We start from the raw sequence: 57,671 nt of genomic DNA on the forward strand, positions 1-57,671 counted from the left end.
CAACCTTAAATTCAAAGTTGAGCTAATTGCTCCGATTGCGATGGACGAAGGTCTACGTTTCGCAATCCGTGAAGGTGGTCGTACAGTAGGTGCTGGTGTTGTTGCGAAGATCCTAGACTAATCTAGAATCCGCAAACACTGCACAAAAAAGCGCACTTAGGTGCGCTTTTTTTATGCCTGTGCTCTAGAACTTCGGGAATAAAGCCCCGTCAAAAACACGCCGTAAAGCCATCCATGGCGGCTTCACAGCAGCGTCCCTGCTGCTGAGAGTTTTTGACGGGGCTTCATTCCCTCCTTAATCGATACAAGAAAAAGTTTGGGGATAAAGGTGGAAGCTCGCGGTGAACCCATCCCTGCTTTTATGTGAGAGCTCCGACACCGCATCCCTGCGGTGTAGGGTTTCAGAGGGCATACACTCACGCACTTCGAGGCATAATAAAAGCTTAGGAGAAAGGAAGAAACACGCCGTGAACCCGTCCCTTCTTTTTTATTAGCGGCTTCGCAGCTGCATCCATGCAGCTGAGAGTCTGAACTAAAGCTGTTTAACAGAGTAACCTTTTTGCTCAAGCAGCTTAAGAACATTGTCTTCGCCAACGAGATGGCCTGCGCCGACTAGTACAAACTCTTTATCGTCATCGCCAAACATAGCTTCTATTTGAGGGATCCAGTTCATATTGCGTTTGGTAAACACATCGTCGTAGGATTCTGGCGCTTCTTGTTTGAAGGCTTGAATAACCAGTGTGTTTAGGGCTTCTGTATCACCTGCGCGCCACGCTTTTATCGTCTGTTCAAGTTCGCTTTTAAGATCGGGTAACGTCGCCAGAGTTTCGGATATAAAGCGTTCCTCCTCACCGTCGCCTAAATTAGCAAGCATGTTAATTTGAAAGTCTAGCGACTCTAAATATTCTCTATCCTTGTTGTCTCGTTTTGCTAATTGAGTGAAGTAGGCGTCTACACCTTCGCCAGCCATTTGCGCTCGTTGCGCTTCCATTGTGACTAACATCGTCGTGACAAAACCCGGTTTAAAACTGGCTAACTGATTTGCACTAGCGCCGAAGGCAGATAAATATTGGTCTAAGGCCTTAAAGGTTTCGTCTGTTAGAGTATCTTTAAGCGTTTCCCCATTCTGGTAGGATAGCTCCATCATCATCTGTTGCTGCGCGGCAACATCGGTTGAATCAGGTAGCTCGGCCTCAAACACCACGGTGTCGCTTTGCTGATAGATGTCAGTGAATTGTGTGGGTAACGGAAACTCTGATACCGGGAGAATGTGAATAGTGCCACCGATATAGAGGGTATCACCGTTTTTTGTTACTTCCCAAATAGAGGTTCCATGGTTGCCATTAGTGGCATTTTCAGCGCTTTCAGCACTAAGCGCGGTGGTCGATAGCAACGCAAGCCCAATCCCTGCAGCCAATTTGCGAAAAGTACGTGATTTCATGTCAATTTCCTTATTAGTCGTTATTAGTCGTTATTAGTCGTTATTAGTCGCAATGTATGTCTGTAGATAAGAAATAAATGGCAACGTTGTTTGTTATTGGTTTTTCGGAGATAGTTATAACCTAAGCGCTTACTAAATAATACTGCACTTGCTCTTTTTACCAGAGCACGTTTACGAGAATATGAGTATTAGAAAGTGTTTATAAGCTTATATCTACTCACTGGTGTGTAACCACTGATGTGTATTTACTGCGGTTTAATCACTGCTGTTTAAACTGACTGGCTCAGACTGTATTCTTCTATAACGTATTCTGTAACAAGCACTCTCTGGTCGATTACCCTTCGTAAAGAGCATTTAGCAAAAAGCAGTTTTAGCGTGCTTATGTACAGAATTTAACTGCTGTGCAGGGCTTTACCTTTGAGTCAAAGCAGCATCTATCGCGCTAGGTATTTCAATATACGTATTTCAAAAAAGGGAAATAAAGGCCATGCCTGATAATACCAATAATTCATCCCTAGGCCTTAGTCGGACCATCGACACTCCTGCAAACTTAAGTGATGAAATGAAGCAGGCAATGTCGCAGTTTCCTACACCTTCTTTAAATGCCGTTAAAGCTAATTCACCGTCTACCAAAGCGCAATGGGTTGAGCAGATACACTTGGTCAACACCCAGCAAAAGAAGAAAGTAAAAGCGATGCGCAAGCAGTTTAACGTTGCCGTTGAGCTAATAAGCGTTGCGGGAGTGCACATTCGTAAGGTGACGCCTACTGATATTAGCTCGGGTTTTGAAGGTAAGGTGTATATCGACTTCCACGGTGGTGCTTATGTCTTTTTTGCAGGCCTTCCAAGCATTGAGGAGGGCATTTTAATCGCCAGCAGGTTGGGTATTGTGGTGTATTGCGTTGATTACCGCATGCCACCCTCTTCGCCGTCTCATCAAGCGTTAGATGATGCGTTTACCGCTTATTGCCATTTGAAGGATAGCTATGGTGCTAACAATATTTTTGTTGGAGGCACATCAGCAGGGGGTGGGCTGGCACTGTCACTATTGCAAAAGCTTAAGAAGCAAAGTATTAAGCTACCAATAGCGGCTTATACAGGTACGCCTTGGGCAGACTTATCTAATAACAGTGATTCGTTAGTTATCAATGAGGGCATCGATAGAATACTTGTGAGTTACCAAGGGCTGCTTAAGGCTGCGGCTATGCTGTACGCAGGTAAACATTCGCTCACAGAACCCCGCGTTTCTCCTGTGTATGGTGATTTTACTGGGTTGCCACCCACAATATTGGTGACAGGAACACGGGATTTATTTTTAAGTGACACGGTGCGAGTGAATCGCAAATTAAGGGAGTGCGGTATTCATACTCAGCTGGAGGTGTTTGAAGGGCTCTCTCATGCTGACTATTTAGTGGCGCACAATACGCCGGAATCGGTGACAGTATACAAAGAGATAAAGCAGTTTTTCTTAAACGCTATTTAGGGCGAGTCACTATTAAATGAAAGGGCGCCTTAGTCATGCTGAGGCGCCCTTTTAATCGATATCGTTGCTTGGTCTCACTATCTATTCGAAAACTCACTATCTATTCTAGATAAGTAAGGCCTAATCTTTAAGAGCCAAAAATAACTGTTAATACTGCTACCGCAACGCCTATTCCTGCAATTTTAAGCCCGTTTTTGTACATGGGTAACTTTGGCATAAACATTAAAAACGCCGACACCACAAAAAATAGCAAGCTTACGCCAAACGCGATGTTTAAGTAGAACAAAGGACTGTTGTTCGTCGCCTTGTGCAGCTTTACCATTTTAGCTAACACAATAGGGTAGTCTTTTCGTGTTAGTGTGGCTGTGCCCGATGCCTTATCGTATTCACCTATATTAAGCGTGATAGTCTCGTTGTCTTCAGCGATAACTTTTAAGCTTCTTACTTTAATAGCAGAACTCACATCTTCTGCCGATAAGTTTGCACTGAGCTGCCGAGTTTGCACCTGCTCATACTTTAAAAAGTCAGTGGGCCTGAAAATGAGCAAGACGCCGCTCAATGCATAAATTGCCATGATCCCAGATAAAAAGAAGCCCAACCATCGGTGGTACTTACGAAACGCCATGTGAAGTTTTGGAGATGCCATTTGATTTACTTTATGTGTGAAATTTGATTAATGAGACGCTTTATAAACGAGAATGATTCTTTTTTAAAGTACTAGACTGTCAATTACACGTATAAAAAGACGAATTGTGGAGCCTGTAGCAAATTCTGTGCAGTTGCAGTTAAGAGGCGAAGCCTTATCTTGAATTATTCCGATTGTTAGTGCATTGGTATGACTTGTTTGAATCGGCTTTTAGAAAGTTAGACTTTGGTCTAATATCGCCTCGCATTGTGTGTAAAAAATGCTTTAATTACGGGTTATTAGGTTTTACACATAAATAACAATACAGAGCGTACATACGTGCCTAGCCAAAACGACAGTGGGAAAACTTTATGCAGTCTATAGCTATTGTAATACTTGGGATCATCGGAATGCTTTTCGGGTGGTTTGTGTATTCAAAATTTATCGCTAACCGCATTTTCAAGTTAGACGATAATTTTGTCACGCCCGCTCATACCGAGCAGGACGGAAAAGATTTCGTGCCTACCAATAAAGTCGTGCTCTGGGGGCATCACTTTACGTCAGTTGCTGGTGCGGCTCCCATTGTAGGGCCTGCAATTGCGGTGTACTGGGGATGGGTACCCGCTGTGCTTTGGGTGGTATTTGGTACAATTCTGTTCGCTGGTGTTCACGATATGGGCGCACTGTGGGCCAGTGCTCGGCATAAAGGAAAGTCAATGGGAGCATTGTCTGAAAGCGTTATCGGTAAGCGCTCTCGCTCGTTGTTCATGATTGTAATTTTCCTCGTTCTTCTCATGGTGAATGCAGTATTTGGTGTGGTGATTGCGAATTCCTTTGTGTCCCAGCCTACGGCTGTCTTCCCTGCGTGGATGGCAATAGCGGTTGCCTTGATTATTGGTCAGCTTTTAAAACGCAATTTTGCGCTAATACCACTGTGTCTTGTGGGCATTGTCGTGCTTTATGCCTCTGTGTATGCGGGAAGCTATATTCCAATCAGCTTACCGGAGACCATGTTTGGTCTAGCGGATAAAGCCAACTGGATTGTCATCCTATTTATATACGCAGCTATTGCCTCACTGTTACCGGTATGGATGCTGCTTCAGCCACGGGACTTTATCAATGGTATGCAGTTATTAGTGGGACTGTTTTTACTCTATGGCGCTGTATTTTTCGCCATGCCTGATATCACCGCGCCGGCATTTAACATGCAAACCGCCGTTGATACACCCAGTCTTATTCCTCTTCTTTTTGTCACTATTGCCTGTGGTGCGGTGTCCGGTTTCCACGGCATTGTTGCGTCGGGTACGAGTTCAAAGCAGCTTGATAAAGAAACCGATGCGCGTTTTGTCGGTTACTTAGGTGCGGTAGGTGAAGGTTCACTGGCTCTTATTACTATTGTTGCAGTAAGCGGCGTTGCATTTGCTGCGTCTCCTGAAGAATGGCACGAAGTGTACAGTCATTTAGGTGCGGGTAGTGTAGGTGCGTTTATCACCGGGGGAGCTAATTTAATTCAGCAAGGATGGGGCTTACCGGTCGATTTCTCATCCACTATTTTAGCCGTTATGGTTGTGCTTTTTGCAGGGACTACGATGGATTCAGGTGTGCGACTTCAGCGTTATATTATTCAAGAATGGGGTGACATTTACTCAGTTGACGCACTGAAAAACGGTGTTGTAGCCACACTGCTTGCGGTGGGGTGTTGTTTATTGCTCGCCTTTGGTGCGGGCGGTGCCTCTGGGAGCGGTGGAATGATCATTTGGCCGCTATTCGGCTCAACAAATCAAATACTGGCCAGTCTTACACTGTTAGTAATATCAGTCATGCTTATCAAGCTTGGCAGACCAGCGAAGTACACACTAATTCCTATGGTGTTTGTGTTGATAATGGCCTTTTTTGCCGGGCTTATTAAATTAAAAGAGTATTACCTGGCAGAGAACTATCTATTGGTATTTCTCGACGCGGTAGTGCTGATTGTTTCTGTACTGGTCATGTTAGAAGCGTTTTCAGTGGTGTCAAAGCTTAAGAAAGACAGTAAGCGTGACACACAGTAACTCCCGTTACTTGTTCATGGTTGACCTCACGCTTTTGCTTCTAGCGAAGTACATCGGGTAGAGCACGTCAACATTTGGCCTACACATTTGTGTAGGCCTTTTTTATTTTACGCCCAAGCTCGATGGGACCCAGCCCAATAGGATCCAGCTCAATAGGAACTAGCCCAACACGCTCTCGGTTAACAGGGCTTCAATTTACACGTCCTAGTTACTCGCATTGGCCGTGCTCATTTTCTGAATAGGGCATTTTCTGGTATACTTGCTGTATACACATTAACGCACCGCTTTGTGTTTTTACGCTTTATTTCGCCTTATTTGAGGAAGCATGTCAGACATCATTCTGCTCGGCCAAAATTTTTTAGCGCTATTCATGGAATCTGCGCCATGGTTACTTCTGGGCCTCTTTGTGGCCGGAGTGATGCATGAATTGGTGCCAGTGTCTTTTCTCGAGCGTCACATGGGAAGCAACTCGATAAGGTCAATCAGTAAGGCTGCAGTAATTGGTGCCCCTTTACCTTTATGCTCTTGCGGCGTTATTCCCGCGGCGTTGGGCCTTAGGCGCAGCGGCGCTTCAAAATCCTCAACTATTTCATTTCTTGTTTCCACGCCTGAAACTGGGGTGGATAGTGTATCGGTATCGTACGCGTTACTTGGCCCATTATTCGCCATCATCAGGCCAATAGCTGCAGTGGCGAGCGCCATATACGCTGGTATTATGGTTAAAGTGTTTGGCGACTCAGACAGCAAAGTGAATAAAACAGCAGAACCCGTGAGTTCGTGTTGTGAAAGCGAAACAACAAAGCCTGTTGAGAGTAGCTCATGCTGCAGTACTAAAGCTGATGTCGCCCAGCCCTCGTCATGCTGTAGTAGTTCACAGCATGAAAGCGGTAACCATAGCATGAACGCCAACAGTACCGGTGCCGAGCTCACTGACCACTCTTTAAACGCTTTCTCAAGTTTATCTAATGCCGCAGCGTCTGCTGCTCGCGTGGCTCGTTATGCTAGCGGAAAGCTGCTTGAAGATATAGTGGTGTGGTTATTGATAGGTTTAGCACTGGCTGCTGCAATTAAAACTTGGGTGCCCACCGACTTTTTAACCCAATGGGGTGACGGCCTAGTTGCTATGTTGGTAATGGCATTTATTGGTATTCCGATGTATATCTGCGCAACGGCTTCAACGCCCTTAGCCGTTGGCTTTTTGGCTGCAGGGTTATCGCCTGGTGCAATCTTAGTGTTTCTTATGGCAGGGCCTGCAACGAATATATCTACTATGGGTATGATTAAGCAGGAAATGGGGCTGAAGACGCTTGCGCTGTATTTGTTTAGCGTGGTGTCGGCAAGTATTGCATTTGGCTATTTGCTTAACTACCTTGTGTCGGCGATGTCGCTACAAGGGTTAATTCAAACCCAATCTGCGCTCCATGAGCACGGCGGTGGAGTTCAGGTCGCTTATGCGTTGAGCGCTATTATACTCGGTGCTTTGATGCTGTGCATTGGCATCAATAAGCTTATGCAGTATCGTCACACGCAAACGCCATCATCATGCTGTCATTAAATACAAATAATCTATCAGTGCGCTTGTAACGCCTGCGATGTCCCTCATAATGTAATTCTGCGATAAAAGAATAATAACTCGCAGCTTTATCTAATCCTTATGGAAACCCTACATGCTTTTACTTATTGTGTACGTGTTCATTGCACTTGGCTTTTCGTTTCTGTGTTCAATTGCAGAAGCGGTGATCTTGAGTGTGTCTTCTGCTTATATCTCCGTACTGGAAAAAGAAAACGCGCCAAGCGGAAGGCTGCTGCGTAAACAGACCGACAATATCAACACGCCGTTGTCTGCAATTCTTACGCTAAATACGATTGCCCATACCATGGGAGCTGCCGGTGCCGGAGCGCAAGCTGCATCTGTATTTGGCGAGGCTTATATAGGTATAATTTCTGCCGTATTAACCTTACTCATCCTCGTGTTTTCTGAAATCATTCCAAAGACAGTAGGAGCAACCTACTGGCGAGCACTCGCCCCCGCTACGGCATACTTTTTAAAATACCTCGCCCTTATTTTAATGCCCTTTGTGAAAATGTCTGAGTTGCTCACCCGCGGATTTAAAGAAGACAGCCCGTTACGAGGGTTAAGTCGCAGCGAGCTTCACGCTATGGCCGAGCTATCAGGACAGGAAGGGCAACTGGCAAACCACGAAGCCTCGTTTTTACAAAGTCTGCTCAGCCTTCACGAACTTAAGGTGAAAGATGCAATAACCCATAGGACAGCGTTATTCTCTGTTTCCGAATCGATGACGGTAGAGGCTTTTTTCCACAAGCATTCTAATATCGAGTTCTCGCGTATTCCTGTGTATGAAGATAACGATTCTGAAAATATTACCGGCTACGTGATGCGTTCAGATTTGTTAGTTGCTCAAGCTCGAGGCAATACCGATAAACCGCTGTCTGAATACGCTAAGAATTTAATTACCATTTTGAATATTATGCCCTTATCGGTGACATTTGAGCACTTCATCGACAAACACGTGCATATGTTGCTGGTAGTTGACGAATATGGCGGTTTAGAAGGGGTTATTACCCTTGAAGATTTGCTAGAGCGTTTACTCGGTGTGGATATTGTCGATGAAAAAGACACAACGGTAAGTATGCGACGCTTGGCCAAAATGATGACGCGACGAAAAGAAAAAATGATGATTAAAAATGTGCCAGATGCGTCCCTTGAAAAGCAGAATAGTAAGCGCTAAGGTTAAGATTGCTGTAACACCAAAATACGAACTAGGCTGCAATTAATAGCTGTAATGGATGGCTTTAGTAATAGCATTTATAAATAGCCCTCTTTAATTAAGGATGATTAGATGAACGCTCATTTTCTTCGCTCAGTAAACCCTGTAGCTGCTTCAGGCTATGCTAATAAAGTTATTTCTCGCCGTTTACTACCTTCACTGGCTGTAGCCGGTACGCTTTTCATATGCCCTGCCGTTTTACATGCTCAAGAGCTTTCCTTACCTTGCGATGAGAAAGAAGCGCAAGTATTGGCAGAAAAGCGAGATAACGAAGTTAGAAGAATTACCGCATTTCAGCCTGCAAAACCCAAAAAACGCATTGATCCCCGTTATCCCGTTTCTGCTGCCCGAAGAGGTCAAGAGGGTTGGGTGAAAATGAGTTACGTTATTGATGAAGAGGGTAATGTACAAGATGCGGTGGTGGACGATTTTGGCGGGCATAGAGATTTTAAACGAAAAGCATTACATGCGTTAAAGCAATGGAAGTATGAGCCGGCTATAAAAAACGGCCAACCTACTCAGCAGTGCCAGCAAGCAGTACAATTCGACTTTATGTTAGATGGTAAATCCGGTGCCTCTCGTCAATTCATTGCAAAATATCGAGACATTGATGAAATGTTTCAAAACGGCGAAGTTGAAAAAGCAGAGGTGCTTCTCACGGAATTACGAGAAGAAGACACGCTGAATCATTATGAAAACGCATGGGCCGCTAATATGGATGCAACCATAGCCAGTCATCTCAAAGACTGGCGCAGAGAGCTTTCAAGCCTAAAGCGGGTAAAAGCCAGTAATGGAAGTGCATTTGGTAAAAATAGCGTGTTTAGCGAAGATCACATAGCTTATATCTTACAGCGTAGCGTTTTACTTTCTGCTGAATTAGGCTATTACGCCGATGCACTACGTATATTCGAAGACTTAACTTCATTTGAAGAGCAGCAAGAACGTATACAAGCCACACAGCCAATTATTGAAACGATAAAAGAGCAAATTGCATCAAATAAGCACATTAGCATTGATATGGAAATAGACGACAGAGAGCTTCTCTTTCATACCTTAGTGAGAAATCAGTTTGCTTTTGACAGCATAAAAGGCGATTTGGACTCGGTTGAAGTGCGTTGTCAGTCGCATCGCGAAAAATTCACGGTTGCTGAAGACCATATCTGGACAATTCCCGAGAGCTGGGGCGAATGCAGGGTAATGGTAAAAGGTGACGAAGGGACTTCCTTCGAGTTAATCGAAGTAGCGACTACAGAAGTGGCTAGCCTTAACTAGCGCTACGTGCTCCATGATCAGGATAATGATCGGCGTATATAAGAGTATAAAGTTGCATCTCGGTGTCGCTCTCTGGCTAGCCTCCAACGTTTATACGCAAACTGTAGTGGCCTTAAGGGCCGTAATTAAATGTCACTGGCAAACTGATATGAGTTTGGTAACCGGTTCCCTTCAAATAGTACGTTCATAAATTATACGTGTAAAGTGGCGATAAGATGCACATGCAAGTTAATGAAAATAATAAAGAATATATGCATGCAGTAGACTAAAGTAGCATGCAGTGGTAACGTTGCTACGCATTCAATAAGCAATGCTTTTTCGATAAGGAAATTAAAGTGAAATTTAAAAGCAAACTTGCTATTTCAATCGTCGCAGCTATCGCGGCTTCAACATCAGCATTCGCTGATGATCATTCTCAGAACGGCCCCAAGTGGGATCTTATCGAAGTTGGCTATGTTGAAGCTGACATTGACGACTTCGATTCATCGCCCTCTGGCTTCTCTGGAGCATTCTCAAAATCGCTTGGCAAAGGTTTCTACCTGACTGGGCGCTACCGTGACGTCAGTGAAGACGTCGTAGCCTTCGGCCAAAGCGTTGAACTTGACGTATCACAGCTATCACTAGGAGCAGGTTACAGTCTTCATGTAACCGACACGACAGATGTTTACGGACAGATCACTTACGAAAATCTAGAGCTAGGCGCATCCGGTGCTGGTGGTTCTGATTCTGAAGACGAGAACGGCTTTGGCGCTGAAATTGGTGTGCGCTCTATGCTAACCGAAAAATTCGAGCTTGGCGCTAAAATTGGGTACCTAGATGTAGCAGATGAATCCGAAACTACCTTCGGTGCATCAGCTTACTATTACGTGACTGACAGCTTAGCTATAGGTGCAACCTACGAGATGTGGGAAGACGTTGACTTCATGGGCCTAAATCTTCGTTACGCGTTCTAGAGCGAATATCGCAGACTAAAAAGCCCGGTATATCCGGGCTTTTTGCTATGCAATGGAGAGGCTAAATGTTATGCCTCCCAATAAAACTCTGTGAGAATACCTGATGATAAATCAACATCATCGAATGAGGTTTCAATATCATCTTCAGCAGATGTTTTACATCCACCGTGCCGCGCTGTGTCGTATTCTCTAATGTCGTCCATATTGAGTTCGCAAGGCACAGCAAAAACTTGAAAAAGGGGAAGTGTACTGAGCCAGCCGAATCACTCGTCTAAAAAAAGATTACATTCATACTTAACAGTCACGCTATCGTCTTTTCTCACAACTTTACCCACAAGCACGGAAGCAGAATTCACACTGCAATCAATCGATTGCCCTTCCCGGTTTTTCAGAGCGCTTCTTGATTGAGATTCGCTGTTGTCACCAATACAAGCAATATTGACCGTACCATCCTCATAGAGACGCTATCGGAGTTCTTCGCTTTCCATCGTAAAAAGGCCACCCGTATTAGGGGCAGGTTAACAGTAACCATCTACGCCTTTGACTTCATCAATTCGACCACCTTTGTTGTCATCGGTGGCAGTAACAAGCTCAAAAGTATGTTTGGGTAGTCGTCGTTGCCACGTATAAACCTGCTTCTCATCTTTGGCTAATAATGGGAAGCGATTTAAAACGGCGCCATATAAATTGGATGTACTTAAACATTCTTCTGAACCAGACGAACCGATGTAACGCATACCTTCTAGGCAACCAGCAGTGCTGTCTTCGGTAGAATCACTGCTGCCAAAAGTGCATTTATTAGTGGTATTGTCGAGCGCATTATGCTCGGGACAGGGTTCTGCCCCCACTTATAGTCGTCTAATCGGTATGAAATGCGTTAAAAAACCACAACAATGCCAAACAAAATGGCAGCAAGAAAATATTGTTTTTTCATTTGAGTCGTTATAAGTGAATGTGTCCATAGCATAGGCGTAATCCTATATTTTACGGTAAGTTAAGTACACACGGGATGGGGCAAGTGTTCTGACATAGCTTGTCTATCGTAGCTAGTGGCGCATCCTTGCGCCTGACAATAAGCGCTTATGGATAGAACAAGATTTGATAATCACACTCAGTGTTTGCTGGTAAATCCTCATAGTCGGCGTTGGGGTCAAAGTTGAATTTAAGCGGATAATTGGGAATGATGCCCTTGATAAAAGCCTCTTGTTGAAATTCCCATAACAAAAGCTATACGACGGAAAATTGTCTAATGAGGTTGTGATTAACGTGGTGCAGTTGATCAAGCTGCTCCCGATTTGCGCTTTCGCTAGCAATAAGTGACTGTATAGCTTGGCCCTTTTGTGATTTCAACACGCTCAGTAGCAAAGCTTTCGCGAGTTGTCATACCCGGATCGCGCAACCCATCAACAAAAACGTCGCTTCGCGCTTCATGACCACGAATGATGTAGCGATCGCCAAAGGCCTTACCATTTTCGCCAGTACCGAGGGTTACACCAGCCTGGGCAGAGAGGATATCTGCCAGATCTGTTTTACCACTTTCCTGAATTTGGTCTTGAGTAAGAACACTGATAGTTTGCGGGGTATCGACTAAATCGGCAACACGTCGAGGAGCGCCAGATTTGGCGTAACGATAAATAGACTGTTGAACGCCGTGAATACGAATAAGCTCAATGGCTTTATCTTCAGCGGCTTCACATGTTGCCGTATTGCTGTCTTGGCACTGCTCGCTGCTTGTGTTGGTTTTAGGTCCAGTGCTTTGCCCGTTGGCTTCTTGAGCATGTACTGCCGATGAGCCAAATGTTGCCGATGTGGTAAATGCTAAAGCAGCGGCGATAGTTTGCGCGCCCATGGTGAGTGTTGTGTTTTTCATTATGCATCCCTGTGTGTTGCTGAGGGTTCTCGATAAATAACCGCTGCGCTTTCTCAAAGCTTTCAGCGATAGCTTGGGCAGTGAATAAACGTAAAAAAACAGAGCTAAGTCGCGCACGAGTTAAATTTTTACATAAGATTGCGGTACACTACGGGCACAAGCGCAAAGAGCGTAAAGCGTGTACACGTGCAATTCGCACTCACCGCACAATTCAATCTCTCCTTAGCGAGTTAGCTGTAACACTCACAACATGGGTATTTCATGAAAGCGTTGGACATTAAAGGGTTAACAAAAACCTACAAAGGTGGCGTAAAGGCGTTGAAAGGCGTAGACCTCAGCGTGCAAGAGGGCGATTTTTTTGCGTTGCTTGGACCTAACGGAGCCGGTAAATCCACCACTATTGGTATTATTAGTTCACTGGTTAATCAAACCGGTGGAACGGTGTCGGTGTTTGGGTATGACCTCACCACACAAAAAGAACAAGCCAAAGCCTGTATTGGCTTAGTACCTCAGGAATTCAATTTTAATCAGTTTGAAACCGTGCTTCAAATTGTACTTAATCAAGCGGGTTACTACGGCGTGCCCCGCAGTATTGCCAAAGAGCGAGCGAAAAAATACCTCGCTAAGCTTGATCTGTGGGAAAAGCGCGATGCCCGTGCTCGTGAACTCTCAGGTGGTATGAAGCGCAGATTAATGATCGCAAGAGCGCTAATGCACGAGCCAAAGCTATTGATTCTTGATGAGCCTACGGCCGGTGTGGATATTGAGATTCGCCGGGCAATGTGGTTGTTCCTCGAAGAAATCAATCGCGCAGGTATTACCATTATACTTACCACGCATTATCTTGAAGAAGCCGAAATGCTCTGTCGCAATATCGCTATTATCAACAAAGGCACCATTGTTGAGAACACAAGCATGAAATCCTTGCTCTCAAAGCTTAACGTGGAAACTTTTGTACTCGATGTGCAGCTGCAAGAGCAAACAAATATGGACGCACTCACATTACATGGTGTTGACCACCGATGGGGAGACAACCATACGCTAGAGGTTGATGTGGAGAAGGCCGAAGGTCTTAACCCGGTATTTACTCAATTGAGTGAGCAGGGCGTTCAAGTGATGAGTATGCGCAATAAATCAAATCGGTTAGAAGAACTGTTTGTTCGCTTAGTCGAGTCAGCGAAGCAGGCGGAGTGAAGTAATGAGTAATGAAACAACACACATGAGTGAAGAGAAAAAAATTAGTTGGGTAAAACAAAACTACGTTGCGCTAACCACAATCTGGATTAAAGAGTGTACCCGATTTTTGCGTATTTGGGTGCAAACCCTTGTTCCACCTGCCATTACTATGAGTCTATACTTTGTGATTTTCGGTAGCCTTATCGGTAACCGTATTGGTCAAATGGGGGGCTTTAGCTACATGGAGTTTATTGTGCCAGGCTTAATCATGATGTCAGTGATCACAAGTTCCTATTCCAATGTGTCTTCTTCATTTTTTAGCGCTAAATTTCAGCGCAACATCGAAGAGCTATTAGTATCGCCTGTACCGACGTCTGTTATCATTCTAGGCTATGTAGGGGGCGGCGTAGCACGTGCTATTTTAATTGGTATTATGGTTACCCTAGTATCGCTATTTTTTGTTGATGTAAAAATTTATAGCTTAGGCATTATCGCTCTGACGGTACTACTTACCTCTACCTTATTCGCGACGGCGGGTCTTATTAATGCGGTTTTCGCGAAGACCTTTGACGACATCAGCGTTGTTCCTACGTTTGTACTTACTCCATTAACCTATTTGGGTGGCGTATTTTATTCTCTTTCACTGCTGCCTGAGTTTTGGCAGTGGGTAAGTAAAGCTAACCCGGTTGTGTATATGGTAAATGGATTCCGCTATGGTTTCTTAGGGGTATCTGACGTAAACATCACCTTGGCGCTCAGTTTGCTGGTGGGGTTCAACGTGTTGTTATTTAGCGTTGCTTACTACCTATTGAAAACCGGCAAAGGAATTCGTAGTTAATGTCAGACGGCAACTCTCGGTCTATTACGACAAATCAAGTGGGTGTGCACGACAAGCTGGATGAATTGGTTTTAAAGTATCAGTCTTCGGTTAACAAACGTCCGGTTGGCGAGCATACCCAAGCGGCCTTCGATGAGGTGTCTTTGTGGCTCGGCGGGTTTACTGGCCCTGTTATTTTGGACTCTTGCTGCGGTGTAGGGGAAAGCACGGCGACTATCGCTAAGGCCCACCCTGAGGCGCGTGTGATTGGCGTAGATAAGTCGGCTCAGCGAGTCGAAAAACACAGCCATTATCAAATTGAACAAGATAATTACTGTGTTATTCGCGCCGATGTAAACGATTTTTGGCGGTTAGTTCGTCAGTCCAATTGGCAGGTAGTAAAGCATTACCTCTTGTATCCCAACCCTTACCCAAAGAAGACTCAGGTACAAAAACGATGGCACGGTAGTGCGGCAATGGTGGATTTAATGGCCATTACCACCAACATTGAAGTGCGCAGCAACTGGTTAATTTATCTTATGGAATTTGCTCAGGCGGCAAAGCATTACGGCACCATTAGTGACCTCAGTGAGGTAAAAGGAGCAAATGCTATGACGCCCTTTGAGCGCAAGTACAGCGGCAGCGGCCAAACGTGCTGGAAGCTCAATTGTCGAAGCGAAGAAAGCTAGTGAGTTAAATATTTTTGCCAGCGCGAATTTCAAACTAGCTAATGCTGCTGAAGACTTGCTTGAACATTGTGCTGCACGTCGGCAACAGGCGGGCTAAACACATAGCCTTGTGCATATTTAATGGGAAGGCGTTTAACATCGTTTAAAAGCTGTTCGTTTTCAATGTGCTCTGCAATAACTGCAATGTGCTGGTGTTCACACAAGGCCAGCACATAGTCGACGTATTCTTTTACCGCGTCTTGTTGCTGATAATGTTTAATCAGTCCGCCCGCAATTTTTATTCCTCGCACTGGTAGGTTCATTAAAGCCCGAATATTCCCCGGACAAGAGCCTACGTTATCAATAAATACACCCAATCCTGTGTGCATTCCTTTATCGATAAACGACCGAAGCTGCGCCTGATTAGCTAGCGCCGTAGCTGCACTTACTTCAATGCTCGCTCTTTCAGGGTTGGGATAATCGGCAAGTTGCGCAATGAGAGAGTTGATAAGCCCGTCGTTATTCAAGTCGTTGGCAGAAATATTGATGTTCCACGGAATATTCACATTGTGGAAGTAGCTGGCGCTTTGCAAAAACATACTGGCGGCTAAGGTTTTTACATGCTGTTCCCGTTCTATCAAATAGAGAAACTCGCTAGGTAAAAACGTTTTGTCGTTTTGGGTTATTAAACGGGCAAGACACTCGTATCGCCATACGCCCTGACTATCTAAGTCTACGATAGGCTGAAAATACGGAACAATGTCGTCGATTGAAAAATCTTCAGATATTTCACGTATTGGCATAAACAAGTTTCCCCGTTTTTTCGTATTTATTCATAATTAAAATATAGCAGTAAATCTGACATATGCTCCCACTTTATGGATGGTGGTACGTTGATGGGTATAGCATAAGCATAAATGCCGCTGGTAACCACTTGGCGAAAATTGTAATCTGATGTAAAGTGCGTGCCCCTGAAAGTAATGTGGACGTGACCTGAAAGTCACGTGAAAGTTTTCAGGGTCGGCAACCATTAGACTATGTCAAAGCGATTGGTCAAAGCGAAAGACCAAAGTGAATGACCAAAGCGAATGCGCTGCTCAAACAACTGTGTATTTGATACGAAGTATTCGATACGAAATGTTCGACACAAAGTCATCGGCGCTTGGCGTGAAGTACTCGGGAAGGAGAGCAGGCAGCAGTGCTCAAATAAAAAGAGTTAGGTCGGTATCTTATAACACCACCTATGACTTTCGTTTTATGAAAAATTCGTCAGAAGCGAAACAATAACGTATAGGTTTGATGTGAGGGGTGTGTTAAGTGGGTGAAGCGCAAGTTAGTTTAGAGCACTTGTTTAGGGTCTTTACCAAGCCTGAACACAAAGACTCAAAGCTGGCTCAGATTGAGCAGCATTTATCAGACAATATCTTGGACTTTTTGTCTCAACACGTTGTGACGAAAAAGACCTCGTTGGAAGAAGTTGAAAAAGACTTTTCAGATTCTAAAGTACCAGAGTCTCCGGAGTTTGTTTCGACTCACGCAGAAAGCTTACTTGATAAGCTTGTGGCGCACTCTGTTAATACCTATTCCCCCACGTTTATTGGGCATATGACCTCTGCATTGCCTTATTTTCACCTGCCACTTTCAAAGCTCATGGTGGGGCTAAACCAGAATTTGGTTAAAATAGAGACCTCGAAAGCATTCACTCCTCTTGAACGCCAAGTTATAGGCATGATGCATAACTTGGTATACGACCAGCCAGAAGCCTTTTATGACGCTCACCTTCACAGTGCAGCACACTCACTCGGTGCATTCTGCTCTGGCGGAACCATCGCCAACATTACGGCACTCTGGGTGGCAAGAAACAAGCTTTTAGGCCCGCAAAAAGGTTTTGCAGGCGTTGCCAGAGCAGGGTTGGCAGCGGCATACCGTTTTCACAACATCAACAACATGGGCATTATGTGTAGCAAGCGCGGGCACTATTCGTTGTCGAAGGCTGTTGATGTATTGGGAATTGGTCGAGAGCAGCTTATTACTTTACCTGCGCCTCAACAAACACTCGACCCTGAGAAAGCTTTGCGCGCTGGTCAGCGTTATCAAGAAGAGGGCAATAAGTTGCTCGCTATCGTTGGCGTCGGCGGTACCACCGAGACAGGACATGTCGACCCACTCGATGAATTAGCCGATGTTGCTAAAGAGTTAGGCTGTTGGTTTCATGTAGATGCCGCGTGGGGCGGAGCTACGTTATTTTCGCCTCGCTATCGCGACCGCTTAAAAGGCATTGAGCGTGCAGACTCAGTGACAATAGATGCCCATAAACAAATGTATGTGCCCATGGGCGCTGGCATGGCGTTATTCAAAAACCCTGAAGATGCCAATGCAGTTCGACATCACGCGCAGTACATATTGCGTGCTGGTTCAAAAGATTTAGGCGCCACTACTCTTGAGGGTTCTCGCAACGGTATGGCCATGATGGTCTATTCGGCGCTGCATATTTTTGGTCGTAAGGGTTACGAGCTATTGATAGACAGCAGTATTGATAAAGCCCATGATTTTGCGGGTATGATCAATAAGGCGCAAGATTTTGAATTAACGACGAGTCCAACGCTATCACTGCTTACCTATCGGGTTTGCCCAGTAGAAGTTCAGCAAGCGCTTAAAACGGCCTCCCTAGCTATGCGAAAAGCCATTAATCAGAAGATTGATGCGTTAGTAGTTGCTGTTCAAAAGCAACAGCGTGAAGCGGGTAAGTCGTTTGTGTCTCGAACGCGTCTTGAAGCGCCAGATTATCCTACGCAGTGCATTACCGTATTTAGAGTTGTATTGGCAAATCCTTTGACTAGTCACAACGATTTAGCCGCTATTTTAGCGGAGCAGCATATTATTGCGAAGGGAACGAAAGCGTGGGCATCGCTCATTGAATTTGTTCAAAACAACGACGTGCAAAGTATTGCCTAATAAGTGCTGATAACAGCAATTTTATCAGCCCCTTTACCCATGATTTAACGGCTAATACGCCTGCCACGCATTTTGATGTACCCTCACTGACTCTTTCAGGGCAACTGCTAGCGGTTGCCCTTATAAAGCAACCTGCAAATTATCAATCAATCGAGTAGTTCCCATAAACAGCGCCACCACGATAACAAGGTGCTTATCGCCAGCGACAGGGCGTTGCAACGTATCAGCATTAACAATGCTGACATAATCGTTTTTGAAACCCTTAGCTTCAAGATTACTCACGATTGAATCGGCAATATCGCTAAATTGAGCGTTGCCTTGCTCGATTAGCGCTTTTGCTCGCGTCATTTCTTGGTAGATAAAGCTGGCGGTTGCCTTTTGCTCATGGCTTAAATAACCATTGCGAGAGCTCATGGCAAGTCCGGATGCTTCGCGCTGCGTCGCTACGCCGTGCACGTTAACCGACATGGAAAGGTCGCGTACCATTGTACGAATAACTTGAAGCTGCTGAAAATCCTTTTCACCGAAAAAGGCATCATCAGGCTGCACCATATTAAATAGCTTACTGACCACGGTGGCTACACCGCGAAAATGGCCGGGGCGGCTTGCGCCACACAGGACATCTGATATACCCGGCACTTCCACATAAGTTTGTGCTTTTAGGCCGCACGGGTACATATCGCTCACGCTGGGTAAAAACACGGCATCAACGCCGTCGTTAACCAACTTAGCTTTGTCTTCTTCTATGGTTCTTGGGTAGGCATCAAGGTCTTCATTTTCGCCAAACTGCATGGGGTTAACAAAAATACTCACAATAACCACATCGTTATGTGATTTAGCGCGTTTCACCAATTGAAGGTGTCCATCGTGAAGGTTTCCCATAGTAGGAACAAAACCAACCGAGCGGCCTGTGCGTTTGCAATCGCTGACTACTTCGCGAAGCGATGCAATATCACTAATCACCTTCATAAAAACCTCATTGTTTAAGCTGTATTATTTAAGCCTGAATTTCAAGTTGAGCCTGACTCTCAAAACTGTATCAATCTAGCGTGCTATTCGAAACTATGTTCAGTAGAGGGAAATTTGCCACGCTCAACGTCGTCGATATACTGCGCCACGGCTTTACGCATGTCCCCAGTCTCAACGAGGTAATTCTTAGAGAACTTAGGCATGTAGTTTGCGCTAATGCCAAACATATCGTGCATAACTAAAATTTGCCCGTCGGTGTCTTTGCCAGCGCCAATACCGATAACGGGTATAGTGAGGGTCTCACTAATTAACTTACCGAGCGACGAAGGAACGCATTCAAGCACCAGTAACTGTATACCAGCGGCTTCTAGGGCTTTAGCCTCTTGAACAAGCTTTTGGGCTTGCTCATCGTCGCGACCTTGTACTTTAAAGCCACCGAATACATGCACAGACTGCGGCGTTAAGCCTAAATGACCACACACAGGCACACCTCGTAGGTTAAGCCCCGCAATGGTGTCACACAGCCAGCTTCCGCCTTCCATCTTAACCATGCTTGCGCCAGCTGCCATAAGAGTTGCCGCATTGCCGTAGGTTTGCTCAGCCGTGGCGTAAGACATAAACGGCATGTCAGCAATTACAAAAGCACGTTGAGTGCCTTTTCGAACGCTTTTGGTGTGATAGGCAATATCGTCTATTGTCACTGGGAGAGTGTCATCTTCGCCTTGTAAAACCATGCCCAGTGAATCGCCAATTAACAACGCATCAATGCCTTGCTCATCAAACATTTTGGCAAAGCTGGCATCGTAAGCGGTTAAAGAGGTAATCTTTTCACCGGCTTGCTTTTTTTTGAGCAGGCCAGAAACAGTAACTTTCTTCATAACAAGGTCCAGATGTTTTTATCAAGAGGGGAACTATACGGATTTCGCTGTTAATTGGAAGCGCGCAGGCGTCTGAGGCCGTCTAGCGAACAGTTAGCTACCCAGTTTGCAATGGGCTTGCCGTCTTTCATTACCATGGTAGGGGCAATTTCAAATAGCGGCACCATTACAAATTCTCTTTCGGCCATTCCATAGTGTGGAATAATTAAGTCAGCGGTATCGATATGTTCACTGCCGTAAAGCAAAATATCTAAATCGAGAGTACGAGGGCCCCATCTATCGCCTTTTCGCTCTCTTCCACATTCAAGCTCTATGCTCTGCAATTGCTTTAATAGGCTGTGAGGTTTAAGGGTGGTTTCTATCAGGCACACGGCATTAATGTAATCGGGCTGATCTTGGGGGCCCATTGGCTTACTGGCATACAGCGATGAGGTTTTCAGTAAACGAGTACCTTCAAGATTATCGATGGCGTCAAAAGCATCTGCAGCTTGCTGCTCGCTGTCGCCCAAATTACTTCCTATACCAATGTACACATGCTCTTTAAGCATCAGAATCTCTCTTAACCGGACGACGTTTGCGTTTGCGCGGCGCACCCTTACCTGCGCTATCAGCTCGTTTTAGGGCGTTAAGCATGCCTTTTTGCTTACCACTTTCAGCATGCTGGAAATGTGTCCACCACTGTGCAAGCTCTAACAAATCACCACCTTCAGTTTGACCTCTTGCGAGTAAGAAATCATAGCCAGCTCTAAACTTAGGGTGAGTAAGTAACTGAAAAGCGCGACGACCAAAGCGTTTAGGGAGACGCTGCTGCAAGATCCAAATGTCTCGCATCACGGTGGAAAAACGCTTGGGGATCATGATGCGCTGGGTTTGCTTAGCAATGACTTCACTTGAGGCAATATTAAAGGCGTCGTGGGCATTTAACCCAGATTCCAACTGCAGGCGTTGTGATTGCTCTTCAACGGGGTACCATAATAATGCGGCATACAAGAACGCGGGGGTCACCCTTTGCTCGTTGTTAATTCTTTCATCGGTATTGGCAAGTACGTGACGCACAAACTGCATTTCTTTGCTGTTTTCGTCTTTTAAAAAAGGCGCTAATTGAGGGAATAGTTGGTCGATAAGATCGTATTCGCGCATCATTAAAAACGTTTCTTCGCCCTTACCGGATAAAAACAATTTCAGTGTTTCTTCAAAGAGGCGCGCAGGTGGAATATTTTGAAGCAAGCTCGCCAAGCTTTTAATAGGCACAGCTGTCGATGTTTCAATACGCATAGACAGCTTAACGGCAAAGCGAACGGCACGAAGCATACGAACAGGGTCTTCGCGATAGCGAGTCTCCGGGTCGCCCATTAACGCCACTTCGCGTTTTTCAATCGCAGCCAGACCGTTAGCAAAGTCTTTTACCGTAAAATCAGCCACGCTGTAATACATGGCGTTAAAGGTGAAATCTCGGCGCTCTGCATCTTCTTCAATAGAGCCAAATACGTTATCTCTAACAAGCTGCCCTTGCGCGTCTTGTGAGCCCGTGGCTTTATTTTTTGGAACAGTTTCGCTTTCATCCGTTTCTTGGTGGTGGCCACGGAAGGTCGCTACTTCAATAATTTCTCTGCCGAATACAATATGGGCAAGGCGAAACCGGCGGCCTATTAAGCGGCAATTCCGAAACAGCCCTTTTATCTGCTCAGGTGTAGCGTTGGTAACCACATCAAAATCTTTTGGTTCGTACCCCATCAAAATGTCGCGAACACAGCCCCCGACTAAATAAGACTCGAAGCCTGCTCCGTTAAGGCGATACATGACTTTTAACGCATTAGCACTGATATCTTCACGAGAAATACCATGCTCACCTCGAGTCATTACTCGGGGTTGTAATGCTTTGTCAGACGAGCCTTCTTTTGAGAATGCACGCTTAACAGATTTGAAAACACGATGAATGATGGTGGTATCTCCGCAATATATTAAGGAACGCTATAATAAGTGGATTCATGCTGAGGAACAATAATTTCGGGTGTTTTCACTACTTTTTTCCTGTCCCATAGAGAAACAGCGAAAGACAGTAGTGAGTCTATTGAGTTGAAATCTTGACGTTTAACCTCGTCGAAGCCCAAAAAGTGCAGGGCGCGAACTATATTTTCTAATGCTGTAGTGTTGTCGATAGGAGTGGCATGGTTCTGTTTACTCAGCTTTCTCCCTGGGGCTATCGCGGCCACCGGAACATGGCCATATTCCAATGGTTGATAGCCAAGTGACTGATGCACGCAGCGATGAAGCGGCGTTACGTCAATCAAATCGCACCCTCTTATGACATGTGTCACACCCTGAAAAACATCGTCTAGCACAACCACTAAGTTATAGGAGAACAGCTGGTCTCTGCGCTTTATTGTTATGTCTTCTACTCTCTGCTTTTCTACTCTGCGATCTTCTATTCTATGGCCGGCGCTGGCCAATTTTTGATGAGGTGCTGATACTTCGCCCATGATCAAATCAGTGAAAGACGCCAATTCAGTATCCAGTTTCAGCCGAATAGCAAGCTGGTCGTTGGAAGGTGTTAAACCTTTATCTCTACAGTGGCCATTATAAGTGCCGCCCATTGCCTTAATCATTTTGCGAGTGCAGCTGCAGTAGTACGCCTGCTCATGGTGTAGCAGCGCATCCACTACCTCTTGGTAACGGGAGTGCTGCTGACTTTGATACATGACTTCACCGTCCCATTGCAAACCGTGGGCTTCAAGGGAATGTAAAATAGCGGTATCAGTGCCTGCAATACAGCGCGGCTCGTCGATATCTTCCATTCGCACCAGCCATTTGCCATGACAATGTTTTGCATCAAGGTAACTGGCTAGGGCGGTAACCAGCGAGCCAAAGTGAAGCTGACCGGAAGGCGAAGGGGCAAAACGGCCTGTGTATTTTGGAGTAGAGTCTAAGTCGCTTTTTGAATGCTGGTTTGAATGCTGGTTTGAACGGTGCTTTACGACATTAGGCATTGTTATACGCCCTTACAAACGCGCTTTTCACGATGGATAGAAAAAAAGACAAAGGCAAAAGAATCAGAAAGTAGTATCGAGCGCGCTGATAAGCGAGTCTGTTTGGAGGAAAGTAAGAAATGCTAAAAAGCCTCATCAATAAACGATGAGGCCTTTTGAAAAACGATGCTGCCAAAAAACACATCAACATCAGCGTTGATATTATTAGCTTAAATATAAGTACTAGCATCAAACCTGGCGATCGCACTACCGTCTGTAATAAGACGATGATGACAAATTAGCCTTGAAGCTGCTTTTCTTTAATCTCAGCCATCGTTTTACAGTCAATGCATAAGTCGGCAGTTGGACGGGCTTCTAAACGGCGAATACCAATCTCGATACCGCACTGGTCGCAGAAGCCAAAATCGTCTTCTTCAATACGCTTGAGTGTTTTTTCAATTTTTTTGATAAGTTTGCGCTCACGGTCACGGGTACGCAACTCCAAGCTAAACTCTTCTTCTTGCGCTGCACGGTCGACGGGGTCAGGAAAGTTCGCTGCCTCGTCCTTCATGTGCGTTACAGTACGGTCAACTTCTTCGCGAAGCTGATTACGCCATGCTCTAAGTAGAAGACGAAAGTGTTCCATTTGAGCATCGCCCATGTACTCTTCGTCTGCTTTTGGCTGATAAGGCTGTAAACCTGCCAGCGCTAATAGTCCTAAGGATTTTGTCTCTTTTCCTGTTGGCATGTGCCACATCTCCTACACTACGACATCCATATTGTCCTAATTCAACCGATATCTATATCAGACTCGATAGCCTCAGGCAATCAATTGTGTCTATGTAATTATTATGCTGGTATCTCTTTATACGATTGGCCAGCTTGGCTCCCATCAAACGCGTTAGTGCGTTCACCCGCCAAAACAAGGCGCAAATATGAAGCCGAAATGAAAAAAATCAACCTATTTTTTACAAAATAATAGGTAGTGATTGATTTACCTCGATTTTTTGTTCATTAATCGCGCAGGCCATTGCTAAAATATTGACACCTGCACGGGCCGCGGTTGTTACGCTTTCTGCATAACGAGGATCAATGTGCTCTGCAATTCGCACCGAGGTTATTGCAGTATGCTGTACGCAAAAGAGCAAGGTGGTTTTAATACCCTCGTCAGCTAGTCGCGCTAATTCAAGACAATGCTTCGCTCCCCGCTGCGTCACTGCGTCGGGAAAGTAACCTTGATGCCTTTCGGCTAGGGTGACAGATTTCACTTCCATGTATTCAACGGTATTGTCTCTTGTCAGTGCGAAATCAAACCGGCTGTTAGCAGTTGGAGGTGTTACTTCTGCTTTCCAGTCTGAAATATCAGAAAATTCTTCAATTACCTTGTTATTCAGTGCTTCTGCCACCAACTTATTAGCATTGTGAGTATTGATACCAATAAAGTGGTCATCAAAGGTTTTAGCAACTTCCCACGTGTACTTGAGTTTGCGTTTTGGGTTGTTGGACTCACTTAAAAAGACGGTATAACCTGGCTCGGCGCAGCCTGTCATGCCACCGGTATTCGGACAATGGGCCGTTACAACTTGGCCGTCTTCTAGTTCAACGTCGGCAAGAAAGCGTTTGTACCGTTTAATGAGTGTGCCGCGTATAAGCGGTGATGAGAAATTCATGATTCTCCTTAATTGAGAGAACAAATGTTGTTTTACGTACTGGAAGCTATTACTGGCTAAGGCTTTCGACACTCGCCTTAGCGACAGATACGACAACAAAGCGAACAATAGTATATAAGGATTAAAACATAATGGCAGAATTTACCGTAAGTCTTTCTACTCAATCAGCTAACCCGTCGTGGGGAGATAACGCTAAGCTTTCTTTCACAGAGTCAGGTGCTGTAATTCACTTGCCCGATGACAGCGCCAATGAGCGCACTATTCAACAAGCTGCACGGAAGCTTGATGGTCTCAGCTTGCCAGGCGTTACGCTAGCGGGTGAATGGAGCAAAGAGCAGCAGTGGGCCTTTGCCTTAAGTTTCACTAGAGCAAGAAAACCCGCGAGTATTACTTGGGCAAATAGCACCGACAAAGCGACGTTAGAGCAAGAATATGCGGCCTTATTATTCACTCGACAGCTTGTCAATGACACGCCAGAAGATTTGAGCCCTGAAACATTAGCCCAGCGCGCCGCTGATTGGCTTAAGTCACTGGGTAAAGACAACGTTAATTACACCATGACGGTAGGCGAAGAGCTGAAAAACGAGGGTTGGGTAGGCATTTATAATGTGGGTAGAGGGAGCGAGCGTCCGCCGGCGATGCTTGTGCTTGACTACAACCCAACAGGCAACGCCGATGCACCCATAGATGCTGTATTAGTCGGTAAGGGTATTACTTTTGATAGCGGTGGTTACAGCATAAAATCAAGTGAAGGTATGCTTGATATGAAATGCGATATGGGCGGTGCTGCAACGGTAACAGGAGCACTTGGTTTAGCCATTACACAAGGGATTGAAAAGCGTATTCAACTGATATTGTGTTGCGCTGAAAACCTTATCAGTGGTCACGCTTACAAGTTGGGTGATGTGCTAACTTATAAAAATGGTGTGACGGTAGAAGTAGTGAATACCGATGCTGAAGGACGACTGGTACTGGCTGATGGTCTAATGGCGGCTACAGACACTGGCGCGCCATTAATTATTGATGCTGCAACACTGACCGGAGCCGCAATGGTTGCGTTAGGTTCAGATTATCACGCTGTATTTTCGATGGATGATAATGCAAAAGAGCAGATGCTCAATGCTGCTAAAGCAGAAAACGAGCGTTTTTGGGCATTACCACTAGAGCCTTTCCACGCAGATCGCTGTCCATCGGCCTTTGCTGATACCGCAAACAGTCGTCCAATGAAAGGCGGCGGTGGTGGCGGTGCGTCGAACGCGGCAGGATTTTTATCGCGCTTTGTAAAGCCTGAAGGCTGGATTCATTTAGATTTGGCCGCAGCGTATCACGGTGGTGCGACTGCTGAGATGCCTGTTGGGGCCACGGCGAAGGGCATTCGCACTATTGCAAGAATGCTTCACGACTTTAACGCATAGGTTGTTAACGCTTGTGCTGATAGTAAGCACAAGCGAGAAGTACACGTTTTAAATGCCAAAAAAGGAGCTGTAGATGCAGCTCCCTTTTTTATTAAATTCCGCCTAAACGCTCAGCGAGCTTTTTATAACGTTCCACATCGCCACTATCGAAAAGCGGATTACCATCGGTATCCTTTTCTTTCGCAACTAACAGGCTCTCACGCTCTAGACGTTCTACGCGTACATCTTGAACACCTAAAAAAGCGGCAACTTCATTCACTGTCATTAAACTCATTGTTTCAATTCCGTATATTGTTTTTGTAATAGAAATAGCAATTGTGGCTTTTATTGTAAAAGCTCATTTTCCCTGCCTGTGTTCGCAGTACAACAGCGACAGGTTTCTTATCAGCACTCAGACCTTTGTTAGCTCAGCTACACAATGAGACGAGTAGAATAACTCACGCCCACTTTAGACAGCGCTGCTTACTTGTCATATTGAGCCATTATGTTCATACATCAACGCTAGACATTATAGCTAGACAGCTAGCGAGACATTATAGTTAGACAGCTAGCGTGGCTATCCGTTTCTCAAAATAAGAATGCGCAAAATAAGAGGCTCAAGATGTCTCAAAATGAATGCTGTTGGTCGAGAATAATGAATAATATAGACGAAATTTATGAAGAAAGCGTCAAGAAAGCAGCAAAAAAGCTGTCCAAAGCAGTTTAGAAGTGGAGGGCAGGGCTAAATGCAGAAAATGAAGGTCAACACGACCTTATTTAACTATATGAATGCGTTAAGTGTTTTTTACCTAGTGGAGTTAGTTTACCATTACGCTTTTATAGCAGCGCAAGTGATTGTTCAACGCCATCAGCGTGTTTTGACACACCTACTACCGGAGATAAACAACAATGGATACTTGGTCCGCCGCGATTATGCTTTTTTTGATCATGGATCCGCTGGGCAATCTACCCGTGTTTATGTCGGTTCTCAAATCGATAGAGCCTAAACGTCGCCAGTTTATTTTAATAAGAGAACTGTTGTTTGCACTATTCATCTTGTTTCTGTTTTTGTTTAGCGGTCAGTCGGTACTTAATTTTCTCAATGTTGAACAAGAAACCGTCAGTATTGCCGGTGGTATAATTCTGTTTCTCATCGCTTTAAAAATGATTTTTCCATCATCGGGAAATCCAAGTGGTCTTGCAGTGGGTGAAGAACCCTTTCTTGTGCCCCTTGCTATTCCTATGATTGCAGGGCCATCTACGCTGGCCGCCTTGATTTTATTGGCAAATCAATCTCCCGATCGAATGACTGATTGGTCTATTGCGCTTGCGGCGTCATGGTCAATTAGCGCTGTGATCCTTATGTTTTCCAATGTATTTCATAAAATACTCGGTGAACGCGGTTTAGTTGCTATGGAGCGATTAATGGGTATGATCCTCGTTATGATTGCCATTCAGATGCTACTTGATGGCGTTACCAAATACTTTATCCACGCCGCTGGAGCACTTTAATGGCAAAGCAAAAACTAAATACATTCGCTCGAGTAAGAGCGTTAGAAGGTCACAAGGCCATTGCGTTTGCGGCAGCACTGCTTGAACGGATGCTGCCAAACTACGCTTTATTTTGCGAAGTTACAGAATCTGGCGATGCACCAGCGCTTAGAAACTGCCTTAATTTGGTATGGGAAACCCTAAAATCGCCAAAGAGTAAATTCAATATGGCGGTTCAGCTTGAAAAAGTGGAAGTGGCTACGCCGGATACAGAATCTCATGACAACTATGGCGTTTACCCTGCTATCGATGCGGCTATTGGTCTTGCGTCTTTGCTCAACCTCGTCGCTGGCGACGACCCTCAGGGGGCAGTAGTCATTAGTAAGCTTTCTCAAGGCAGTGTTGAGGCGTACTTGCTTGCCACGGGCGAGGCCGATGACGACTCGGTGAAAGACCACCCATTAATGGCGTTTGAAGTGGAAGTGCAAAATGAGTTGCTTGATTATATTGAGCAAGCCAAGTCTATAACGAAAGCGGCCGACGATATGCGAGCCCTTGCGCTTGAAGCTGGTATGTCAAATATTGGCCTTGATTTAAGTTAGGCGTCTTCTAATACGGGCAGGCTTGTCTCGCCTACTTCAACAAGCATGTACACCAACGAGCCAGTTCGCTTTTCTTTTACCACATGCCAGTGGCTAGGAAGTGGCAATGATTCAAGCTCGGTTTCGTGCTCGATGTAAATCATGCTGCCTTCACAAACTAGGTTTGTGTTCACTATTTCACTGACGACGGGCGCTACCAAATTTTGATAAAATGGCGGGTCGATAAACACGATGTCGTACTGTGTGCCGGTTAGCTGTTTGAGCACTTTTAGGGCATCACCTTGATGTACCTTAGCAGTGTTCGAATCATTAACGTTAAGCGTCTGTAGGTTTTTACTTAACTGCTCGCTAGCCTGCCTGTCTAACTCAATAAAGTCACACCGACTCGCATAGCGAGACAAGGCTTCTAAGCCTAAACCCCCAGAACCCGCAAAAACATCTAAACACTGGGCATCATCAACGTAGGCCATAAGCCAATTAAACAAGGTTTCTTTGTTTCTATCAGTAGTGGGTCTTAACCCTTCAGCATCAAGCACCGGAAGTCGTTTTCCACGCCATTGACCGCTAATAATGCGGATAAGCCCTCGCTTTTTTTTGTCTAATTTTGCTGGCTGGCGTTTTTTTGTAGAAGATATGCCCCTTGAGGGGTGAGAAACTCGCTTCATAGTGACTGACAGTGGTATCATGCTTTTATATATTAGACGGCAAGTGTAGCCGAATTTGTTCAGAATTTATAAGGATTTGTCCTAACAATGTCGAAACTCTTTGGCTGGTTCAGCAAGAACAAAAAAGCAGAGAAACAAAAAGAGCAGCAAGCAAAAGAGCAGGCTGCACAGGAAGCGGCGAACCCTGTTGCCGACAAAAAAGAGGTAGAGCGCTCGGAGGTAGAGAGCTCGGAGGTAGAGAGCACCGAAGTCGATGCGGCGAAGGTTGAAACCGCCGAGACAGAAAAAGTCGAGGCTGTTGGTGAAAACCCGCTTGACGATAAGTCGTCAGAAAAACCTGCTGAGACAATAGCTACCCAGACAACGGCAAATGTAGAGCAGCAAGAGGCGGCCTCTCAAATTACGCCTACTGCCACTGACGGGAACGAAGCGATTCACAATACGGTTGTTGACGCTGTAGAAAGTGAAGAAAAGCAGCCTTTAGATTTTTCATCTGATAAAGCAGGCGCGTCTGTTTCAAAGTCTGTTGATGAAGCAGCAACGCCGTTAGATGATGCCTCAGCGGCCAGTGTTGAAGCAGAAGTGCTTGCAGAAGAAAAAGCTTTGCAAAAAGCTGACGCTTCAATTGTTGATACTTCATCTTCTGAGGCACAAACCTCTGATTCTCTTACCTCTGAAGCCTTGGCCGATACTGCAGCAGAAATTAACGCTGACGCTTCATCTACTACCAGTACTGAAGCCACTGCTGAAGCGAATACTTCAGTTAGCGCAGAAGAAGAGGCGATTGACGGCGAGCACGGCGAAGCTGAATTAGAGCCTCAAGTAAAAGGGACGCCGCAAGCCAAAGAAAAGAAATCCTTATTTGCCCGTTTAAAAGAAAGCCTATCGCGCACCAAAGAAAACCTTGGTAGCGGCATTGTTAGCTTATTTAAAGGCAAAGCCATTGATGATGAGCTTTACGAAGACTTAGAAACACAGCTGCTCGTTGCCGATGTGGGTATGGATACGACGCAGAAAATCATCAACCACCTTACCGACAGTGCTTCTCGTAAAGATCTTAAAGACGCTGAAGCTTTGCTAGATATTTTAAAGCAGCAAATGTCAGGCATGTTGGCGAATGTGAATGTACCGCTAAGCGACGCGTTACAAAAGCACAATGCTGATGAGGGTCCGTTTGTTATTCTTATGGTTGGCGTTAACGGCGTCGGTAAAACCACCACTATCGGAAAGCTGGCCAAGCAGTTTCAGCAGCAGGGCAAAAAAGTCATGTTAGCCGCGGGGGATACGTTCCGTGCCGCTGCAGTAGAGCAGCTTCAAGTATGGGGCGAGCGCAACAACATTCCAGTTATTGCTCAGCACACCGGTGCAGACAGTGCTTCAGTGCTTTACGATGCATTGGAAGCGGCCAAATCTCGCGGGTCGGACATACTGATTGCCGATACGGCAGGACGCTTACAAAACAAAGACAACCTGATGGAAGAGCTCAAAAAAGTGGTTAGGGTAATGAAAAAGCTTAACCCTAATGCACCCCATGAGGTTATGTTAACGCTAGACGCCGGAACAGGGCAAAACGCGATTAGCCAAGCCAAGCTATTTAACGAAGCGGTGGGCTTAACCGGAATAACGTTAACTAAGTTAGATGGCACTGCAAAAGGCGGCGTTATCTTTTCAGTTGCAGATCAGTTCGGTATTCCTATACGGTACATTGGTGTGGGCGAGAGTATTGACGACCTACGCCAGTTTGATGGCGAAGAGTTTATTGACGCCCTGTTTAGCGAGTTAGATACACCAGCAAGCTAGTTGATTCAGGTTGTAGGGTTTTAAAATGATAAAGTTTGAGCAGGTAAGCAAAACCTATCCCGGTGGTCAGCGGGCATTAAGCAAGGTGAACTTTCACATTGCGCCAGGCGAGATGGCCTTTTTAACTGGGCATTCAGGTGCAGGTAAAAGTACCTTGCTCAAACTCATTAGTATTATGGAACGTCCTACTGTGGGCCGAGTTTTAATTAACGGCCACGACCTGAATAAAATAACCCGACGAGACATCGCGTTTATACGCCGCGATATCGGTATGATATTTCAAAGCCACCAGCTGTTAATGGACAAAACCGTTGCTGATAACGTTGCTTTGCCTCTCGTTATAGAAGGTTATACGCACAAAGAAATTCGCAAGCGGGTGGATGCTGCGTTGGAGATGGTTGGACTACGGGATAAAAGCCGCAGTTTGCCTATTACCCTTTCTGGCGGAGAGCAGCAGCGTGTAGGTATCGCCAGAGCCGTGGTTAACAAACCACCGCTACTGCTGGCCGATGAGCCTACCGGTAATTTAGACCCTAAACTGTCCATGGAAATTATTCGCTTGTTTGAAGATTTTAACCAGGCGGGTGTTTCAGTGCTCATCGCTACCCATGATTTAGGGCTCATAGCACGCATGCGTTATCGTACGCTAACGTTGAAAAACGGGCAAATGATTACTGACGGGCTGACCGATAGCGACTTCTCCGGCAGTCACAGCGAGGGTGACCGACGATGAGTATTCTTTTTAAAGGGCGAGCAAAAGGCGCGTCTTCGTCAAAAGTGTCAGTGCTGCAAGCTTTCGTCATGTTCTTCGTGAGTCATGTTAGACAAGCATTATCGAGTTTAGGTGAGCTTTGGCGTCAGCCACTCGCGTCGTTAATGACCATTGGTGTGCTCGGGCTGAGTATTACCTTACCAAGTACTCTGTACATCATGGTTAAAAATACCGAGAAAATTACAGCGGGGTGGGAGCAAGCATCGGAAATATCGTTATTCCTCACACCCAATATAAGTGCTAACCGTTCTCAGCAGTTAGTGACACGGCTGAATACCTGGCAAGAAATTGAAAGTGTGGTTTATATTCCCGCTGATGATGCGCTCAAGGAGTTTCAGCATTTATCAGGGTTGGGTGATGCTATTGCGTACTTAGAGAAAAACCCCTTACCTGATGTGGTACTCGTTACCCCTACCGATAAAAACGCGTCGCCAAGTGCCGCTCGTGCGTTGCTCGATAAGCTAAGGCAGCAACGAGAGGTCGATATTGGCAAGTTGGACATTGAATGGCTAGAGCGACTTTACGCCGTTATTGCTATAGCGAGTGACTTGGTGATGCTGATTGGCGTGCTGCTCTTCATTGCGGTTGTACTGATTATTGGCAACACCATTCGCCTGAATATTCTCAATAAATACGATGAAATAGTGGTGATGAAGCTGGTGGGGGCAACAGACGCCTTTATTCATCGTCCCTTTTTGTATACGGGTTTTTGGTATGGGCTTTTAGGCGGGCTGATGGCGTGGTTTGCCGTTATTATTATCTTATGGTGGATGGACAGCAGTATTACCACCTTTGCCGCAATGTACCAAAAAGAGTTTAATATTACTGGGCTTACCGGCAGTGCGTTACTCACTATGCTAGGGCTTTCTGTATTACTTGGTTTACTGGGTTCGCTCATTTCGGTTCAGCGTCACGTCCGTCAAATAGAGCCCCAATAGGGTGTTAGCAGTGCGCCAACACAGCCCAATAAAAGCTCAATAGAGGCTAGATAAACACAAACCTGACGTTATCTAGCCTTCGGCTTTTGCTGTCGGGAAGTGAGCTGAAATAGCGCTTCTAATTCCGTTGCCCCACACAATAGCTTGGTTGTACAGTACGTGAAGCTGTTTCTGGTCGATGTCGAGCAGCTTCGCCTGTTTTATTACTGTCATCCAGATTGCACTCTCGAAGCCGCGCACAAGGGCTGAATAGTTGTTCAGCTCCCTATTTTTCCCCAATAAAGCGTCATTAACATCATCAGACAGCGGAAGCTGTTTAACGATATCGGTCATCGATTGATCGAGCAGCCCTTCAAGCAGTGAAAATAACCCAACCAAAAATGCGATAGGAGGATTGTTTTTAAAGCCTCGTCGCTCAGCCAATAAGTCAAAGAACTTAGCTCTTACCAATGACATGTGAATGATTTCAAGGGGTTTGTCGTCGGCAATATTCGTCAGGCTTAGCAGTGCAATAAACTTCTTAATCTCTACCTCGCCCATATAATTTAGTGCGTGTTTAAGGGAGGTGATTTTATAGCGTTTATTGATGGCAGGGTTGTTGATAAATTTAAGAAGCAAAAAGCTTAACGTAGCATCACGCTCAATAATTTGTGTGGTGCGGGCAATGTCAAAATTCACTTTGCCACTTTCAGCCATCAAATCAACTATATTCATTTTAGAAGCGGGCAGCTGTTTAAGAATTCGCGCTTCTGGCTGAGAGAAAAAATAACCTTGGAAGAAATCAAACCCGAGGTCGATACACGATGCGAAACTGTCTTGGGTATCTACCTGCTCGGCAACAAGCTTTTTGTTCTCCTCACGATAGCGAGGGATGTGTTTTTCAACGTTTTCAAAACGGGCTTTAGATACATCTACTTTTACAATATCGATAAGTGGAAAAATATCATGTTCAGACCCAATCATCATTGGATCGTCGATGGCAAGCTTAAATCCCATTTGCTTGATATGCTGACACGCTTCAAATAAACCGTTGCTCGTATCAGCTGGGTTAGCAAGCTCAACCACCACAGACTCGGGGTTTAAGTTTGTGGGAAAACGCGACACAAGGGTATCGGTTGAAAACGTAATAAACGATGTTTTTTCACCGCTAATGTCATCGAGCCCGAGAGGGTGAAAATTATCAGCGATAAATTTAGACTTTTCTTCTTGATGGTCTGGGTAAGCGCCGCCTTTTCCATCCCTGAAAAGTAGCTCGTAGGCAAATACACTTTTTTCTTTATCTAGAATTGGCTGACGAGCTATAAACGCGAACATATGTGATCCCTGATAAGGCGCTAAATGATATTTTGCTACTAGGCGTATTGCCTCAGCTTATGTGTAACCGCTTTTTATTATTTTTTAGTCTATTAGAAAGATATTATCGTCCTAAAGCCCAAATTCTTAACTCAATATAGTTGTTCTTAGCGCTCAAATAACCCGCAGGTAGAGAATGAGAACGAGCGATAAGGTTATGATAATGAGCCTTTTCACACAATACTAATAGCGATAATTTAATGACGGCTAATGTAATGTAGAGCCATGAACTTTCATCATAATTTTCTTTTAGTCTATTGCTCTTTTAACAAACTAGGCTTTTGACCGTGCTAGTCTTTATCAAGCGCGGCATTGTGAATATGCTTCGCCCATTTTATGGCTTCGTTGTAATAGCTATGAAGTAGGGCCTGATTAACTTTGTGTTTGGCGGCAAATTGCTTAATGCCTGCCCATCGCGCGGTCTCAAAATGCTGAGACAAGTTAAGGCACTCCCTGAGTAAATTGGGTTTGCCGCAAAGCGCATCTTTTACATCGTCGTCAATCGGTACTTTTTTAACTAAGTCCTCAATACGCTGTTCCATCATGGCGTCGAGCAGTGAGAGCAAACCAGCTAAAAAACCAGTATGGGAATTCTTGTTTTTGCTCACGGCTAGGTAGGCTAGTTCGCAAAATTTTGCCCTAACTAAAGCCATCTGCATGAGTTCGGTAGGCTGACCTTTGCTTAGGTTTGCTAAGGCAAGCAACGAGAGAAACTTCTTAACTTCTACTTCGCCCATGAAATTTAATGCGTGCTTGAGCGAATTGATTGTGTGGCGTTTATTAACCATTGGGTTGTTGATAAACCGCAGCAGTAAATACGTTAACGATGGGTCTCTTTCCATGATGGTTTTAACTTTTTCAAGGTCAAGAGACGCCTCACTACTTAGTGCCAGTAGCTCTAACATTGTAAGGTTGTTTGGGCCTAATTTGCGATGCCTTACAATTTCAGGCCTTGCAAGGAAATAGCCTTGAAAGTAGTCGAACCCCATTTCCTTAAACTTATGGAACTCTTCGTAGGTTTCAATCTTTTCTGCCACTAACTTCATTTTGTTCGCTTTAAAGCGTTCCACTAGCGCAGGAATTTTGTCGTGAGCTATCTCTGTAATATCAATCTTAACCACGCTAGTAAAGGGCATAAAAGCTTCCCACTTACCATGCATGTCGTAATCATCAAGGGCAATGGGGTAGCCTAGCCCGCGAATGTGTTTGCACGCGGCTACAAGGGCATCATCTACATTGACCGTTTCTACAATCTCTATAACCACTTTGTTGGCGTCTAGTGAGGTAGGAAAACGAAACATGAGCGTATCGCGATGAAAGTTAATGAAGGCTTTTTTGTCCCCAGTAATTTCTTCAATACCAAGACTAAGGTGTGTAGACGTGAGTATTTTAGACGTTGCTTCGTCGGGAGGAATGTCTGGAAAGCAATTATCTTCACCTACGCGAAAGAGCAGTTCGTAAGCGTAAACTTCCCTATTTACATTAAATATTGGCTGTCTGGCGACGTATGCAAACATAATTATCCTTGAGCAATCTTTCTAGGCAATGAGGTTATTGTTGTTTTTAATGCCTGTTACTGCATATAAATGCGCGAGATGACAGTACAGTTCACTCAATATCACACTATATAACAACAAGATTACATGCTGGGTTAAACGTGTACAACGTTTTACTCTACTATCTGTTATTTTTGCTCTTATCTTTGTTCTTAGGTGGGCTCTTATTTTAAGCTTGTTGTTTGCTTTCATTATCGACGTCTATTGTTAACTTTTGCGTTTACTATATCGCTAAGCCGCAATTAAGTGAGACCAAAAGTGAACGATCTATACGGAATTGCGGTATACTTAGGTAATGTTAAAGACCTAATATTGAAACGCGGTAATAGTGTTGAAATTGGCGTATACATATTGAAAATGTCGGTAAAGATATTTTATCATTGGTATTTGATGATATGTTGTTAGGGATTTGAACTTTTTTTTGATTTACAGGTCTTGATACTGTAACAGTTGTCCCCATACCAACATATCGTTTGGGCTTCTTTTCTTTTATTTAGGTCTCTCGCAGTTCACATTACATAAGTAGTGAAGAACGGTGATTAATGAGGTGAACAATGAGCAACAACTTGCAATCAATGGCGTTATCAGTGCCACACAGCGGTAGCATCGAAGGCTACATGCAGGCTGTAGGTCGCATTGATATGCTTACTGCCGACCAAGAGCGTCAGTTAGCTGTACGCCTTCGCGAAGACGAAGATTTAGAGGCAGCGCGTCAATTAGTGATGTCGCACCTTCGCTTTGTTGTGCATATTGCAAAATCTTATTCAGGTTATGGATTACCGCAAGCTGATCTTATTCAAGAAGGCAATATTGGTCTAATGAAAGCGGTTAAGCGATTCGACCCTACGGTGGGTGTACGCTTAGTTTCTTTTGCCGTTCATTGGATAAAAGCCGAAATACATGAGTTTGTATTAAAAAATTGGCGCATCGTTAAAGTGGCGACAACAAAAGCTCAGCGTAAACTTTTCTTCAACCTGCGCAAAGCGAAAAAGCGCCTAGGTTGGTTTACCCACGCAGAAGTGCAAACCGTAGCGAACGAACTTGGTGTGAGTACCAAGGAAGTGCTGCAAATGGAAGCACGCATGAGCAGCCAAGATCAGGCATTTGATTTGTCGGCCGACGAAGACGAAACCGGCAACTTTGCGCCTGTCCAATTTTTGGAAGACAAAACTGCTGATGTAGAAACTGACGTTATTAATAACGATTGGGATACCGCAGCAAGCAAACGTTTATATTCAGCGATTAAAACGCTGGACGAGCGCAGCCAAGATATTATCGAAACACGCTGGTTGGCTGATAACAAAATTACGTTGCAAGATTTAGCGAATAAGTACGAAGTCTCTGCAGAACGCGTTCGTCAGATTGAAAAGAACGCGATGAAAAAACTGCAAGCAGCAATGGTTGCAGCCTAACGAATTTAGGGGTGGCTAGTTGAGCTGACCTAGATCAAAGACAACAATAAAAGCGCCTTACTTCATCAGTAGGCGCTTTTTTTATGTCTTTATGTCTTATCTTTATTCTTTATCGGATACCTCAGGCGGAAGCACCCAAAATACGCCTTCAAATTCTGCTACTGCGGTATCGTTATCAAGAATAGCCACGCTGAGCTCGAAACGGGCTTTTTTATTTTTTTGCAGCGGTGCAAATTTGCCAGACAGTGTTTCGATATTGCAGATAGCTCTTGGCTTCATTGTAATTGGCTTGTGGTAATGAATATCCCCATCGCCCAATACAATATCACCACTTAAACCACGCTCTTTAAGCTGAAGGTATATGAGTCCCCAGCCAGTGAGTGTGGCTAATGAAAAAATACTTCCCGCAAACATGGTGCCGTGAATATTAATGTTTTTGTTTAATGAGGCTCTGGTTTCCAGCGTTCGTCCCGTGTACTGATACAATTTAATACCCATGTGTTCAGTGATAGGGATAGTTTCCGACCAGGTTTCCTGAAGTGCTTTACACCATTTAGGGTGAAGCACCAGCGTATTATTTTCTGTGAATTTTTTCACCATCTGCTGGCGCTTTAGCATGCCCAGTTCGTTGGGTGCTTCTCGTTCAACAACAAAACCGCAGGAGGCAAAAAAATCAATGGAGATTTCACGGCTATTTGTTACAGCACGCACTGCGCCGAGGTCTTTGGCTACATTCTCAAGCGCAACCATCACCATTTTACCTAAGCCTTTACGCATATGGTCGTTGTGAACGGCAATATGCCTTATTTGCGCTTCTTCTGCGGTATTTAAATGCACTCGGCCGCAGGCAACAATTTCGTTTTTTCTATTGGTAATAATACGATGTTCTGCAACTTGTTCGTATTCGTCTTTCTCTGAGCCAGGGGGGAAATTCCACGGTTGACGCAAATGCTCCCAACGAAAATGAAAATAGGCTTCAAATTCTGCATCACTTTTCGGTGTTACAACCTTGTACACAATAAACTGGCCTTTTTTAAAGTCGACTTGGTATTTAAACGTAACCGCGCTATGGGTACAAGTTTAATTATGTAAGCAAATAAAGGCTGCCCTAGCCGTTATGGCTTATACATGAAATTGAAAGGTTACCGGACCATCATTAATGAGGCCCACCTTCATGTCGGCACCAAATTCCCCCGTTTGAACACGCATTCCTTTTTGTTTAAGTGCGCCAACAAAGCGTGAGTAAATATCCTCGCCATGGGCAGGTGATGCGCCACGAGAGAAACCAGGTCGATTGCCTTTTTGTGTATCTGCTACCAAAGTAAACTGAGACACAACCAGTATTTCACCCTCCACCTGTTCAATATTCAGGTTCATTTTCCCATCGCTATCGCTGAACATGCGGTAGCGGCAGAGTTTATTTGCGAGTTTTTCAATTTCAGCGTCGCCATCGTCTTTTTCTACGCCCAGAAGTACAAGCATTCCATGGCCGATTTCACCAATAATATTGTTGTCTACGGTAACGTTTGCCTCAGATACGCGTTGAATTAGTCCTATCACTGGGTCTGCTCCTTGAGAAATCGTGACATGTCTCTTGTTGCCCTGCAAAGCGCATAGCCAATACTAGGCTCTGAGGTGCTGTGACCTGCATCCGGTACTATTTGTAGTTGGCTTTGCCGCCACGCTTTATGTAAGGTCTCAGCAGCTTCCGTTTTACATATCATGTCGTAGCGACCGTGGATAATCGTGCCCGGGATATGCGCTATTTTATCAATATTGTCGATGATGTAGTTTTCAGGAATGAAGCATTTGTTGGACAAAAAGTGACACTCTAATGTTGCTAAGCACGTAACGAGGTGCATGGGATAGTGGCAATGGGCTTCACCGACTCCCGGCGGCAAGCTTAACCTAGATAAACGCTCTTCCCACTGATACCAGCGTCGCAACGCAGCATGTTTGAGTACATCGTTGTTTGACTTCAATACTGCGCTGTAATATTCGCATACTGCATTTGCGTTCAATGGCGCGGGGATGTCTTTTGTGAACTTGCGATAATGCTCGGGGAAAAGTTGGGCTGCGCATCCGTGTGGAGATAAAAACCATTCCCTGTCTTGTTGGCGAGCAAGAAAGACACCTCGTAAAATTAAGCCAGATACATGGGCGGTATACTTTAGTGCGTATAGAAGCGCAAGTGTTGACCCCCATGAGCCGCCAAACAATAAAAATTCTGGAATAGCAAGGTGACTGCGTAGGGTGTCAATATCGTCTACGTTTAGCCACGTATCGTTATTGTTGGTATCTGCTAAGGGAGTGGATCGCCCGCAACCGCGCTGTTCGTAGCCAATAATGCGGTACTTGTTGCTGTCAAAGAAGCTTTTATAATTAGGGGGGAGTCCAGCGCCAGGTCCACCATGAATAAAGAGGACGGGTATTCCATCTGGATTACCGCTCTGCTCAAAATACAGGGAGTGCCCGTTTCCTACATCAATAAATCCGTCGTCATAGCGGGTTACATCCGGATAAAGTCGTTTCATTATATTTCTACGCGTTGTGCGAGTGCCTGTTTTAGTTTAGTTTATTATTATGCATGCTGTCGCGTGCCGACACACTGTGCAGTGTTTAACAAGATGCGCAGTGCTTAACACGTTTTAACCGCCTAAATGATAAGGGGGTTAGTACCGCGCAAGTGTTACACTAGCTAATCATATTATAGTCATAAATGCGAGGATGTTTATATGGCAGGTCAAGGATCGGGTGGTAATGTCATTGCCGCTATCTGTAATTTTTTTATTCCCGGGTTGGGACATTTGGTCCAAGGCCGAATTTTAGCAGCGTTGTTTTTCTTTATTACCGTGGGTGTGTCTTATGCGCTAGCGGCAACTGTCGTGCTTGCTATCATATTTTGGCCCTTAGGCGCATTACTGCATTTAATCAGTATTATCAGCGCAGCACGCTATAGAGGTGGAGTAACCGTATGAGATTACTAGCAACCGTGTTTGTCGCGGCACTGACTCTTACAGGCTGTCAGTCTGCGTACTATGCAGCTTGGGAGAAAGTGGGTGTAGAAAAGCGAGACATTCTTGTTGATCGTGTCGACAATGCAAAAGAATCTCAAGAAGACGCGCAGGAGCAATTTAGCTCTGCACTAGAAGCGTTTAGTGCTGCGGTAGCATTTGATGGTGGTGAATTAGAAGACGTTTACGACAATCTAAATGGCCAGTATCAAGACAGTGTCGCCGCTGCAGAAGAAGTAACGGCGCGCATTGATAAGGTAGAAAGCGTAGCAGAAGCCCTGTTTGATGAGTGGCAAGAAGAGCTAGAAAAATATCAAAGTGGTTCTTTAAAGCGAGATAGTGCTGCCAAGCTTCGTGAAACTCAGCGTCGTTATTCGTCGTTGATGAGTGCTATGCGCAAAGCCGAGAGTAAAATGCCGCCCGTGCTAGATGCGCTTCAAGATAATGTGCTTTATTTAAAGCACAATCTAAACGCCAGCGCTATTGGTGCCCTTCAAGGCGAGCTCTCGACTATTGAAGACAATGTCGCTCAACTGCTTAGCCAGATGAACTCTGCCATAGCAGAATCAGATGCATTTATAGCGTCTATGAAAAACTAGGGGACAAGTCCCGAACTACAGGTTTACAAGGCCAATGACAAAGAGCGTTAGCTAAATCGGGACTGTAACTTATCAAATATAGTTTGAATTAATATTTGTAGTAGGCTGTCTATTTTTTAGCCAATTAGTTCGGTGGTTTTAGGACATACCCTAGTCACCGGATTATTATACTCATCAGCTCGGCACTACCTGCGATATCAAATGCCCATCCCCTGCATTATTTTTAAGTGGGCTCTATGCGCGTCTCGACTAATCTATTTTTACCTGGAGCTCCTGTGAAGTATGGCTTATGAGCGTCAATAGATGTGGTTTATTGCTTGGTCCGGCAATTGCTACAAGCGTAAAATATTATCCTTTTTATTTTAGTCTTTTGTCTACTGTTCTCTACTTCCATCAGCCCTTACACTAAATTAACTTAAGTGTATAAAATATACATGTTAATTCCGTTTAAACACAGGTGTTTGCTGTTGACTCTATCACGTGAAGCTATTCCTTCTGCCCATATCAAATGCTAAATTTTGAGCAAATCTCCGTCGGGTCTTAAAACATAAACTGATGAAACCAAGCATAAAAATATAACTGCAATTAACGGAAGTTAATTGGCTCTTAATGATAAAGATAAAAGGAAAGACATGAAGCGCCCACTGTCCAATGCCATAATTGGTACCTCATTGCTATTAGGTGCAATGCAAAGTGTGCAAGCAGCCACCCCTGTTGTGACTAATTCACCGCCACAAAGTGCGTTTATTGGTGAAACATTTTGTTATGACGTTTCCTTGAGTAACACAGGAACGACAGGGTATGGCCCTTATTTTCGAGTTATTCATGATGCCGACCTAACATTTAACGATGCGACATTTATAGGTAGTAATAGCGCTACGGTTAATGTTGGCATATTTGACACAGTTGCGAACAACAATGAACTTGAAGATCCTATCACTGCGCAGACCGTTGCCGGAACAGAAGGCTTCAGTTTTTCAACTGTAGATATACCTGTTGGTTCGGTGGTGGCAAACGGCCCTAATCTAACTACCAATGTTTGTTTCACCATCGACAGTAATGCAACGCCAGCGGAAGCATTTGCTATCGAGGTAACGCCTGTTTATGAGTTTGGCGATACAGCAACAGGTGATAACGGTCCAATAGTGGGAACAACGCAAACTGCCTCGGTTGAGGCTGCACTTTATCAAGTATCCACGCAAAGCTCTGCTGCGGAAAACGAGCTCGCTGCAGGCCCAAGTTTTTCAGCAACCGTTACCCATGTAGTTGATGTGGCAAATGGCCCCACGATAGATAACTTGCAGTTCACAGACGATTTAGACAACGCTGTTCAGTATAGCGCCCAAGCTACGGTAACCGGTGGAACTGGGTGCGCTATAAATAGTGAACCTTCTACGTCCAGTACTGGTGGCACTTTAGATGTTTCGTGTGATTCTGCTACGGGAACAAGTAGCGAAAATGATGTGCGCGTCAGCTACCCCATGCATTTTACTAATGTACTAGATGCGCAGCAGTGTAGTGTTTCAAGTATTGAGCATCCGCTAGATTTTAATGCTAGCTATAATGGTACTGGGCTCACTCAAATTTCAAGCAGCGATACAGTTACAGCAAAGCATGTTGCGATACAGCAAGGTGTGGGCGCCAATCAATCAAGCCCTGGCAATACGCTTACCGTTACTAACTCAATTCAAATTTCTGACTACATATCGGTAGATTCTTTAACACTTAACGACACCATTGCCGATGGCGTGAACTTTTCATCCGATATCACCGTCAGCTATGGCGGAAACACGTTTAATATACCAAGACCTGCTTCAACTACAGATGCCAGTCAAAGTGAGACGATAACTTATGGCATAACTGACGTAACAGGCACGCTTTCAGGTGGAAGCGTTTTAGCGGTATCTTACACTGTTGATATTCAGCAAACCTACGTTGGTGGATATGCGGGGGTTGATAGTAACGCCCCCGTAGTTGCTAACGATTCGCTATCATTTACTCAAAGTGCACAATATGACGTAGCGAGTGGTGCGTCGAGCTGCTTGGAAGGGTCAAGTGCTGCAGTCTCCATTGAAGGTATTCGTACCTCTAAATCTCTTGTCGATAGTAACGGCGGTACAACCTCAAAACTCCTGCAGTACGCGCCGGGAGAAAGCGTTACCTATCGTCTACGTATGGATATTCCTTCTGGCGATACCAACGACATCGTATTTAAAGATTTTCTACCTTTACCTGTATTCGTGATCCCGGAAACGACTGTCGATACACGCTCAAATATCGATAGCAACACCAGCTTCTCTTATACCGCTGAAAATACGGTAACATCGTTCACACCTACGATCACTGTATCAGCAACTGAAAACAGCGTAACGCTAGACTGGGGAAATATTTCCACCACCACACCCGAAGTGCTTGAAGTTGATTTTACTGTTGAGGTTACCGACGAGCCTTACGCTGACGGTCTCAGGTTAGCTAACTTATTCCAAGGAACATCAACTAATACACCCGACGCAGTCAGTGCCGATCTTAAATCTGCTGAGATAATAGTCCGTGCACCAGAATTGACCGTTTCACTTGCTACTTCTGCAGGAAATGTAGATGCCGGTGATACGGTCCAATACACCTTAACAGTAACTAACGAAGGTGGTGCTACATCATTTGACACAACCGCCAGTGTTCCTATCGTTTCTGGCGTGGCTTCGCAGAACGTTGTATCTGCAACAGTCGATGGGGATGGTGTGGCCTTGGGCAGCGGCTCGCTAGCAGATGGTACTTACAGTATACAGAACCTCGCCGCAGGTGAAGTTTACGTGCTTACCTTTACTCAAGATATTGCACAAACTGCAGAGCCTAACGATGTCATCACGTCAGAAGCGACGATTGATTGGGCTTCTGCACAGGGTCAGGCCGCGACCTTTGACCCGCAAAAAGATAATGCATCGGTCACTGTTTCAGATATCGCTATTGCTTCAACCATAGTAAGTCCCATGGGGAATGTTGTGGTAGGTGACACCGTACAATATCGAATAGACGTCACCCTGCCAGAAGGTACTACGAACGACCTAACCGTTGATATGACGTTACCTGCTGGCTTTGAATACAGCAATACGTTAACAGTAGATTCTACCGGGTTTGATGGAACCGTTAGTGCCAGCCCTACCGTGACATCGTCTGGCAATGTAGCAACTGGACAAACCGTTAAAGCTGTGTTTAACGGCAGTACAACCACTAATAACGATAACGATCCAAGCGATAATACATTGTCATTAACGCTTGAAGCTTTGGTGCAAGATGTCACACAAAATGCCGCTACAACGACAACGCAAAGCAAACAGTTACAGGTAAATGCGGGAACCAATAATACCAACAACAATGCGTCAGCTACGTCAACTAACCAGTTCTCTGAGCACGTGTTACGTACAACAACAAGCGTGGCGCCGCGCTCTGGCGTAGAAGCAGGCGATACGGTAACCGTAACTATCGATGTTGAAAATACAGGTACAGCTACCGCTTATGATGTTAACGTTGTCAGCAATGTAAATACTGATATTTTCACAAATGTAACCGAAGGAACAACCCCATCTGGGTTTACGTACGCACTTCAAAATTCACCAGACAGAGTAACCTATTCAGGTTCAGAGCTTGGTGCTGGAGCTACCGTGCAGTTTACCTATACTGCCGAAGTGAAAGCAGGCGCACAGACTGGTTCGTCATTTAATATTACTGCACAAGCTACCGGTGATAGCCAAACTGGCGACCAAACGGTTGAGCGTGATTCACAGTCAGAAAGTACAGGTACTACAGCAACCAAAGCCATTGCTGCTGATAACATCACGTTGATCGACTCTTCTGAAGCCTTTACGAATGATTCAGGCACCCGTGAAGCCGCTATTGGTGAGGTGTTATCTTATTCATTCACCACCATTCTTCCTGAGGGACAAACCTTAGAAACAGCGGATGAAAATATTATTGAGGTGGTTTTACCAGCGGGGATGTCTTATCAAACGGGCACCGCTTTAATTCGCGGAACATTTGATACAAGCTTTAGCACCTCAAACAATGCGTCGATTACTGCGTCAGATACAACTATTACACCGGTTGTAAGTGGTCAGTCTGTTATCTTCGACTTGGGTGACATAACAAATAATGACAACGATGCGGGTGATGAAAGTATTACGGTAACCCTTGATGTGCTTACCTTAAACACCAGTAACAATAACCGTACAAACAATAAAACGGTAACCGGTGAAGTAAATTATCTAAACAACAATAGCGAAAATCAAAGCAACAATGCGACGCAGAATATTCGTATTGCAGAACCTAATTTAACAACAACAAAAACAGCATCACCATCAACCGTTGATGGTGGCAGTGAGGTAACTTTTACCGTTGCGTTAACTAATACAGGAGGCTCACGAGTTTCTCGCGCCTACGATTGGTATATTAACGACGATGTACCTGCTCGGTTTAACTCTGTTAGCTTGGTAAGCGCGACGCATTCAAGAGATGCGGGCATCGATGTATCAGATTGTACAAGTATCAGTGGCAACGAGCTAACGGTTGAGTCGAATGGCTGCCCGGCTAGCAATATTGATTACCTAGAAGCGGGCGAAAGCGTTACCGTTGTGTATACCGCTCAGGTCAATTTCGATATTGCGTTTGAAGAAACCGTAACCAATACCGTTTCAACCTCGGCAACGTCTTTGCCTGGTACATCAGGTACAGGGAATGCTACCCCAGGCGCAGCCGGTTCAGACAACGGCGAACGTACAGGTAGCGGCGCCAATAACGATTCAGGTCAGAACGTTAACGATATCGCTGATTCTGCTATGGCATCAGTTACCGCCAACGCGCCCACGCTTACGTTAACGACTACTGCAGCCGATGCTGCCATTGGAACTGTGGTTGATTTAACCGCAAGTTTCTCTATACCAACAGGTACGACAGACAACTTTGTTTATACGTTAGATCTTCCTTCAGGCTTAACGTATACCGGCGACGCCATCACCATTTCAACGCCAGCGTCAGATTTTACCAGCACAAATACACCTAATACCACCCCGGCTCAAGGGACCGATCCGGTCGTGTTAGATTTTGGTACTATCACCAACAGCGCTTCAACGTCTCAACAAGTTACCATTGCAGTGCCTGTTGAAGTTGCCAATATCTTAGGTAACCAAGGTGGAACAACGCTTACCAGCACGGGTTCACTTAGCTATCAAGACGTAAGCACGCCGGCACCTTCTGCGAATGTTGATGTAGATGTTATCGAGCCGAATTTATCTATTACGCAAACCATTATCGCCGGTGCGACCTCTAGTGATAGTGGCGATACAGTAACGTACCGCACAGTGGTAACCAACACGGGGAATGCAGCAACTGCGTATGCAGTGACCTTTGAAGATGTAATGCCCGCTGAGTTATTGGGTGGGCCTGACGGCAGCGGTTCTGGTGTTACCTTCTCTGCGATAATGCTAACTAACCCGAGTGACGAGGCAGTATTAACCGGCACCAACACAGTGCTGTCTGCAAGTGATGTGAGTGAGATAACTACGACCAACACAGGCGATACCTTGTCGATTGCAGCATTCGACCTTCCAGCTCTTGCGAGCGTTACCGTCGAATACAGCGTTGTAATGGCCAACGAAGCAAGCGCCGGTGAAACGCTGACTAATGCAGTTGAAGCAACCTATAACAGTCAATTAGACGGCAGTGGACGTAGTGGTGTAGATGGCACAGATGACGATGATGATACTGCGTTAAATAACTATCGTGAAACAGTTAATAGCAATGTAACGGTGGATAACACATTAGCTATTCAATCTGCACTTAATACCACACATAGCGATAATGATTTCGCAGTTGGCGAGTCGGTCTCTATTGATGCGCGTATCGATTTAGTGGAAGGCACAATTGGCGGTGTTTCTATTGTGAATACACTGCCTGCTGACATTCGTTTTGACAGTATTAGTATTAACAGCCCAGCGCAAATCAGCTATGACGGCGCGGCAACGGCTAGTGTTTCAGGCAACGATGTCACGGTTGATTTTGGCACTGTGAGTAATACCGCAGATGGCGATAGCACCAATGATTTCATCACAGTTACGTTTACCGGTGTTGTAGAAAACGAAGTAGGTAATTCACAGGGCACAACATTAACGAATAGTGTAAATGCATCAGGCGGCGCCGAAAGTGCCGGACCATCTACCCTAGAGATTGATATCGTTGAGCCAAATTTAGACTCAACAATGACGCTTGATAAAGCCTCGGTATCGTTGGAGGATACCTTTACCCTAACTATTGACGTAGGTCACGCCTCTAGTTTTGCCGACGCGTTTGAGACCACATTTAATGTATCGGTGCCTGATGGTCTTACTTATGTGGCTGATAGCTTCATGGGGCAAGGTACGATAGATGATACGTCGCCTACGCTACTTGTTGTAGATATGGGCAGTATCACGCTGGTTGAAGGCAGCAAGCAAGTGACAATGCAGTTCACTGTAGATAGCGACGCTGACGTGGGTAATGCACTTTCAATTGGTTTGACCAATGGTGCATATAGCTCAATGAGCGGAGACACTGCTGACGAGCGTGATTATAGTTTTGCTGATTCTATCAATGTGACTGGTGATGTTGCTGCCTTCATAGGTGCAACCCAGTCAGTTGTTCTATCAGACGATATCAATGGCAATGGATTTATTGATGCCGGTGATACGGTACTCGTTACCTCAACGCTGACCAATGAAAGCGATAGTGCCACAGCCACTGACGTTGTATTTGCTCATGGGATTCCTGCAAATACAAACTATGTAACAGGGTCTGCAACAACGACGAAAGGCACCCTTGATGACAGTGCCGGCATTACGGTAAATGTTGGCGACATGGCATTTGGTGAATCTGAAACCATTTCTTTCGAGTTGCTTGTTGATGCCAATACGGCAAGTAATACGCTAATTTCAGTGCAGGGCAGTGTGGATTCATCCGACACAGTAGCAGAGCCAACTGACGCAGATGGTAATGATGTAAATGGTGACCAGGCAAACACCTTCAGAGTGGGCACACCAGCAAACACAGCAGATTTAGATATTACTCAGCTGGTACGTCTATCAACCGATGCTGATACCAATGATGTCATCAGTCCCAACGACACGTTAACTATTACGTACTTACTTGAAAATAAAGGAAGCCAAGCGCTATCAAATATTGCCCTTAGTGACGCTATTCCCACAGGTCTTATTTACGTCGCTAATTCGGCGCAGGTAAGCGGTGGGCATACGGTTAGTGTAATAGGTAGTTCACTAAGCGCCGATTTTATCACGCTAGCAGCTGGCGCCAGCGAAACGGTTTCTCTTGATGTTACCATCGACTCACCGCTGGTTGATTTCAACGGCAATGCCGCAAACGAGAGCTTCTCGCTACAAGGTGAGGCAACCAGCGATGAAACCGATACTGTCTATGCTGACAATAACCGTGCAAATAGCGACGGTTTTCAGCCGCTTACGTTCAGTGCATCAACGGGCACAGGTACGCCAGAACTAGAAATTATTCAGTACTTTGAACTCGTTAACGATGTAGACGGTGATGGGGTTGTCGACCCAGGTGACAGCGTACGCGTTTACACCTTGGCAACCAATCAAGGTTCAGCGACTGCAGAAAACGTGTCGTTTACTCAGCCGGTTAATGCAGGCTTAAGTGTGGTAGCCAATACTGCCGTTACCAGCCAAGGTGTTGTGGTAAGCGAAGCGCCGCTTGACGTAAACGTGGGCGGAATTGCGCCAAGTGAAACGGTAACCGTTTCTGTGGTGTTAACGCTAGATGCTAATGCGGCTGACAACACCGTATTCTCAACGCAAGCTCTGTTCAGTGGTGATAATCTAGGCGCTAACCAATTAAGCGACAACGACAGTAACGCCACTGATGGCGAGAATGCACTGCTTATTCCGGTTACTTCACAAGCGCAAACCGTGTCTGCGCCAACCTTTGCCCTTACTGATACTAGTGATGGTGGTACATCTGATAACAATTTTGTGCAGGGCGAAACACTAACCCTTACACAAACTGTTACAGTACCTAAGGGGACAACAGACGATTTGAGCTTAAGCGTTACGTTACCTGCCAATATTTCATTGGTCGCTGGGGCGGGCGAATTAGCTCGTACCTTCAATACCGGCCTCTCTTCAGGCGTGAATCCGGCAAATATTAACAGTACTGCTAGTGGCACAGCGGTTAATGTGAACAGCAATATTAGCGTGTCTGACAATACGCTATCGCTTGATTTAGGCAGTATTGTAAATAGCGATAATGACGGTGACACCGAAACCTATGTGTTCAGTGTTGAACTAGACACCAGTGCAATAGTGCCTAGTGCGGCTACCCAAGATTTAACCATTTCTTCTGCGCTTAGCTACGTTGATGGGGCAGCTCAGCCTCAGTCAATTAACGCTAACGACGTGGCGGTAATCTTGCTCAACCGTGTACCCGCTGCAAATGACGATAGCTTCACGGTAGATGAAGATACAACCAGCAATACGTTAGCGGCCCGCAGCAATGATAGCGACGCAGACAACGGTCAAAGCATCAGTATTACCTCTGTAGCTACGCCAAGTAAAGGCGGCACGGTAACCACAGATGGCGCAAACTTAATCTATACACCGGCGGCTGATTTCTTCGGCGCCGAAACCGTGCAATATACCCTTACCGATAGCGCGGGTGGTAGCGACACTGCCACTGCAACATTCACGGTCAACAATGTTCAAGATGCACCTGTAGCGCAGGCCGATTCAGCCAATACCACTGAAGACACACAAGTGACAGTGAATGTATTGGCAAATGATTCCGATGTGGATGGCGATACACTGTCTATAACGGCGGCTAATTCGGGCAACGGTGCGGTTTCGTTTGCAGGAAGCAATATCACCTTCACGCCAGCACAAAACTTTAACGGCCCTGCGCTTGTGTCCTATACCATTACTGATGGAAACGGCAACAGTGATAGTGCGAACCTGACGGTAGATGTACAAGCGGATAACGATGCACCGGTAGCCGCAAACGATAGTGCAAATACTAACGAAGACACCAACGTAATTGTTGATGTGCTAGCCAACGACAGTGACGTAGATGGCGATACGCTAAGTGTTACTGCGGTATCGGCAAGTGCAGGGGCGGCGTCTGTAAATGCAAATGGCGACGTACTTTATACGCCACCTGCAGATTTCAATGGCCCTGTTACACTTAATTACACCGTTTCTGACGGAAATGGCGGAACCGATTCGGCTTCTGTATCGGTGACGGTTAACGCGGTAAATGACGCGCCAGTAGCGAACCCTGACTCAGGGACAGCGAACGAAGACACCACCGTAACTATTGATGTGCTGACTAACGACACTGATGTTGACGGCGACACCCTTTCTATTACCGATGCAACATCGCCAAATGGTTCAGTAACCTTTAGCGGAAATAATATTACCTATACACCTACGGCCGATTTTAACGGCGCAACAACTGTAACTTATACCATCAGTGACGGTGCAGGTGGCACGGCATCAGGTACGGTGACGATTAATGTTTCTAACATCAACGATGCACCAGTGGCAAGCGATGATTCGGCCACCACTAACGAAGACACGGCGGTAGTTATTAACGTATTGGCTAACGATACCGACATTGATAACGATGCGTTAAGTGTTTCGAGTGTATCGGCAACCAATGGTAGTGCAGTAGTTAATGGCGGCGGCAATGTGGTGTTTACCCCAGCGGCAGATTACAACGGCAGTGCCACAGTGACCTACACGGTAACAGACGGAAACGGCGGCAGTGACAATGCGTCGGTGTCTGTATCTATTGCTGCAGTTAACGACAACCCAATCGCTAATCCAGATACTGCCAGCGTTAATGAAGATGAGTCGGTTAGCATTAATGTACTTGCTAACGATACCGATGTTGACGGCGATACCTTAAGTGTAGCTAACGCCTCTGTTACAGCCGGTAGCGTGCAGGTTGTGGGTAATCAGGTGAACTACACGCCAGACGCTGACTTCAACGGCAGCGCCACTATTACTTACACCATCGAAGATGGTGCGGGCGGCAGCGCTAACTCAACGGTGGCAGTGACGGTTGTAAACGTTAACGATGCCCCCGTTGCGAATAACGACACAGCTAGTGTTGATGAAGACAGCAGCGTTGTGGTTAACGTCATCGCAAACGATACAGATGTAGACAACGATACCCTTGAGTTAACCGCGGTTAATGCAAGTACTGGTACGGCAACCATTAATAGTGATGGTAATCTTTTGTATACGCCAGACGCCGACTACAACGGTGCTGCCACAGTGACGTATACCGTTTCTGACGGAAACAGCGGCTCTGACTCAGCAACAGTGTCAATTACGGTAAACCCGGTAAATGACAATCCGGTAGCTGCTGCAGATACGGGGAATGTACAGGAAGACGAAACGGTAATTATTAATGCGCTAGCGAACGACAGTGATATTGACGGCGACTCGCTGCAGCTGTCGGCTGCAAGCAGCAGTCAAGGCACTGCAACCATTACCGGCGATAACACGCTTAGCTTTACGCCAAGTGCCGACTTCAATGGTACAGCCACGATTTCCTATAGTGTATCTGATGGCGCTGGTGGTAGCGCGTCATCAACAGTCACCGTTACGGTTGCGCCAGTTAACGACGCACCAGTGGCTAACGATGATGCCGAAAAAGTTACCGAAGATTCGAGCGTCACGCTTTCTGTATTGGAAAATGATACCGATGTAGACAATGACACGCTGAGCGTGACTTCTGCTAGTGCGTCTGAGGGTACTATTACAGTTAATGCTAATAACAGTGTGACGTATACACCACCTGCTGATTTTGATGGGGCGGCAACGGCCACCTACACTATTTCAGATGGCAATGGTGGAACGGCAACAGCCAGTATTAGCTTTACTGTAGAAGGCGTGAACGATGCTCCTATCGCTTTGGATGACACCGCGGTTGTTGATGAAGACGCTTCAGTAACAGTAGCTGTTCTCGCCAATGACTCTGATATTGATGAAGATGTACTTTCGGTCTCGGCAGCCTCATCAGCACAGGGTAGCGCAGTGATCACGGCAGATAGCCAAGTTACTTTCTCGCCGAATGCTGATTTTAATGGCGAAGCGACAGTGTCATATACGGTAAGCGATGGCAATGGTGCCACTGATACAGCCACGATTACTGTTACCGTTAACCCGGTTAATGATACACCGGTAACGGTGGATGATACGGCCGCCGTCGAGGAAGATGGCTCTGTTGTTACCGACGTGCTCGCGAACGACTCAGACATTGACGAAGACGTGCTGACTATTTCAGACGTAACCGTTGACGAAGGTTCAGTGACTATTCAAGGCGGCCAAGTAAGCTACACACCAGATGAGAACTTTAACGGTACAGCAACTATTACCTATACGGTTTCTGATGGCAACGGAGCAACAGCAACAGGTACGCTTGTTGTAACGGTTAGCGCTGTTAACGATGCACCTACTCTTACTGATTTCACTGCGGCAACGAATCAGAATGAAGCGTTAACCATCGATGTTATCGCAAACGTTGAAGATGTAGATACAGAAGATACACATACTATCGTAAGCGCCACATCGTCGGACGGCACGGTTGAAGTCGTTGACGGCAAACTTGTTTATACGCCGTCTGAAGATTACTCCGGTGAAGTAACCATCGACGTCTGTATTCAAGATGCCGAGGGCGAAGAGGCTTGTGCGCGTATTACCGTTACCGTGGTATATACAAATATTGGTCCAGTAGTTGAAGATCTTGAATTCACCATTCAAGAAGGGGATAGCCTACCTTTCACACTAACGGGCACCGACGCAGACGAAGACGTGTTAACGTTTGAACTGGTGACGTTGCCAACCGGTGAAGTGTTAGGCTCTGCCCCTTCTTTACTGTATGTCACCCCAGAAAATTACAACGGTACGGTATTGTTCAGCTACAAAGCCAACGACGGTCAAGAAGACTCGAATACCGCCAATATCACAGTAAATGTGGTGGCCGTGAACGATGCGCCTGTGGCCTTTGTCGATTCAGCTTCTACATTAGATGACGCAGCTGTAGAAATTGACGTACTAAGCAACGACTTCGACGTTGACGGCGATGCGTTGTCAATTCTTGGAGCAGCAACTGATAGTGGCAGTGTTGAAGTTAAAAGTGGGGTACTTGTCTTTACCCCTGCACTTGGAACACAAGGCGATGTTCAAATTACTTATACTATTACCGATGTAAGTGGTGCAACATCGCAAGCGAATGTAATAGTTACCGTTACTGCCTCTGAGCAAACCGCTCAAACTTTCCCAGTAGTTGAAGCGCCGGCTGATATTGAGGTTGATGCAACAGGTTATTTAACGGAAGTCGTTATTGGTAATGCTACAGCTGTAGACACGAATGGTAACGCAATACCTGTAACCTTATTGAACGGACAAACTCGTTTCACTCCAGGGCTGCATACCGTTTACTGGCAGGCAACTGATGGCGAAGGCAATACGACAACGGTTAGTCAAACTATCCGCGTAAATCCTCAAGTGTCCTTAAGTGAAAATATGGTTGTCACTGAAGGTGGTGCGGCAAGCTTTGATGTACTGTTAAGCGGTGATGCACCTAGTTACCCAGTAACAGTGAGCTATACCGTTTCAGGTACTTCAGATGCTAACGATCACGACTTGATCACTGGCGCTATCACTATTGAAAGTGGCACACAGGTAACCGTTAAATTCAATGTAATTCCAGACACAATTGCTGATGACGGTGAAACGGTAGTTGTGACGTTAGATACCAACGCGAATATCGGAGAAAAAGCGTCTCATACTACGACAATAACAGAAGCACCAGTAGCTCCGTTTGTAGCGCTGTCAGCTGAGCAAGCTAACACTGCATCGCTCACAGTGGGCCAAAATGATGGCTTTGTTGATGTGTTAGCGGCGATCAGTCACACCAATCCGGCAGCTGACTTTATCTACGACTGGAGTAATTCATCACCAGAGCTTACTAATGTTTCAAGTGATGATGGCGTATTTACATTCGACCCTGCTTTAGTAGCGCCAGGTGTTTATGCGGTGACGGTACTAGTAGCAGACAGTGAAAATCCAATGCTTGTTACTTCACGCACAATTTACATTGAGGTGGTAGAAACCTTGCCTGAGCTGACCGGTGCTGACACTGACGGTGACGGCCTGCCGGATAATATTGAAGGCACGGGTGATGCCGACTTAGATGGTGTACCTAATTACTTAGACAGCATCGCGCTATGTTCGCTTGCGCCAGAAGTTGCAGGAGAAAGCGCGCAATATCTTGTTGAAACAAACGCTGGTGCATGTGTAAGCGCGGGTGAATACACCCGTGGCACTTCAAATGCTGGCGTATTGCTACTTGCTGACGACAGCGTAGTAACAAACCGCATTCCGACAGACACGGAAGCGAACAACGTCGGTGGGTTGTTTAACTTTGACGTCGTGAGTAATCAGTCTAATCAAACACAATTCGATGTTGTTATTCCGCAGCGTAATGCTGTACCAGAGGACGCATTTATACGCACTTGGACTGCTGAACTAGGTTGGTTTGATGTCATTGCAGACGGCGACGCAGTAATTTACTCAGCGCCAGGCGCGCCAGGCTTTTGCCCTAACGTTAATAGTAACACTTGGCAAGAAGGCCTTGTTGCAGGTAGCTGGTGCGTGAAGCTGACCCTAACGGATGGCGGAAGTTACGATGCTGACGCTACAGCCAATGGAGCGGTTAGCTTTGTTGGTGGAGTAGGCACATTTGTTAACGGCAATACACTTCCTGACGTTCAAGACGATCAGCTGGCTATTAAGCTTAACGAAGCGGTAGAGGTTGACGTGCTAGCCAATGACACAGATGCAGATGGCGATGCACTTACGCTTACCTCAGTATCGGCTGATTTTGGAACGGCGACTATTGTCGATGGATTAGTGTCATACACGCCACCTGAAGGTTTCGTAGGCACAGTGACGGTTACTTATACCGTGTCAGACGGTATGGGCGGCACGGTAACGGGTACCTTGGTGCTAACCGTTGCCGAGAACAATATCCCTGTTGCAAATGATGACAGCTTTACGTCTCAAGAAGACGAGTCGGTAACCTTGGATGTGTTGTTAAACGATACTGATGAAGACGGTGATACGTTAACCATTATTGAAGTAACAGCCTCAACCGGCAATGTAATTTTACTGCCAAGCGGTGAGTTAAGCTATCAAGCACCTGCTAACTTTAACGGTGTGGTCACTATCGACTACACCATTTCAGATGGTCATGGTGGAACTGATACAGCGCAGGTAACCCTAACTATCGCTGCGGTGAACGATGCCCCTGTTGCAGTTGATGACACTGCGAGTGTTACCGAAGATGGCAGTGTTACAGTAACCGTACTAACAAACGATAGCGACATCGACGGCGATGTACTAACGGTAGCAATGGCAAGTACCGACAACGGCACTGTGGTTATTAATACCGGCACTACGGTTACCTATACGCCTGAGGCCAATGCCAATGGTGAAGCAACTTTCACCTACACTATCAGTGATGGCTTCGGGGGGACTGACACCGCGACGGTAACGATGGTCATTGTTGCCATTAATGACGCGCCAGTAGCAAATAACGACCAAGCTAATGTAAGTGAAGACAGCAGTGTAATTATTAATGCACTTGCCAATGACGCTGACATTGACGGCGATACGTTGATCATCACGGATGCAACGGCTAATTCGGGCACGGTAACCATAGGCAGTGAAGGCAACATTGTTTACACGCCGCTACCTAACTTTGTTGGAACGGCGATCATCACCTACACCATTTCAGATGGGAATGGCGGTGAAGCGACTGCGCAAATTACGGTGACGGTTGAAAATGTAAATGATGCTCCGACTCTTGAAGGTGCGGAAGTATCTACTAACCAAGACACGCCGCTCAGCATCAGTGTGTTAAATGACGCCACTGATATTGACGGCGATACGTTAACTATTGCTAGCGCCGAAGCCACAAACGGCACCGTAGAAATCGTCAATGGCGTTGTAACATTTACGCCTGCAGATGGTTTCCACGGCACGGCCACCATTACGGTATGCGTAGCAGACCCGTCGGGCGCGCAAGCGTGTGCGACCTACACGGTAACGGTAATCGACACTAACGATGCCCCTGTTGTGTTGAACCTAACCTTCACGATGGAAGAAGATGCGACTCTGCCCATACAGCTTCAGGGTAGTGACGCAGACGGCGATGCGCTAACCTACCAGCTGGTAACATCACCAGACGGTGAGCTTGTTGGTCGTTTACCTAATGTGTTGTACGCGCCGGACGCGGACTTTAGCGGCACAACTACATTTACCTTTACAGCAAATGACGGTGAAGAAACTTCTAATGTAGGCACGGTGACCATCAACGTAAATCCAGTGAACGACCCGCCGGTTGCCCGGGATGATGCAACCAGCTTGGGGAACTACAATCCTGCAGAAATTGATGTACTAGCCAACGATTCCGATGCAGACGGGGATACGCTTCGTATTATTGGTGCGCGCGTTGAGTTAGGTGATGTTTCTTGGTCAGACGATTCGCTTACCTATACACCACTTGAAGGCTTCGTAGGTGAAATCGTTATCGACTACACCATCACCGACCCTCAAGGCGAGGTAGCTCAGGCATCGGTACTGGTAGATGTAATGCCAGATGACTTGGCCGATCGCCCGGTTATTGAAGTGCCAGAAGACGTGTTCGTAGATGCCAATGCGCTATTTACCAAAATTGACCTTGGCGTAGCCTCGGCGGTCGACAAATTTGGCAATCCGTTACCTGTGTCATTGGTTGATGGGCTAATCTTCTATGAGCCGGGTAATAACACGGCTTACTGGCAAGCGACTGACGATGACGGCTTGACCTCTGTGGCAAGTCAGGCCGTACGCGTACGTCCTTTGGTTTCCATTACCAAAGATCAAGTTGTACTGGAAGGCCACGAAGTAGAATTTGGTATTCACTTAAACGGCACGTCACCGGTTTATCCGCTAGAAATTCCATTTACGGTAAGCGGTACGGCAGACAGCGGCGATCATGACTTAGTCGATGGCATTATTGTGATGGAGTCGGGTAGTGATAAAACGGTGAGCTTCAATGTTTTCCCTGATGCGGATATAGAAGGGACTGAAACCATTATTATCGAGCTGTCAGATGTGTTGAACATAGGTAACAAATACATTCATGAAATAACTATCCGTGAAGATAACGTGAACCCAGATGTTGACCTGTTTACCGAGCAGGACGGCGAGTCAAGAATTCTGGTTATTCCTAGAGGCTCTGACGTGTTGGTAACCTCTCGAGTTGACCACCCAGACCCAACCAACGAGTACGAGTTTGTGTGGACATCACTGGATGCAGATATTGCAGATAGCGATAACGTGAATGACACCTTTACGTTTGACCCAAGTGGTCTAGAGGTTGGTGTTTACCGAATCCGTGCAACGGTCACCGACGCAGATGACACGGCCTTCACAGACTCGGATACTTTGTATATTCAAGTAGTGGATGCACTACCATCGCTTACTGAACTTGATAGTGATGGTGACGGTGTGCCGGATATTGTGGATGGTCTTGCCGATAGCGATAGAGACGGTATTTTAGATTACCTAGATCCAACGCCTGAATGTAATGTGCTTCCGCAAGAAGTGGCGTTTGTTGACGGCTACATGGTAGAAGGAGACCCAGGTGTTTGCTTGCGCTTAGGTAACTTCTCTGTAAGTAGCGAGCTCGGTGGCGCGAAAATCATAGATGGTGATATTGCGGGCGATGATAATATCGTCCCTGACCCAGAAGCGACAAACATTGGCGGCATTTTCGATTTCATCGCCTATGGTTTACCTGAAGCGGGTCAAACGCTAAATATTGTTATGCCACAGCTTAAGCCAATTCCTGCGAATGCGGTCTATCGTAAGTTCACCCCTGAAAACGGTTGGGTAACGTTTACGGAAAACGCAAACAACCGTTTATGGTCAGTTCAAGGTGAGCCGGGCTACTGTCCTCCGCCGGGCGGCGACTACTGGACCGAAGGGCTAACCGAAGGGCACTGGTGTGTGCAGCTCGAAATTCTAGATGGTGGCGTTGATGATGACGACGGTTTGGTGAACGGTACGATTGTTGATCCAGGTGGTGTAAGCGTATTGTTCAACGGCAATACTCAGCCGGTGGCTACCGATGATGCCGTGACTATCATTGTCGATGAGTCTGTAACTATTGATGCCTTAAACAATGATTCAGATCCTGACGGTGACGACTTGCGCATTACATCAGCGACAACGACCTTTGGCACTGTTGAGGTCATTGGCGATACCATCGACTACACACCGCCACTTGGCTTTATCGGTGAGGTGATAGTTAACTATGGTATCAGTGATGGTAATGGAGGTTCAGACTTAGGTGCAATTACGGTAACTATTATTGGCAATAAT

At 45.6% G+C, this 57,671-nt stretch carries 40 protein-coding genes and 1 pseudogene (1 of these 41 running past the window's edge); 21 read left to right on the plus strand and 20 right to left on the minus strand.

What is annotated here, in order from left to right; translation table 11 throughout:
• The coding region (locus GTQ48_RS11380) for an EF-Tu C-terminal domain-related protein (protein WP_163106822.1) at positions 1-121 on the plus strand (121 nt) is incomplete at its 5' end.
• A gap of 411 nt (positions 122-532) precedes the next feature.
• Here GTQ48_RS11380 and GTQ48_RS11385 read toward each other — a convergent pair.
• Complete coding sequence (locus tag GTQ48_RS11385) at positions 533-1,441, minus strand: TraB/GumN family protein (RefSeq protein WP_163106823.1); 909 nt, start codon at positions 1,439-1,441, stop codon at positions 533-535.
• Positions 1,442-1,928: 487 nt separating this feature from the next.
• On the opposite strand from GTQ48_RS11385, the gene GTQ48_RS11390 reads away from it, so the two are divergent.
• On the plus strand, positions 1,929-2,924 hold the full coding sequence (locus tag GTQ48_RS11390) for an alpha/beta hydrolase (RefSeq protein WP_163106824.1): 996 nt from the start codon (positions 1,929-1,931) through the stop codon (positions 2,922-2,924).
• A gap of 127 nt (positions 2,925-3,051) precedes the next feature.
• Here the strand turns inward: GTQ48_RS11390 and GTQ48_RS11395 are convergent, their stop codons facing one another.
• A complete protein-coding gene (locus GTQ48_RS11395; RefSeq protein WP_163106825.1) occupies positions 3,052-3,570 on the minus strand; it encodes a PepSY domain-containing protein in 519 nt (172 codons plus the stop codon).
• 350 nt (positions 3,571-3,920) lie between these two features.
• Here GTQ48_RS11395 and GTQ48_RS11400 point away from each other — a divergent pair, with 350 nt between their 5' ends.
• The 5 genes from GTQ48_RS11400 (at position 3,921) to GTQ48_RS11420 (ending at position 10,614) form a co-directional block, all read left to right on the plus strand.
• On the plus strand, positions 3,921-5,600 hold the full coding sequence (locus tag GTQ48_RS11400) for a carbon starvation CstA family protein (RefSeq protein ID WP_163106826.1): 1,680 nt from the start codon (positions 3,921-3,923) through the stop codon (positions 5,598-5,600).
• 325 nt (positions 5,601-5,925) lie between these two features.
• The gene (locus tag GTQ48_RS11405; RefSeq protein ID WP_163106827.1) at positions 5,926-7,155 is read left to right on the plus strand and encodes an SO_0444 family Cu/Zn efflux transporter; all 1,230 of its coding nucleotides are present in this window, start codon (positions 5,926-5,928) and stop codon (positions 7,153-7,155) included.
• A gap of 112 nt (positions 7,156-7,267) precedes the next feature.
• Positions 7,268-8,350, plus strand: a complete 1,083-nt coding sequence (locus tag GTQ48_RS11410) for a CNNM domain-containing protein (RefSeq protein ID WP_163106828.1) — start codon at positions 7,268-7,270, stop codon at positions 8,348-8,350.
• Between the two features lie 111 nt (positions 8,351-8,461).
• A complete protein-coding gene (locus tag GTQ48_RS11415; RefSeq protein WP_163106829.1) occupies positions 8,462-9,661 on the plus strand; it encodes an energy transducer TonB in 1,200 nt (399 codons plus the stop codon).
• A 335-nt stretch (positions 9,662-9,996) separates the two neighbouring features.
• Positions 9,997-10,614 (plus strand): outer membrane beta-barrel protein, encoded by a 618-nt coding sequence (locus GTQ48_RS11420; protein WP_163106830.1) that lies wholly within the window; start codon positions 9,997-9,999, stop codon positions 10,612-10,614.
• 68 nt (positions 10,615-10,682) lie between these two features.
• Here the strand turns inward: GTQ48_RS11420 and GTQ48_RS17830 are convergent, their stop codons facing one another.
• The 3 genes and pseudogenes from GTQ48_RS17830 to GTQ48_RS11435 all read right to left on the minus strand — a co-directional run.
• Entirely contained in the window at positions 10,683-10,817 is a 135-nt protein-coding gene (locus GTQ48_RS17830; RefSeq protein WP_275405636.1) for a hypothetical protein, read from the minus strand.
• A gap of 315 nt (positions 10,818-11,132) precedes the next feature.
• On the minus strand, positions 11,133-11,462 hold the full coding sequence (locus GTQ48_RS11425) for a hypothetical protein (protein ID WP_163106831.1): 330 nt from the start codon (positions 11,460-11,462) through the stop codon (positions 11,133-11,135).
• 473 nt (positions 11,463-11,935) lie between these two features.
• Positions 11,936-12,484, minus strand: a pseudogene (locus tag GTQ48_RS11435) (TonB-dependent receptor plug domain-containing protein); the annotation flags it as partial.
• A gap of 261 nt (positions 12,485-12,745) precedes the next feature.
• Between GTQ48_RS11435 and GTQ48_RS11440 the strand changes: the two are divergent.
• Genes GTQ48_RS11440 through trmB form a run of 3 tightly spaced genes read left to right on the plus strand, consistent with a single transcriptional unit; the run spans position 12,746 to position 15,166 of the window.
• Complete coding sequence (locus GTQ48_RS11440) at positions 12,746-13,678, plus strand: ABC transporter ATP-binding protein (RefSeq protein ID WP_163106833.1); 933 nt, start codon at positions 12,746-12,748, stop codon at positions 13,676-13,678.
• A 4-nt stretch (positions 13,679-13,682) separates the two neighbouring features.
• Entirely contained in the window at positions 13,683-14,498 is an 816-nt protein-coding gene (locus GTQ48_RS11445; RefSeq protein ID WP_200883166.1) for an ABC transporter permease, read from the plus strand.
• A complete protein-coding gene (gene trmB / locus GTQ48_RS11450) occupies positions 14,498-15,166 on the plus strand; it encodes a tRNA (guanine(46)-N(7))-methyltransferase TrmB (protein WP_163106834.1) in 669 nt (222 codons plus the stop codon). Before GTQ48_RS11445 ends, trmB begins: the two co-directional genes overlap by 1 nt.
• A gap of 38 nt (positions 15,167-15,204) precedes the next feature.
• Here trmB and GTQ48_RS11455 read toward each other — a convergent pair whose 3' ends face one another.
• Positions 15,205-15,948 (minus strand): EAL domain-containing protein, encoded by a 744-nt coding sequence (locus GTQ48_RS11455; RefSeq protein ID WP_163106835.1) that lies wholly within the window; start codon positions 15,946-15,948, stop codon positions 15,205-15,207.
• Between the two features lie 514 nt (positions 15,949-16,462).
• Here GTQ48_RS11455 and panP point away from each other — a divergent pair.
• Positions 16,463-18,100: a pyridoxal-dependent aspartate 1-decarboxylase PanP gene (gene panP, locus GTQ48_RS11460; RefSeq protein WP_163106836.1), complete on the plus strand. Its 1,638-nt coding sequence runs from the start codon at positions 16,463-16,465 to the stop codon at positions 18,098-18,100.
• 120 nt (positions 18,101-18,220) lie between these two features.
• Here the strand turns inward: panP and panC are convergent, their stop codons facing one another.
• The 7 genes from panC to sfsA form a co-directional block, all read right to left on the minus strand.
• Complete coding sequence (gene panC / locus GTQ48_RS11465; protein ID WP_163106837.1) at positions 18,221-19,069, minus strand: pantoate--beta-alanine ligase; 849 nt, start codon at positions 19,067-19,069, stop codon at positions 18,221-18,223.
• Between the two features lie 83 nt (positions 19,070-19,152).
• Positions 19,153-19,947 (minus strand): 3-methyl-2-oxobutanoate hydroxymethyltransferase, encoded by a 795-nt coding sequence (panB, locus tag GTQ48_RS11470; protein WP_163106838.1) that lies wholly within the window; start codon positions 19,945-19,947, stop codon positions 19,153-19,155.
• A gap of 50 nt (positions 19,948-19,997) precedes the next feature.
• Positions 19,998-20,495: a 2-amino-4-hydroxy-6-hydroxymethyldihydropteridine diphosphokinase gene (gene folK, locus GTQ48_RS11475; protein ID WP_163106839.1), complete on the minus strand. Its 498-nt coding sequence runs from the start codon at positions 20,493-20,495 to the stop codon at positions 19,998-20,000.
• On the minus strand, positions 20,488-21,807 hold the full coding sequence (pcnB, locus tag GTQ48_RS11480; RefSeq protein WP_163106840.1) for a polynucleotide adenylyltransferase PcnB: 1,320 nt from the start codon (positions 21,805-21,807) through the stop codon (positions 20,488-20,490). Before pcnB ends, folK begins: the two co-directional genes overlap by 8 nt.
• 101 nt (positions 21,808-21,908) lie before the next feature.
• Positions 21,909-22,934: a tRNA glutamyl-Q(34) synthetase GluQRS gene (gene gluQRS / locus GTQ48_RS11485; RefSeq protein ID WP_163106841.1), complete on the minus strand. Its 1,026-nt coding sequence runs from the start codon at positions 22,932-22,934 to the stop codon at positions 21,909-21,911.
• 277 nt (positions 22,935-23,211) lie between these two features.
• Positions 23,212-23,661, minus strand: coding sequence for an RNA polymerase-binding protein DksA (dksA, locus tag GTQ48_RS11490; RefSeq protein WP_163106842.1), 450 nt, complete (start codon positions 23,659-23,661; stop codon positions 23,212-23,214).
• A 220-nt stretch (positions 23,662-23,881) separates the two neighbouring features.
• Positions 23,882-24,583, minus strand: a complete 702-nt coding sequence (sfsA, locus tag GTQ48_RS11495; RefSeq protein ID WP_163106843.1) for a DNA/RNA nuclease SfsA — start codon at positions 24,581-24,583, stop codon at positions 23,882-23,884.
• Positions 24,584-24,714: 131 nt separating this feature from the next.
• On the opposite strand from sfsA, the gene pepB reads away from it, so the two are divergent.
• Positions 24,715-25,998, plus strand: a complete 1,284-nt coding sequence (pepB, locus tag GTQ48_RS11500) for an aminopeptidase PepB (protein WP_163106844.1) — start codon at positions 24,715-24,717, stop codon at positions 25,996-25,998.
• Positions 25,999-26,089: 91 nt separating this feature from the next.
• Here pepB and GTQ48_RS11505 read toward each other — a convergent pair whose 3' ends face one another.
• Positions 26,090-26,272, minus strand: a complete 183-nt coding sequence (locus tag GTQ48_RS11505) for a hypothetical protein (RefSeq protein WP_032094963.1) — start codon at positions 26,270-26,272, stop codon at positions 26,090-26,092.
• 614 nt (positions 26,273-26,886) lie between these two features.
• Here GTQ48_RS11505 and GTQ48_RS11510 point away from each other — a divergent pair.
• Together GTQ48_RS11510 and GTQ48_RS11515 are read left to right on the plus strand one after the other, a co-directional pair.
• Positions 26,887-27,489: a YhgN family NAAT transporter gene (locus tag GTQ48_RS11510; RefSeq protein WP_032094962.1), complete on the plus strand. Its 603-nt coding sequence runs from the start codon at positions 26,887-26,889 to the stop codon at positions 27,487-27,489.
• On the plus strand, positions 27,489-28,070 hold the full coding sequence (locus GTQ48_RS11515; RefSeq protein WP_163106845.1) for a YjaG family protein: 582 nt from the start codon (positions 27,489-27,491) through the stop codon (positions 28,068-28,070). The genes GTQ48_RS11510 and GTQ48_RS11515 overlap by 1 nt, the downstream gene beginning before the upstream one ends.
• Here the strand turns inward: GTQ48_RS11515 and rsmD are convergent.
• On the minus strand, positions 28,067-28,756 hold the full coding sequence (rsmD, locus tag GTQ48_RS11520; RefSeq protein ID WP_163106846.1) for a 16S rRNA (guanine(966)-N(2))-methyltransferase RsmD: 690 nt from the start codon (positions 28,754-28,756) through the stop codon (positions 28,067-28,069). The genes GTQ48_RS11515 and rsmD overlap by 4 nt on opposite strands.
• Positions 28,757-28,822: 66 nt before the next feature.
• On the opposite strand from rsmD, the gene ftsY reads away from it, so the two are divergent.
• From ftsY to ftsX, 3 genes are read left to right on the plus strand one after another with little or no spacing between them, the layout of a single operon-like run.
• Complete coding sequence (gene ftsY / locus GTQ48_RS11525; protein ID WP_163106847.1) at positions 28,823-30,535, plus strand: signal recognition particle-docking protein FtsY; 1,713 nt, start codon at positions 28,823-28,825, stop codon at positions 30,533-30,535.
• Positions 30,536-30,560: 25 nt separating this feature from the next.
• Positions 30,561-31,268 carry a cell division ATP-binding protein FtsE gene (gene ftsE / locus GTQ48_RS11530; protein ID WP_032094959.1) on the plus strand — a complete coding sequence of 236 codons (708 nt, stop codon included), beginning with the start codon at positions 30,561-30,563 and terminating at the stop codon, positions 31,266-31,268.
• On the plus strand, positions 31,265-32,245 hold the full coding sequence (ftsX, locus tag GTQ48_RS11535; RefSeq protein ID WP_163106848.1) for a permease-like cell division protein FtsX: 981 nt from the start codon (positions 31,265-31,267) through the stop codon (positions 32,243-32,245). Before ftsE ends, ftsX begins: the two co-directional genes overlap by 4 nt.
• Positions 32,246-32,317: 72 nt before the next feature.
• On the opposite strand, the gene GTQ48_RS11540 is transcribed toward ftsX, so the two are convergent.
• Together GTQ48_RS11540 and GTQ48_RS11545 are read right to left on the minus strand one after the other, a co-directional pair.
• A complete protein-coding gene (locus GTQ48_RS11540; protein ID WP_163106849.1) occupies positions 32,318-33,559 on the minus strand; it encodes an EAL and HDOD domain-containing protein in 1,242 nt (413 codons plus the stop codon).
• 329 nt (positions 33,560-33,888) lie between these two features.
• A complete protein-coding gene (locus tag GTQ48_RS11545; protein ID WP_163106850.1) occupies positions 33,889-35,115 on the minus strand; it encodes an EAL and HDOD domain-containing protein in 1,227 nt (408 codons plus the stop codon).
• 593 nt (positions 35,116-35,708) lie between these two features.
• Between GTQ48_RS11545 and rpoH the strand changes: the two genes are divergently transcribed.
• Positions 35,709-36,566 carry an RNA polymerase sigma factor RpoH gene (gene rpoH / locus GTQ48_RS11550; protein ID WP_163106851.1) on the plus strand — a complete coding sequence of 286 codons (858 nt, stop codon included), beginning with the start codon at positions 35,709-35,711 and terminating at the stop codon, positions 36,564-36,566.
• Between the two features lie 102 nt (positions 36,567-36,668).
• On the opposite strand, the gene GTQ48_RS11555 is transcribed toward rpoH, so the two are convergent.
• The 3 genes from GTQ48_RS11555 to pip all read right to left on the minus strand — a co-directional run bounded on the left by GTQ48_RS11555 (position 36,669) and on the right by pip (position 39,100).
• Positions 36,669-37,583, minus strand: a complete 915-nt coding sequence (locus tag GTQ48_RS11555; protein WP_163106852.1) for a bifunctional GNAT family N-acetyltransferase/hotdog fold thioesterase — start codon at positions 37,581-37,583, stop codon at positions 36,669-36,671.
• 105 nt (positions 37,584-37,688) lie between these two features.
• Complete coding sequence (dtd, locus tag GTQ48_RS11560) at positions 37,689-38,126, minus strand: D-aminoacyl-tRNA deacylase (protein WP_163106853.1); 438 nt, start codon at positions 38,124-38,126, stop codon at positions 37,689-37,691.
• A complete protein-coding gene (gene pip / locus GTQ48_RS11565) occupies positions 38,123-39,100 on the minus strand; it encodes a prolyl aminopeptidase (RefSeq protein ID WP_163106854.1) in 978 nt (325 codons plus the stop codon). The genes dtd and pip overlap by 4 nt, the downstream gene beginning before the upstream one ends.
• A gap of 201 nt (positions 39,101-39,301) precedes the next feature.
• On the opposite strand from pip, the gene GTQ48_RS11570 reads away from it, so the two are divergent.
• From GTQ48_RS11570 to GTQ48_RS11580, 3 genes are all read left to right on the plus strand, one after another.
• Positions 39,302-39,544 carry a hypothetical protein gene (locus GTQ48_RS11570; RefSeq protein WP_032094951.1) on the plus strand — a complete coding sequence of 81 codons (243 nt, stop codon included), beginning with the start codon at positions 39,302-39,304 and terminating at the stop codon, positions 39,542-39,544.
• Positions 39,541-40,179, plus strand: a complete 639-nt coding sequence (locus GTQ48_RS11575; RefSeq protein WP_032094950.1) for a DUF2959 domain-containing protein — start codon at positions 39,541-39,543, stop codon at positions 40,177-40,179. The genes GTQ48_RS11570 and GTQ48_RS11575 overlap by 4 nt, the downstream gene beginning before the upstream one ends.
• Positions 40,180-40,811: 632 nt before the next feature.
• A protein-coding gene (locus GTQ48_RS11580; protein WP_163106855.1) for a tandem-95 repeat protein crosses the window boundary here: on the plus strand, positions 40,812-57,671 show its 5' portion. The gene runs 1,155 nt beyond the window's last position; the window shows 16,860 of its 18,015 coding nt (coding positions 1-16,860); it begins with the start codon at positions 40,812-40,814; its stop codon lies off the right edge, out of view.

The organism is Alteromonas genovensis (assembly GCF_010500895.1).
In the GTDB taxonomy this organism is placed as follows: Bacteria; Pseudomonadota; Gammaproteobacteria; order Enterobacterales; family Alteromonadaceae; genus Alteromonas; species Alteromonas genovensis.

Bases quoted from the DNA above. Each gene is read 5' to 3' on its own strand.
- GTQ48_RS11385 (WP_163106823.1), bottom strand. From the start codon at position 1,441: ATGAAATCACGTACTTTTCGCAAATTGGCTGCAGGGATTGGGCTTGCG.
- GTQ48_RS11390 (WP_163106824.1), top strand. From the start codon at position 1,929: ATGCCTGATAATACCAATAATTCATCCCTAGGCCTTAGTCGGACCATC.
- GTQ48_RS11395 (WP_163106825.1), bottom strand. From the start codon at position 3,570: ATGGCATCTCCAAAACTTCACATGGCGTTTCGTAAGTACCACCGATGG.
- GTQ48_RS11400 (WP_163106826.1), top strand. From the start codon at position 3,921: ATGCAGTCTATAGCTATTGTAATACTTGGGATCATCGGAATGCTTTTC.
- GTQ48_RS11405 (WP_163106827.1), top strand. From the start codon at position 5,926: ATGTCAGACATCATTCTGCTCGGCCAAAATTTTTTAGCGCTATTCATG.
- GTQ48_RS11410 (WP_163106828.1), top strand. From the start codon at position 7,268: ATGCTTTTACTTATTGTGTACGTGTTCATTGCACTTGGCTTTTCGTTT.
- GTQ48_RS11415 (WP_163106829.1), top strand. From the start codon at position 8,462: ATGAACGCTCATTTTCTTCGCTCAGTAAACCCTGTAGCTGCTTCAGGC.
- GTQ48_RS17830 (WP_275405636.1), bottom strand. From the start codon at position 10,817: ATGGACGACATTAGAGAATACGACACAGCGCGGCACGGTGGATGTAAA.
- GTQ48_RS11440 (WP_163106833.1), top strand. From the start codon at position 12,746: ATGAAAGCGTTGGACATTAAAGGGTTAACAAAAACCTACAAAGGTGGC.
- GTQ48_RS11445 (WP_200883166.1), top strand. From the start codon at position 13,683: ATGAGTAATGAAACAACACACATGAGTGAAGAGAAAAAAATTAGTTGG.
- trmB (WP_163106834.1), top strand. From the start codon at position 14,498: ATGTCAGACGGCAACTCTCGGTCTATTACGACAAATCAAGTGGGTGTG.
- GTQ48_RS11455 (WP_163106835.1), bottom strand. From the start codon at position 15,948: ATGCCAATACGTGAAATATCTGAAGATTTTTCAATCGACGACATTGTT.
- panC (WP_163106837.1), bottom strand. From the start codon at position 19,069: ATGAAGGTGATTAGTGATATTGCATCGCTTCGCGAAGTAGTCAGCGAT.
- panB (WP_163106838.1), bottom strand. From the start codon at position 19,947: ATGAAGAAAGTTACTGTTTCTGGCCTGCTCAAAAAAAAGCAAGCCGGT.
- folK (WP_163106839.1), bottom strand. From the start codon at position 20,495: ATGCTTAAAGAGCATGTGTACATTGGTATAGGAAGTAATTTGGGCGAC.
- pcnB (WP_163106840.1), bottom strand. From the start codon at position 21,807: ATGACTCGAGGTGAGCATGGTATTTCTCGTGAAGATATCAGTGCTAAT.
- gluQRS (WP_163106841.1), bottom strand. From the start codon at position 22,934: ATGCCTAATGTCGTAAAGCACCGTTCAAACCAGCATTCAAACCAGCAT.
- dksA (WP_163106842.1), bottom strand. From the start codon at position 23,661: ATGCCAACAGGAAAAGAGACAAAATCCTTAGGACTATTAGCGCTGGCA.
- sfsA (WP_163106843.1), bottom strand. From the start codon at position 24,583: ATGAATTTCTCATCACCGCTTATACGCGGCACACTCATTAAACGGTAC.
- pepB (WP_163106844.1), top strand. From the start codon at position 24,715: ATGGCAGAATTTACCGTAAGTCTTTCTACTCAATCAGCTAACCCGTCG.
- GTQ48_RS11505 (WP_032094963.1), bottom strand. From the start codon at position 26,272: ATGAGTTTAATGACAGTGAATGAAGTTGCCGCTTTTTTAGGTGTTCAA.
- GTQ48_RS11510 (WP_032094962.1), top strand. From the start codon at position 26,887: ATGGATACTTGGTCCGCCGCGATTATGCTTTTTTTGATCATGGATCCG.
- GTQ48_RS11515 (WP_163106845.1), top strand. From the start codon at position 27,489: ATGGCAAAGCAAAAACTAAATACATTCGCTCGAGTAAGAGCGTTAGAA.
- rsmD (WP_163106846.1), bottom strand. From the start codon at position 28,756: ATGATACCACTGTCAGTCACTATGAAGCGAGTTTCTCACCCCTCAAGG.
- ftsY (WP_163106847.1), top strand. From the start codon at position 28,823: ATGTCGAAACTCTTTGGCTGGTTCAGCAAGAACAAAAAAGCAGAGAAA.
- ftsE (WP_032094959.1), top strand. From the start codon at position 30,561: ATGATAAAGTTTGAGCAGGTAAGCAAAACCTATCCCGGTGGTCAGCGG.
- ftsX (WP_163106848.1), top strand. From the start codon at position 31,265: ATGAGTATTCTTTTTAAAGGGCGAGCAAAAGGCGCGTCTTCGTCAAAA.
- GTQ48_RS11540 (WP_163106849.1), bottom strand. From the start codon at position 33,559: ATGTTCGCGTTTATAGCTCGTCAGCCAATTCTAGATAAAGAAAAAAGT.
- GTQ48_RS11545 (WP_163106850.1), bottom strand. From the start codon at position 35,115: ATGTTTGCATACGTCGCCAGACAGCCAATATTTAATGTAAATAGGGAA.
- rpoH (WP_163106851.1), top strand. From the start codon at position 35,709: ATGAGCAACAACTTGCAATCAATGGCGTTATCAGTGCCACACAGCGGT.
- pip (WP_163106854.1), bottom strand. From the start codon at position 39,100: ATGAAACGACTTTATCCGGATGTAACCCGCTATGACGACGGATTTATT.
- GTQ48_RS11570 (WP_032094951.1), top strand. From the start codon at position 39,302: ATGGCAGGTCAAGGATCGGGTGGTAATGTCATTGCCGCTATCTGTAAT.
- GTQ48_RS11575 (WP_032094950.1), top strand. From the start codon at position 39,541: ATGAGATTACTAGCAACCGTGTTTGTCGCGGCACTGACTCTTACAGGC.